General features: G+C 58.8%; 66 protein-coding genes (1 of these 66 running past the window's edge). 27 read left to right on the top strand and 39 right to left on the bottom strand.

Translation table 11 applies throughout. The features are described 5' to 3' along the window. From soxC to ACR0E2_RS19255, 8 genes are all read right to left on the bottom strand, one after another. Positions 1–136 carry the 5' portion of a sulfite dehydrogenase gene (gene soxC / locus ACR0E2_RS19290; protein ID WP_480447564.1) on the bottom strand. 1,127 nt of this gene lie to the left of the window's left edge, so the window shows 136 of its 1,263 coding nt (coding positions 1–136); its start codon is at positions 134–136; its stop codon lies off the left edge, out of view. Positions 137–160: 24 nt separating this feature from the next. Further along, positions 161–1,858: a thiosulfohydrolase SoxB gene (soxB, locus tag ACR0E2_RS19285; RefSeq protein ID WP_480447563.1), complete on the bottom strand. Its 1,698-nt coding sequence runs from the start codon at positions 1,856–1,858 to the stop codon at positions 161–163. An 87-nt stretch (positions 1,859–1,945) separates the two neighbouring features. Beyond that, positions 1,946–2,791: a sulfur oxidation c-type cytochrome SoxA gene (gene soxA / locus ACR0E2_RS19280; RefSeq protein WP_480447562.1), complete on the bottom strand. Its 846-nt coding sequence runs from the start codon at positions 2,789–2,791 to the stop codon at positions 1,946–1,948. A 70-nt stretch (positions 2,792–2,861) separates the two neighbouring features. Then, positions 2,862–3,191, bottom strand: coding sequence for a thiosulfate oxidation carrier complex protein SoxZ (gene soxZ, locus ACR0E2_RS19275; RefSeq protein WP_152457371.1), 330 nt, complete (start codon positions 3,189–3,191; stop codon positions 2,862–2,864). A gap of 36 nt (positions 3,192–3,227) precedes the next feature. Beyond that, positions 3,228–3,644: a thiosulfate oxidation carrier protein SoxY gene (soxY, locus tag ACR0E2_RS19270; protein WP_480447561.1), complete on the bottom strand. Its 417-nt coding sequence runs from the start codon at positions 3,642–3,644 to the stop codon at positions 3,228–3,230. Positions 3,645–3,691: 47 nt separating this feature from the next. Then, positions 3,692–4,168 carry a sulfur oxidation c-type cytochrome SoxX gene (gene soxX, locus ACR0E2_RS19265; RefSeq protein ID WP_480447560.1) on the bottom strand — a complete coding sequence of 159 codons (477 nt, stop codon included), beginning with the start codon at positions 4,166–4,168 and terminating at the stop codon, positions 3,692–3,694. A gap of 131 nt (positions 4,169–4,299) precedes the next feature. Further along, a complete protein-coding gene (locus ACR0E2_RS19260; protein ID WP_480447559.1) occupies positions 4,300–4,878 on the bottom strand; it encodes a thioredoxin family protein in 579 nt (192 codons plus the stop codon). Between the two features lie 14 nt (positions 4,879–4,892). Then, positions 4,893–5,633, bottom strand: coding sequence for a cytochrome c biogenesis CcdA family protein (locus tag ACR0E2_RS19255; RefSeq protein WP_171229669.1), 741 nt, complete (start codon positions 5,631–5,633; stop codon positions 4,893–4,895). A gap of 80 nt (positions 5,634–5,713) precedes the next feature. On the opposite strand from ACR0E2_RS19255, the gene ACR0E2_RS19250 reads away from it, so the two are divergent. From ACR0E2_RS19250 to ACR0E2_RS19240, 3 genes are all read left to right on the top strand, one after another. Then, positions 5,714–6,088 carry a hypothetical protein gene (locus ACR0E2_RS19250; RefSeq protein WP_480447558.1) on the top strand — a complete coding sequence of 125 codons (375 nt, stop codon included), beginning with the start codon at positions 5,714–5,716 and terminating at the stop codon, positions 6,086–6,088. 100 nt (positions 6,089–6,188) lie between these two features. After that, positions 6,189–6,497: an ArsR/SmtB family transcription factor gene (locus tag ACR0E2_RS19245; RefSeq protein ID WP_152459831.1), complete on the top strand. Its 309-nt coding sequence runs from the start codon at positions 6,189–6,191 to the stop codon at positions 6,495–6,497. A 41-nt stretch (positions 6,498–6,538) separates the two neighbouring features. Next, positions 6,539–7,600, top strand: a complete 1,062-nt coding sequence (locus tag ACR0E2_RS19240; RefSeq protein ID WP_480447557.1) for a YeeE/YedE family protein — start codon at positions 6,539–6,541, stop codon at positions 7,598–7,600. A gap of 20 nt (positions 7,601–7,620) precedes the next feature. Here ACR0E2_RS19240 and ACR0E2_RS19235 read toward each other — a convergent pair whose 3' ends face one another. Further along, positions 7,621–7,872, bottom strand: coding sequence for a hypothetical protein (locus ACR0E2_RS19235; RefSeq protein ID WP_480447556.1), 252 nt, complete (start codon positions 7,870–7,872; stop codon positions 7,621–7,623). A gap of 307 nt (positions 7,873–8,179) precedes the next feature. Continuing rightward, the gene (locus ACR0E2_RS19230; RefSeq protein ID WP_152457363.1) at positions 8,180–8,443 is read right to left on the bottom strand and encodes a DUF2312 domain-containing protein; all 264 of its coding nucleotides are present in this window, start codon (positions 8,441–8,443) and stop codon (positions 8,180–8,182) included. A 428-nt stretch (positions 8,444–8,871) separates the two neighbouring features. Here ACR0E2_RS19230 and ACR0E2_RS19225 point away from each other — a divergent pair, with 428 nt between their 5' ends. Beyond that, the gene (locus ACR0E2_RS19225; protein ID WP_171117671.1) at positions 8,872–9,090 is read left to right on the top strand and encodes a hypothetical protein; all 219 of its coding nucleotides are present in this window, start codon (positions 8,872–8,874) and stop codon (positions 9,088–9,090) included. A 9-nt stretch (positions 9,091–9,099) separates the two neighbouring features. On the opposite strand, the gene ACR0E2_RS19220 is transcribed toward ACR0E2_RS19225, so the two are convergent. Then, positions 9,100–9,315, bottom strand: a complete 216-nt coding sequence (locus ACR0E2_RS19220) for a hypothetical protein (protein ID WP_152457361.1) — start codon at positions 9,313–9,315, stop codon at positions 9,100–9,102. A gap of 243 nt (positions 9,316–9,558) precedes the next feature. Between ACR0E2_RS19220 and ACR0E2_RS19215 the strand changes: the two genes are divergently transcribed. Genes ACR0E2_RS19215 through ACR0E2_RS19200 form a run of 4 tightly spaced genes read left to right on the top strand, consistent with a single transcriptional unit; the run spans position 9,559 to position 11,758 of the window. Further along, positions 9,559–10,422, top strand: coding sequence for an MBL fold metallo-hydrolase (locus ACR0E2_RS19215; protein WP_152457360.1), 864 nt, complete (start codon positions 9,559–9,561; stop codon positions 10,420–10,422). Positions 10,423–10,457: 35 nt separating this feature from the next. Further along, entirely contained in the window at positions 10,458–10,886 is a 429-nt protein-coding gene (locus tag ACR0E2_RS19210; protein ID WP_480447555.1) for a YeeE/YedE family protein, read from the top strand. Continuing rightward, entirely contained in the window at positions 10,886–11,317 is a 432-nt protein-coding gene (locus ACR0E2_RS19205) for a DUF6691 family protein (RefSeq protein ID WP_171229665.1), read from the top strand. The genes ACR0E2_RS19210 and ACR0E2_RS19205 overlap by 1 nt, the downstream gene beginning before the upstream one ends. A gap of 9 nt (positions 11,318–11,326) precedes the next feature. After that, positions 11,327–11,758 (top strand): protein tyrosine phosphatase family protein, encoded by a 432-nt coding sequence (locus tag ACR0E2_RS19200; RefSeq protein ID WP_480447554.1) that lies wholly within the window; start codon positions 11,327–11,329, stop codon positions 11,756–11,758. Positions 11,759–11,761: 3 nt separating this feature from the next. Here ACR0E2_RS19200 and ACR0E2_RS19195 read toward each other — a convergent pair whose 3' ends face one another. The 5 genes from ACR0E2_RS19195 to ACR0E2_RS19175 all read right to left on the bottom strand — a co-directional run bounded on the left by ACR0E2_RS19195 (position 11,762) and on the right by ACR0E2_RS19175 (position 17,681). Beyond that, entirely contained in the window at positions 11,762–12,868 is a 1,107-nt protein-coding gene (locus ACR0E2_RS19195) for a FliM/FliN family flagellar motor switch protein (protein ID WP_480447553.1), read from the bottom strand. 78 nt (positions 12,869–12,946) lie between these two features. Then, positions 12,947–15,625: an ATP-binding protein gene (locus ACR0E2_RS19190; protein ID WP_480447552.1), complete on the bottom strand. Its 2,679-nt coding sequence runs from the start codon at positions 15,623–15,625 to the stop codon at positions 12,947–12,949. Then, a complete protein-coding gene (locus ACR0E2_RS19185; RefSeq protein WP_253282543.1) occupies positions 15,625–15,933 on the bottom strand; it encodes a hypothetical protein in 309 nt (102 codons plus the stop codon). Before ACR0E2_RS19185 ends, ACR0E2_RS19190 begins: the two co-directional genes overlap by 1 nt. After that, positions 15,930–16,310 carry a response regulator transcription factor gene (locus tag ACR0E2_RS19180; RefSeq protein ID WP_152457354.1) on the bottom strand — a complete coding sequence of 127 codons (381 nt, stop codon included), beginning with the start codon at positions 16,308–16,310 and terminating at the stop codon, positions 15,930–15,932. The genes ACR0E2_RS19185 and ACR0E2_RS19180 overlap by 4 nt, the downstream gene beginning before the upstream one ends. A gap of 78 nt (positions 16,311–16,388) precedes the next feature. Next, positions 16,389–17,681, bottom strand: a complete 1,293-nt coding sequence (locus ACR0E2_RS19175; RefSeq protein ID WP_480447551.1) for a helix-turn-helix domain-containing protein — start codon at positions 17,679–17,681, stop codon at positions 16,389–16,391. Between the two features lie 189 nt (positions 17,682–17,870). Here ACR0E2_RS19175 and ACR0E2_RS19170 point away from each other — a divergent pair, with 189 nt between their 5' ends. The 4 genes from ACR0E2_RS19170 (at position 17,871) to aat (ending at position 21,099) form a co-directional block, all read left to right on the top strand. Then, the gene (locus ACR0E2_RS19170) at positions 17,871–18,407 is read left to right on the top strand and encodes a LuxR C-terminal-related transcriptional regulator (RefSeq protein ID WP_152457352.1); all 537 of its coding nucleotides are present in this window, start codon (positions 17,871–17,873) and stop codon (positions 18,405–18,407) included. Between the two features lie 151 nt (positions 18,408–18,558). Continuing rightward, entirely contained in the window at positions 18,559–19,059 is a 501-nt protein-coding gene (gene accB, locus ACR0E2_RS19165; protein WP_171232527.1) for an acetyl-CoA carboxylase biotin carboxyl carrier protein, read from the top strand. Between the two features lie 9 nt (positions 19,060–19,068). Beyond that, entirely contained in the window at positions 19,069–20,418 is a 1,350-nt protein-coding gene (gene accC / locus ACR0E2_RS19160) for an acetyl-CoA carboxylase biotin carboxylase subunit (RefSeq protein WP_171117652.1), read from the top strand. Between the two features lie 48 nt (positions 20,419–20,466). Continuing rightward, positions 20,467–21,099, top strand: coding sequence for a leucyl/phenylalanyl-tRNA--protein transferase (gene aat / locus ACR0E2_RS19155; protein WP_480447550.1), 633 nt, complete (start codon positions 20,467–20,469; stop codon positions 21,097–21,099). Here the strand turns inward: aat and ACR0E2_RS19150 are convergent. The 6 genes from ACR0E2_RS19150 to ACR0E2_RS19125 form a co-directional block, all read right to left on the bottom strand. Continuing rightward, entirely contained in the window at positions 21,054–21,422 is a 369-nt protein-coding gene (locus tag ACR0E2_RS19150; RefSeq protein WP_480447549.1) for a DUF2155 domain-containing protein, read from the bottom strand. The genes aat and ACR0E2_RS19150 overlap by 46 nt on opposite strands. Next, positions 21,419–21,871 carry an outer membrane lipid asymmetry maintenance protein MlaD gene (gene mlaD, locus ACR0E2_RS19145; protein ID WP_152457347.1) on the bottom strand — a complete coding sequence of 151 codons (453 nt, stop codon included), beginning with the start codon at positions 21,869–21,871 and terminating at the stop codon, positions 21,419–21,421. The genes ACR0E2_RS19150 and mlaD overlap by 4 nt, the downstream gene beginning before the upstream one ends. A gap of 11 nt (positions 21,872–21,882) precedes the next feature. Then, positions 21,883–22,266: an NADH:ubiquinone oxidoreductase subunit NDUFA12 gene (locus ACR0E2_RS19140; RefSeq protein ID WP_152457346.1), complete on the bottom strand. Its 384-nt coding sequence runs from the start codon at positions 22,264–22,266 to the stop codon at positions 21,883–21,885. 79 nt (positions 22,267–22,345) lie between these two features. Further along, positions 22,346–22,708 carry a RidA family protein gene (locus ACR0E2_RS19135; RefSeq protein WP_480447548.1) on the bottom strand — a complete coding sequence of 121 codons (363 nt, stop codon included), beginning with the start codon at positions 22,706–22,708 and terminating at the stop codon, positions 22,346–22,348. Positions 22,709–22,902: 194 nt separating this feature from the next. Continuing rightward, a complete protein-coding gene (gene clpX / locus ACR0E2_RS19130) occupies positions 22,903–24,171 on the bottom strand; it encodes an ATP-dependent Clp protease ATP-binding subunit ClpX (protein WP_171117645.1) in 1,269 nt (422 codons plus the stop codon). A gap of 131 nt (positions 24,172–24,302) precedes the next feature. Then, on the bottom strand, positions 24,303–24,935 hold the full coding sequence (locus tag ACR0E2_RS19125) for an ATP-dependent Clp protease proteolytic subunit (RefSeq protein WP_117869644.1): 633 nt from the start codon (positions 24,933–24,935) through the stop codon (positions 24,303–24,305). Positions 24,936–25,303: 368 nt separating this feature from the next. On the opposite strand from ACR0E2_RS19125, the gene ACR0E2_RS19120 reads away from it, so the two are divergent. The 3 genes from ACR0E2_RS19120 (at position 25,304) to ACR0E2_RS19110 (ending at position 27,089) form a co-directional block, all read left to right on the top strand. Next, the gene (locus tag ACR0E2_RS19120) at positions 25,304–25,645 is read left to right on the top strand and encodes an ArsR/SmtB family transcription factor (protein WP_152457343.1); all 342 of its coding nucleotides are present in this window, start codon (positions 25,304–25,306) and stop codon (positions 25,643–25,645) included. A gap of 61 nt (positions 25,646–25,706) precedes the next feature. Next, complete coding sequence (locus tag ACR0E2_RS19115; RefSeq protein ID WP_480447547.1) at positions 25,707–25,844, top strand: entericidin A/B family lipoprotein; 138 nt, start codon at positions 25,707–25,709, stop codon at positions 25,842–25,844. An 828-nt stretch (positions 25,845–26,672) separates the two neighbouring features. Beyond that, complete coding sequence (locus ACR0E2_RS19110; protein WP_480447545.1) at positions 26,673–27,089, top strand: type II toxin-antitoxin system Phd/YefM family antitoxin; 417 nt, start codon at positions 26,673–26,675, stop codon at positions 27,087–27,089. A 100-nt stretch (positions 27,090–27,189) separates the two neighbouring features. On the opposite strand, the gene ACR0E2_RS19105 is transcribed toward ACR0E2_RS19110, so the two are convergent. From ACR0E2_RS19105 to lepA, 5 genes are all read right to left on the bottom strand, one after another. After that, the gene (locus ACR0E2_RS19105) at positions 27,190–27,639 is read right to left on the bottom strand and encodes a hypothetical protein (RefSeq protein ID WP_480447544.1); all 450 of its coding nucleotides are present in this window, start codon (positions 27,637–27,639) and stop codon (positions 27,190–27,192) included. A 106-nt stretch (positions 27,640–27,745) separates the two neighbouring features. Beyond that, the gene (locus ACR0E2_RS19100; protein WP_170345061.1) at positions 27,746–28,066 is read right to left on the bottom strand and encodes a hypothetical protein; all 321 of its coding nucleotides are present in this window, start codon (positions 28,064–28,066) and stop codon (positions 27,746–27,748) included. Between the two features lie 83 nt (positions 28,067–28,149). Continuing rightward, complete coding sequence (locus tag ACR0E2_RS19095; RefSeq protein ID WP_480447543.1) at positions 28,150–28,473, bottom strand: hypothetical protein; 324 nt, start codon at positions 28,471–28,473, stop codon at positions 28,150–28,152. 341 nt (positions 28,474–28,814) lie between these two features. After that, a complete protein-coding gene (locus ACR0E2_RS19090) occupies positions 28,815–29,672 on the bottom strand; it encodes a DUF2971 domain-containing protein (RefSeq protein WP_480447542.1) in 858 nt (285 codons plus the stop codon). A gap of 124 nt (positions 29,673–29,796) precedes the next feature. Further along, positions 29,797–31,596 carry a translation elongation factor 4 gene (gene lepA, locus ACR0E2_RS19085; RefSeq protein ID WP_171616209.1) on the bottom strand — a complete coding sequence of 600 codons (1,800 nt, stop codon included), beginning with the start codon at positions 31,594–31,596 and terminating at the stop codon, positions 29,797–29,799. A 161-nt stretch (positions 31,597–31,757) separates the two neighbouring features. Here lepA and ACR0E2_RS19080 point away from each other — a divergent pair, with 161 nt between their 5' ends. From ACR0E2_RS19080 to ACR0E2_RS19070, 3 genes are all read left to right on the top strand, one after another. After that, positions 31,758–32,858, top strand: coding sequence for a Hint domain-containing protein (locus tag ACR0E2_RS19080; RefSeq protein WP_480447541.1), 1,101 nt, complete (start codon positions 31,758–31,760; stop codon positions 32,856–32,858). A 2-nt stretch (positions 32,859–32,860) separates the two neighbouring features. Further along, positions 32,861–33,169 (top strand): hypothetical protein, encoded by a 309-nt coding sequence (locus tag ACR0E2_RS19075; protein ID WP_171229650.1) that lies wholly within the window; start codon positions 32,861–32,863, stop codon positions 33,167–33,169. Between the two features lie 65 nt (positions 33,170–33,234). Further along, positions 33,235–34,188 carry a LysR family transcriptional regulator gene (locus tag ACR0E2_RS19070; RefSeq protein ID WP_480447591.1) on the top strand — a complete coding sequence of 318 codons (954 nt, stop codon included), beginning with the start codon at positions 33,235–33,237 and terminating at the stop codon, positions 34,186–34,188. Here the strand turns inward: ACR0E2_RS19070 and ACR0E2_RS19065 are convergent. Further along, positions 34,185–34,628 (bottom strand): low molecular weight protein-tyrosine-phosphatase, encoded by a 444-nt coding sequence (locus ACR0E2_RS19065; RefSeq protein WP_480447539.1) that lies wholly within the window; start codon positions 34,626–34,628, stop codon positions 34,185–34,187. The two genes, ACR0E2_RS19070 and ACR0E2_RS19065, sit on opposite strands and share 4 nt — an antisense overlap. 28 nt (positions 34,629–34,656) lie before the next feature. Here ACR0E2_RS19065 and ACR0E2_RS19060 point away from each other — a divergent pair, with 28 nt between their 5' ends. Further along, positions 34,657–35,355: an NAD-dependent deacylase gene (locus tag ACR0E2_RS19060; protein WP_480447538.1), complete on the top strand. Its 699-nt coding sequence runs from the start codon at positions 34,657–34,659 to the stop codon at positions 35,353–35,355. A 61-nt stretch (positions 35,356–35,416) separates the two neighbouring features. Next, positions 35,417–36,025, top strand: coding sequence for an HdeD family acid-resistance protein (locus ACR0E2_RS19055; RefSeq protein ID WP_171170744.1), 609 nt, complete (start codon positions 35,417–35,419; stop codon positions 36,023–36,025). A gap of 92 nt (positions 36,026–36,117) precedes the next feature. Here ACR0E2_RS19055 and ACR0E2_RS19050 read toward each other — a convergent pair whose 3' ends face one another. The 4 genes from ACR0E2_RS19050 to meaB form a co-directional block, all read right to left on the bottom strand. After that, a complete protein-coding gene (locus tag ACR0E2_RS19050) occupies positions 36,118–36,591 on the bottom strand; it encodes a copper chaperone PCu(A)C (RefSeq protein ID WP_480447537.1) in 474 nt (157 codons plus the stop codon). Between the two features lie 40 nt (positions 36,592–36,631). Next, complete coding sequence (locus tag ACR0E2_RS19045; protein WP_480447536.1) at positions 36,632–36,982, bottom strand: hypothetical protein; 351 nt, start codon at positions 36,980–36,982, stop codon at positions 36,632–36,634. A gap of 407 nt (positions 36,983–37,389) precedes the next feature. Then, positions 37,390–37,677, bottom strand: coding sequence for a 50S ribosomal protein L28 (gene rpmB / locus ACR0E2_RS19040; protein WP_050603240.1), 288 nt, complete (start codon positions 37,675–37,677; stop codon positions 37,390–37,392). Positions 37,678–37,863: 186 nt separating this feature from the next. Next, complete coding sequence (gene meaB / locus ACR0E2_RS19035) at positions 37,864–38,835, bottom strand: methylmalonyl Co-A mutase-associated GTPase MeaB (protein ID WP_171229644.1); 972 nt, start codon at positions 38,833–38,835, stop codon at positions 37,864–37,866. 209 nt (positions 38,836–39,044) lie between these two features. Between meaB and hrpB the strand changes: the two genes are divergently transcribed. From hrpB to ACR0E2_RS19020, 3 genes are all read left to right on the top strand, one after another. Next, positions 39,045–41,498: an ATP-dependent helicase HrpB gene (gene hrpB, locus ACR0E2_RS19030; RefSeq protein WP_480447590.1), complete on the top strand. Its 2,454-nt coding sequence runs from the start codon at positions 39,045–39,047 to the stop codon at positions 41,496–41,498. Between the two features lie 166 nt (positions 41,499–41,664). Next, positions 41,665–42,123 carry an NUDIX hydrolase gene (locus ACR0E2_RS19025; protein WP_480447535.1) on the top strand — a complete coding sequence of 153 codons (459 nt, stop codon included), beginning with the start codon at positions 41,665–41,667 and terminating at the stop codon, positions 42,121–42,123. A gap of 89 nt (positions 42,124–42,212) precedes the next feature. After that, entirely contained in the window at positions 42,213–43,688 is a 1,476-nt protein-coding gene (locus tag ACR0E2_RS19020) for an inorganic phosphate transporter (RefSeq protein ID WP_480447534.1), read from the top strand. 9 nt (positions 43,689–43,697) lie between these two features. Here ACR0E2_RS19020 and ACR0E2_RS19015 read toward each other — a convergent pair whose 3' ends face one another. From ACR0E2_RS19015 to ACR0E2_RS19005, 3 genes are all read right to left on the bottom strand, one after another. Continuing rightward, positions 43,698–44,672 (bottom strand): 2-dehydropantoate 2-reductase, encoded by a 975-nt coding sequence (locus tag ACR0E2_RS19015; protein ID WP_480447533.1) that lies wholly within the window; start codon positions 44,670–44,672, stop codon positions 43,698–43,700. A gap of 79 nt (positions 44,673–44,751) precedes the next feature. Further along, entirely contained in the window at positions 44,752–45,714 is a 963-nt protein-coding gene (locus tag ACR0E2_RS19010; RefSeq protein ID WP_480447532.1) for a pirin family protein, read from the bottom strand. Between the two features lie 119 nt (positions 45,715–45,833). Further along, a complete protein-coding gene (locus ACR0E2_RS19005) occupies positions 45,834–46,667 on the bottom strand; it encodes a phytanoyl-CoA dioxygenase family protein (protein ID WP_480447531.1) in 834 nt (277 codons plus the stop codon). 216 nt (positions 46,668–46,883) lie between these two features. Here ACR0E2_RS19005 and ACR0E2_RS19000 point away from each other — a divergent pair, with 216 nt between their 5' ends. Together ACR0E2_RS19000 and ACR0E2_RS18995 are read left to right on the top strand one after the other, a co-directional pair. Continuing rightward, the gene (locus ACR0E2_RS19000; RefSeq protein WP_171117607.1) at positions 46,884–47,372 is read left to right on the top strand and encodes a peptidase associated/transthyretin-like domain-containing protein; all 489 of its coding nucleotides are present in this window, start codon (positions 46,884–46,886) and stop codon (positions 47,370–47,372) included. 8 nt (positions 47,373–47,380) lie between these two features. Next, positions 47,381–47,977: a ferric reductase-like transmembrane domain-containing protein gene (locus ACR0E2_RS18995; RefSeq protein WP_480447589.1), complete on the top strand. Its 597-nt coding sequence runs from the start codon at positions 47,381–47,383 to the stop codon at positions 47,975–47,977. Here ACR0E2_RS18995 and argF read toward each other — a convergent pair. Next, positions 47,974–48,900, bottom strand: a complete 927-nt coding sequence (gene argF / locus ACR0E2_RS18990; RefSeq protein ID WP_480447530.1) for an ornithine carbamoyltransferase — start codon at positions 48,898–48,900, stop codon at positions 47,974–47,976. The genes ACR0E2_RS18995 and argF overlap by 4 nt on opposite strands. 76 nt (positions 48,901–48,976) lie before the next feature. Next, positions 48,977–50,164 (bottom strand): acetylornithine transaminase, encoded by a 1,188-nt coding sequence (locus ACR0E2_RS18985; RefSeq protein ID WP_480447529.1) that lies wholly within the window; start codon positions 50,162–50,164, stop codon positions 48,977–48,979. A gap of 273 nt (positions 50,165–50,437) precedes the next feature. Here ACR0E2_RS18985 and ACR0E2_RS18980 point away from each other — a divergent pair, with 273 nt between their 5' ends. Continuing rightward, the gene (locus ACR0E2_RS18980) at positions 50,438–51,322 is read left to right on the top strand and encodes a DMT family transporter (protein ID WP_171232548.1); all 885 of its coding nucleotides are present in this window, start codon (positions 50,438–50,440) and stop codon (positions 51,320–51,322) included. Positions 51,323–51,397: 75 nt separating this feature from the next. Here ACR0E2_RS18980 and ACR0E2_RS18975 read toward each other — a convergent pair whose 3' ends face one another. After that, entirely contained in the window at positions 51,398–52,201 is an 804-nt protein-coding gene (locus ACR0E2_RS18975; protein ID WP_152457301.1) for an ABC transporter permease, read from the bottom strand. 126 nt (positions 52,202–52,327) lie between these two features. Here ACR0E2_RS18975 and ACR0E2_RS18970 point away from each other — a divergent pair, with 126 nt between their 5' ends. Then, a complete protein-coding gene (locus ACR0E2_RS18970; protein WP_152457300.1) occupies positions 52,328–52,903 on the top strand; it encodes a GcrA family cell cycle regulator in 576 nt (191 codons plus the stop codon). 197 nt (positions 52,904–53,100) lie between these two features. Here ACR0E2_RS18970 and ACR0E2_RS18965 read toward each other — a convergent pair. Further along, the coding region (locus tag ACR0E2_RS18965) for a GDCCVxC domain-containing (seleno)protein (RefSeq protein ID WP_480447588.1) at positions 53,101–53,213 on the bottom strand (113 nt) is incomplete at its 5' end.

Genomic DNA, 53,213 nt, shown 5'->3' with positions numbered 1-53,213 from the left:
ACGATGCCCAATCCTGAAGCTCTGTTATCAGGGGGTCGGGCTTTTCTGCCACTGCCGCACCTGCAACTGATCCCGCGGCGACCGCGGCACTGCCTTTCAGGAAAGCCCGGCGGGACGGTTTGAACGCGTCATCCATATCTCTAAGGTCTCCATCTGTTTCTTAGGCGCCGACGACATCGACGCTGGTGTTCTCTTGCACCGTTACGGTTCCAAGGTTGCGAATGTGGTTTTCGACGACACCCCAGATCGGCGGACCCTCGGTGCCTTCGTTGACGCTGGCCCAGCCGGCCACGACATAGGTTTTCGACGGATCAATCGCCTCACCCGTCTTCAGCAGGGTCATCTCGCTGATCCGCTGCCCTTGCGGCTTGGTTACGTCGATGCGGTAGCCCAGCCCACCGACACGGACCATGTCGCCGCCCTGCTGGTAGTAAGGATCAGGGTTGAACAGGTTGTCGCCAACATCCTCGAGGATCACATGGATGAACTCACCCGTCATTTCCGTGCGATAGGCATTCGGATATGACATCGAGGTGACATTCCAGATATCCTCACGCGTGATCTCCTGCCCCGGCAGGATCGACGGCCCCCAACGAACACCGGGGGACATGGCAATGTCTGCCTCACGTTCTTTGAGCAGGGCGTCACAGATCAGGTCATCCCAGGTTCCGTTGAAATTGCCGCGACGATAGAGCAGCGAGTCCGCTCTGCCGATCACTTCGCTGAGCGTCGCCTCATAGGGCGCGCGCTGCTCATCTATCAGGGCGGTGATCGCAGGATCCGGAGCGATAACATCAGAGAAGATCGGGATCAGCTTGTGCTTCAACCCCATCAACTGCCCATCCCGCACATCCAGATCCACGCGGCTGACGAATTTGCCGTTCGAGCCTGACGCGATGATATGCGTTTTGCCCACCAGAACCGGCTCGGGCAGCGCATCATGGGTGTGGCCACTGAGGATCACGTCGATCCCCTGCACCCGACCGGCCATTTTCTTGTCCACGTCAAAGCCGTTATGGCTGAGGACGACGACGACATCGGCACCGGCATCGCGAACCTCGTCGATCATTGCCTGCATGTTCTCATCCCGAATGCCGAAAGAGTATTCAGGGAACATCCAACCCGGGTTCGCAATTGGCATGTAAGGGAACGCCTGCCCGATCACGGCAACCTTTGCTCCGCCCCGGTCAAAGAACTTGTAGGGCTTGAACAATTCCGCGGGTTCATCCCATTCGGCATCAAAAATGTTCTGACCCAAAGCGGCAAAGGGCAGCCCTTCGACGATTTCGTTAACTCTGTCGCTGCCCAGCGTGAACTCCCAATGAAAGGTCATTGCATCAGGTTTCAGCGCGTTCATGACATTGACCATGTCCTGACCAGCCGTCTGGTAACAGGTGTAAGACCCGTGCCAGGTATCACCGCCATCCAAAAGCAGGGCATCGGGCCGGTCCGCACGGATGGCATTGATCACCGTCGAGACCCGGTCCAAACCACCGACCCGACCGTAGGTCTTTGCCAGGGCCGCAAAGTCGTCGTATGTCAGCGCATAGGCGGACGGGCTGCCATCCTCGATCCCGTAGGCCTTGCGGAATGCGGCCCCCGTGACGTGCGGCATCTGCCCTTTCGCCTCGCCGATACCCAGGTTTATCTCGGGTTCACGGAAGTAAATCGGTTTGAGTTGCGCGTGGATGTCAGTGACATGGATCAGGCTGATATTGCCAAAGGTCTCAAACTCCAGCAGCTGATCCTGCGTCAGACTTTGCTGCGCGGAAAGCCTGGCCCAATTGCCAAACCCGGACGCTCCGTACAGAGCCGATGCCGCCATTGAAACCTGCAAGAAGTCACGTCGAGAAATCATCTTTCGGCTTTCCTGTTACACATATTAATGTGTGAATGTTATGCTCTTGAAAAACCCGCGTCGGACATCGCCCACGCGGGTCGTTCGTTATTGGCGCACGGCCGGGGTTTCGACTGAAAGCCCGTTGCCACGCGAGGCAACATAAAGCTCCAGCGCACGGAATTCGTCTGAACCTTCGGCAAAGGTTTCCGCCCGCGTATCACGAATACAACCGCGGAAACGATTGTGTCGCGAAATCAGCTTGGCCTGTTTCAAGCGATACGTCGGGAACCCGTTGATCATTCCCTGGCTCAGGTGATCTGCCCGGATCATATTGCCCCAATTGTCTTCATGACAGTTGGCACAGCTCAGCTCAAGCTGGCCATAGCGCGTATAGTACATTTCCTTGCCCTGTTCCCAATACGGGGCGGCATCACCGTCGATGGCAACGTTCATGGGCATCCCGCGTGACTGTAGTCCGATCAAAGCGACCATGCCCTGCATATCGCCACCGGACCATTTCCAGGCATCGGCCTCCATGTGCTCGGTCCGGCACGCGTTGATCAGATCTTCCATGACCACCAGCTTGCCGGTTTCGGCATCAACCTTCGGCATGGAAGCCTGCAATCCCTTGAAGCTTTCCACCCCGTCGTGGCACGAGGCACAGCTTTTGCCGGCAGCCCCATCGACCGTCTCAAAAAGGTCGGCAGCCTTGTCGACGAAGATCATCGCCGGATTGTCGAAATCATCAATCTGAAGGGCCTGGGTTTCATCCGTACGGAAATGCCAACCGGAATAGATCGTGTCCAGGTTTTCCAAATGCGCCGACGCTTCGGTGACCGAGGTCATGTCCAGCTCGTCATTGATCACAAGATTGTCTTCGTCAGGTCCGGCCATTGCTGCCACTGGGAAAACCAGAACTGCTGCGATCGCCGTTAATGCCTTTGTATTCATTACGTTCCTCCCTTGGTGGACCAGCGCCAAACGTCATGCCCGGCGCTGATCTGCCTTAGTGGTCGAGCCGTCAGGCGATCTCGATCGATTTCTTCTCGTCGTATACAGAGCCGTCGTCATCGTACCAGGTAAACACGAACTCACCTGCCTCGGGCACGGTTGCCTCAAACTGGAAATACGGGTTGGTTGAGATTGCCGGCTCCATCGTCACATCGATCACCATTTCGCCGTTAAACTCACAGGTGAAACGGTTGATGATCGACCGAGGTATGACGTTGCCTTCTTTGTCCTTGCGCTGTCCGCTTTCCATCTTGTGGCTGATCAATGTCTTGATCGTGACGGTTTCGCCAGCTGCGGCTTTCTTGGGAACCTTGACGCGGGGTTTCACACCGGATGCCATTGGTTAGTCTCCTGTTCTTCGAGGCGCGCGTGGCTATCAGCCGCCGCAGCCGCCGATTGTCACTTTTACGGTCGCGGATGCCTTGGCAAAGCTGCCATCTGCCATCTTCGCCACGGCAATGACATCCTGCGTTCCGGCAAGGCGGATACGGGTTGAAGCGGCCTGTTCAGCGGCCAGTGGGCCAAAGTTGAACGTTGCGACGCCCGGTTCGGGGTTGCCTGCTGCAACGATCAGAATCGATGCTGCACCTGGGGCGCTTACTTCGATCGGTACGGTGTTTCCGTTTTCGGCGATTTCAGGTGCCGTCAGTGTAACACCGCCGTCAGCCAAGTCCGCCCCACCGGTAAACGCGGCAATCGCATCCTCAGCGGCCGCATTTGCGCGAAACGGCATCATTGTCAGGAACGCGGCGCCCAGCCCAAGGGCCAGAGTTTCGCGGCGAGAGAGTTCCATTTTCAATCTCCTTTGAATCTTCGAAAAATCACGCTGGACAAGCGTGACTATTCCTCTTTCAGGGTTGCAAGAAACGCGACCACGTCTTCGATTTCCTGCGCTGTCAGGATCGACGTCAGAGGCTCGGTCGGGGCTTTGCCGGTATAGGCGTCGCCCGGGCGGATATAGCCGTCATCCTTGTAGAATGCCGGCATCACCGTGCCTTCAAACGTCATTTTCGCGTTTGCAACCAATCCGCGAAGCTCGGCCTCGGACCAACGATCACCGGCACCATCCAGCGCCGGGCCAACCTCGCCATGGAACGGAATATCGGCCAAAGCCGAGACCGCATGGCAGGCCACGCAATTGCCTTTAGACTTGTCGCCAACGATCAACGCACCATTTGCCGCATCACCGGCCGCGCCGGTCAAAGACACCTCTACGGCACCATTTTCGTCATAGGTTACGTTTTTCGGGTCGGTATCCGCGGCAAACGCGGCACCCCCTGTCATTGCGCAGACCAATGTTAAGAGTCTCAGCTTCATGATCCCTCCCATTTGCTAACACGCCGACGGCGCTTTGCGACCCAAAGCATTTGTGTACCGTAGTCGACGAGGGCGGTTTGTCGCAACATTAAATTCATTACAATGAATTTTTTTATTTATATCCCCCAGCCTCAGTCATGCGAAACATTGTTTCGCTCCTGAATGCGCCGTGCGTGGTAGCGCTGAAAATCTTCACCATTTTCAAGTTCGTACCGCTTTTCAAAGACCCAGGTGAACAGATCCAAGGTTGTTCCTTTCGAAAACGCCCCCGGCATGACTGCAACCGCTGCATCAATGGCGGTGGCGTCCTCGGGAACCTCTTCCGGCAGAAATACAAGGGTCGGCGTAAACAGAATCCCCCATTTGCGCATCAGCGCTCTTTGCTCGCTCTCTTCCCCGTCAAAGTCGGTGGCCGTGGTGCTTCCGTGCAGATCCAGTTGGACGACAAAGAAGTTCTCTTCAATGTACGCCGCCAGGTCGGGCTGGGGGAAAACTTCTTCGTGCATTTTCTTGCAATAGATGCAGCCCTGTTGCTCGATAAACAAAACCAGGCGCTTGCCTTCATCTGACGCCTCGTCAAGATCCTCGCGAAGGTCTTTGAACGTGTCGCGCATCCACGGTGTTTTGTGCAACCCGTCGTCGCCAAGCTCGGCGGCGGAAACCGCCACGCCCACTAAGCACGCCATCAAAACTGACAATGTTCGCTTCATGTTGTCCTCCCGTTTTATCCGATGGCTGCAAGCCAGGGCATATGGTCCAGCATCCATTGGGCCACGCGATTGATCGAGTTGGTTGCGATCAGAACGCCGAACAGAATCAACAGACAGCCCATGGCCTTCTCGATCAGGGGCAAGTGCTTTCTGAACCGCGCCATCCACTGCATAAAGGGGCGCACCAAAAAAGCCGCCAGAACAAAGGGGGCGGTCATTCCCACCCCGTAAACGAATAAAAGCATCGCACCGCGCCAAGCCGTCTCGGTTCCGGCCGCCGTAAACAGGATTGCAGCAAGCACGGGCCCGACACAGGGCGTCCAGCCAAAAGCAAATGCCAGTCCCAGAACATACGCACCAATTAGGCTCGGGTTTGATGTTTCACCGACATCTGCCCGAAACTGGCGATACAGGAACCCGATGCGAATCAGCCCCAGGAAATGCAAGCCCATCGCCATGATGATGGCCGCGGCAATCCAACGAAGGATATCGAAGTATTCGCGGATCATTTGACCGAATATCGAAGCCGTGGCCCCAAGCGCCATAAATATCGTTATGATCCCTGCTGCAAAAGCGATTGCAGAAAGCGTTGCCCTGCGGCGAACGTTGCCGGAAATGACTGAACTGGCAGAAATCTGCTCCATCCCGACACCCGCCAGGTAACTGAGGTAAAACGGCACAATCGGCAGGATGCACGGGGACAGAAATGACAACAGCCCTGCGACCAAAGCCCCTGCAAATGTGATGTCGAGCATGGTCAAACCCGTCCTGGCACGCTATCATTCATACATTCAAAGTAATAAAGATATAACGCTGCGGTCAATCGGAGCTTGAGATGCGCCACCTTTTCCTGCTTGTGCTTGCGGTCACGTTGCTTGTTTCGCCCCTGGCTTTGCGGGCGGAAATGACGCTTTTGATGGCCGAAGAAGATGGGTGCATGTGGTGCGCCCGATGGGATTCCGAAATCTCGGGGATCTACCCGAAAACACAGGAAGGAGTTGCCGCCCCGCTTCAGCGTGTCGACATCCATGAAACCCTGCCGGATGGGATCACCCTGAAACGACCTCTCTACTACACGCCGACCTTTGTTTTGCTGGACAACGGCCATGAAATCGGCCGGATCGAAGGCTACCCCGGCGAAGACTTTTTCTGGGGGTTGTTGGGCGTGATGCTGCGTGACGCAGGGGTACAGGTTGAGACCTCTGGCTAATCGGCGGCAAATTACATAAACTGTTTTGAATGCGTGAAGCTGAGAAAGCGAGGCGATCCTTTTGGACAAACCATCGAAACTGCCGGTGTTCACAAAGGACATGTGTGCGGAAGATCTGGACCGAATGATGGAGAATGCCCAGACGGCATCAAACTTCCTGAAGGCCATCAGCCACGAGGGGCGTCTGATGATCTTGTGCTATCTGTCATCGGGTGAAAAGTCCGTCACCCAAATGGAAGAGATGCTGTCGGCGAGACAGGCCGCCGTATCCCAACAATTATCCCGACTGCGCTTTGAAGGCTTGGTCAAAACACGGCGCGAGGGTAAGACAATTTATTACAGATTGGCTGATGATCGTTCGACGCAAATTCTGGAAGTCGTTTACGATCTTTTCTGCCGGGAGACGTAGAAGCCGGTCAAGACGCCGCCAGCTTTGGGAGGAGACTGGCAATGTTCGAAGCATTGGGAGACGCAAATGCCGTTGCTCTGATCGGTTTGATTGGGGGCATCGCATTGGGGTTGGCTGCACGCATCGGTCGCTTTTGCACGTTGGGTGCAATCGAAGACTTCCTTTACGCAGGCGATGACCGGCGACTTCGCATGTGGGCGGTTGCGATTGGCGTAGCGATTGTTGGAAGCCATGCCGCCATGGCGTTCGGGTGGCTTGACCCTGTAGGAACACGCTACCTTGCCCAGACCTGGAACCCGATCGGTTCGATCGTGGGCGGCCTCATGTTCGGTTATGGAATGGCCATCAGCGGGAACTGCGGCTATGGGGCGCTGGCAAGGTTGGGAGGCGGCGACCTTCGATCCTTCGTCATCGTCCTGATCATGGGCCTTTCGGCGTATGTGGTAATGTCCGGCCCCCTGGCATATCTGCGGGTTTGGCTGTTTCCAGTAGAAATGGATATCAGCGCGCCCCAAAGCGTCAGCTTTCTTGCTGAACGGTTGACCTCTGTTCCGGCGTGGCTCGTCGGTTCTGCCGTCGGTGTCGTTTTGGTGGTCTTCGCTTTGGCGAACCAGCAGTTCCGCCGTACGCCAGCGCAAGTGTTCTGGGGATCTGTGGTTGGACTGGCGATCGTCTCGGGCTGGCTTGGCACAAACTGGGTAACAACCCACGGTTTTGACGGTGAGCCGGTGCAAACGCATACCTTCGCGGCACCCTTGGGTGACACGATATTCTACTTGATGACAGCGTCCGGAAACACTTTGTCTTTTGCCGTCGGATCAGTCTCGGGCGTTCTGATCGGCGCGTTTTTGGGGTCCTGGTCAAAGGGTCATTTTCGCTGGGAAGCCTGCGAAGATCCGCGCGAATTGAAACGGCAGATGCTGGGCGCGGCGATCATGGGCCCCGGAGCGATCATCGCAGTCGGTTGCAGCGTCGGACAAGGCATATCTGCCTTCTCACTTCTGGCATACAGCGCGCCCGTGACATTCGCCGCGATCTTTGCGGGCGCGGCGCTGGGACTGAGACAGCTCGTGTCCGGACTGTCCTTCATTACCGAGCGCTGAGTTCTTAACGCCACCATGCCTTATGCCAAAAAGGTGTCGGTCGCGCTGATCAGCCCCACTTGAATGGTCAGGCTTTGTTGTTTGATGCATGACCGGCCTTTTGGTTGATCTAAAGGATGGTTTGCGGCGCTCGCACCCGCAATGCCGCAGGGTCGGTCGAGAATTCTGCACAGCCCAATCGCATGCGTCACTCCGCAAAAGGCGGAACAGGAATCTTCAACGATCTTCAATGCCAAAAGAACCCAGCCTTTGAGCCGCAAGCCTTCAGGCAATCACGAGGCAGGTCTTGCCTCGGATAAACTATCAAAAAAGGCAACAAGGTCTTCAGCAACCGCAGCTTCGGCTTTCTGACACATTGAATATCCGCCTGTGTAAAACAGATCTGGTCGTCGACAAGGACCCTGCAAACCCACAAGGCAACTGAGGCAAAAGTTATCACCGGACAGCCAGCCAAGTCTGCGATTTTTGAAATCTCTGCCCTGTCTGGCTGTACATGTTGCAGTCTTGGCCAGTGACACGCTGTTCGGGCTGAAGCTTTCGTCAGCCCGAATGAATTAGCGCTTTTGCCAAGAACCGGCCTTAGTTCATGCCCAAGGCTTCTTTGTACATCTCGATGACAGCCTCTTGCTCGGCAATATCATCCTTATCTCTTTTTCTGAGAGAAATGATGCTGCGAAGAGCCTTCACGTCGTAGCCGCGCGATTTACTCTCTGCGTACACTTCCTTAATTTGATCCGCGATGTCTTTCTTTTCCAATTCCAGGCGCTCGATACGCTCAACAAATTGGCGCAACTCCCCTGAGGTGACCTTGTAACTTGCTTCTGCTTCTTCCGACATGCTCATCCAATTCTTCCCAATTCTGGATCATCACCGCTAAGAGAATACAGTTCATACCACCTGTATTCGCCTCAAGCTTTGGTTGCTACACACAAAACAGTTTTCGAGAGGCAGAAGCAACGACGTGCCCGGGCCTCGGCCATGGCTTTTTTCCGTTGTTCCACCAAGTTGTATTCACCGCATCCAGCCCCTCAAACCGTTCGATGAACTGGCACGACTCATCGGCAGTTACGCGACAGTTGGCGGCAGTCTGATCTTTGATGATGCCTTCCATACGCGTCCGTCCCAAGGGCTGAAATCTGATGCAGGAAGCCGGATACAATGCCGCCGCCCGGGTCGCAAGCACCCAATCCCACCCAATCCCCGAGCGCACTTGTACGGCATGATCCGATCCGGTAAGCGCGGGGGTAGTTCACGAAGAGATGTAGGGCACCATGTTCGAATTCATCACTTGGGGCGGCGCAGCCCTTTCTCTGACCGGCCTCGCCGGCCTGATCTGGTGCATTCTTCGCGTGATGAAAGCGCGCAAGGCGGGTCTGTCAGACGACGAACTGCGCGCGACCGTTCAGGGCGTTTTGCCCTGGAACTTGGCGTCTTTGTTCCTGTCCGTCCTTGGATTGATGCTGGTCATCCTCGGGATATCCTTTGGATGACCACTTGTTTCAAATCGGCAAGTTGTCGAACTGCGCTTCCATAGCGTCTTCGCACAGGGCTGCATCCAGACGCCGCAGGCGGGACGGCACCTGCATCCCCTGCTGTCGCATACGGTCGACAACCTTGCTCACACTCGGCTGAAGCGCCAAACGCGTATCAAGGCACGCATTTCTGAGCTCTTGTTCAAGCCGTTCTGCTTCGGAATAAAGACTTGTCGATGTCATAATACCCTCCCAAGTGTCGCCAGTATCCCAGATATAGGTAACGGGAATAAGACCCGCTGATATTAACCTGAAATTGTGCGGGATATTGCCCAACACATTCGCGTTTTCGGCAATCCGGCGCGGATGGGCTAAAGTTTAAGCTGATTTAATCGTGAATGCCTTGACGCGCATCAAACACAGGTTCGATGTTGCATCACATTCCATTTTACATATATGATAATGACAACCGATACGGAGGAAATCATGACACCCGCAGTGAAAGCGTTTTTTGACGATCAAACCTTCACGGTGTCCTACGTTGTTCATGAACCGCAAGGGCGTGCCTGCGCCATCATCGACAGTGTTCTGGATTTCGATCATGCTTCGGGGCGCACAGAGACAAAATCGGCTGACGCAATCATCGACTTTGTGCGCGCGCACGATCTAAAGGTCGAATGGATTCTGGAAAGCCACGTTCACGCCGATCACCTGTCTGCGGCCCCCTACCTGCAACAGGAACTGGGCGGCAAAATCGGAATTGGCGCTCAGATCGTCACCGTACAGGACACGTTCGGTAAAGTCTTCAATGAAGGAACCGAGTTCCAGCGCGATGGTAGCCAGTTCGACGCCTTGTTCTCGGAGGGGGACAGTTTTCACATTGGGCAGATGCGCGGCGATGTTCTTCATACCCCGGGCCATACCCCGGCCTGCCTGACCTATGTGATAGGCGACGCCGCCTTTGTAGGCGACACGCTGTTCATGCCGGATTTCGGCACGGCCCGCTGCGATTTTCCCGGAGGCTCCTCAGCCACGTTGTTTGAATCGATCCAGAAAATCCTGTCGCTGCCGGACGAAACGCGCATTTTTGTCGGGCACGACTACAAAGCGCCGGGCCGCGATGAATACGCCTGGGAAACGACAGTAGGTGAACAGAAAGCGCTGAACGTCCATATCGGACAAGGACGCAGCATCGAAGAATTCGTGGAAATGCGTGACGCAAGGGACGCCACCCTTGCCATGCCGCGCCTGATCCTGCCCTCTTTGCAGGTCAACATGCGGGCGGGGCAAATGCCGCCTGCCGATGAGCAAGGCGATGTATTCCTGAAGCTGCCGGTGAACAAAATCTGACGCAAGTCAAGTCAAAAAAAAAAGGATAATCCCACATGAACATCGAGTGGATCTGGGGGTTGTGCGGTGGCCTGCTGATTGGCCTGGGCGGAGCCGTTTACCTGCTTGGAAATGGCAGGGTCATGGGGGCAAGTGGTATTTTGGGTGGCCTTGTCGACGGTGAGGCCCGCGATACCAAAGCCGAACGCCTGGCCTTCATCGCCGGGTTGATCGGTATGCCGCTTCTGCTGCGGCCACTGATCGCCCCCGAGGCCCAAACGCATCTCACCAGCAATCTGGGCCTTGTTGTTGTGGCCGGGCTTCTGGTCGGTGTGGGAACGCGTATCGCCAATGGCTGCACGTCGGGTCACGGGGTGTGTGGCATCTCGCGATTTTCTCTGCGCGGCATCGTGGCCACCGTATTCTATATCCTTGCCGGCGGAATGACCCTCGTCCTGCTGCGCCATGTTTGGGGGTTGATCTGATGCGCCTTTTGATTGCTTTGCTCGCAGGATCCCTGTTCGGTGCCGGATTGTTGGTTTCGGGCATGACGGACACGACCAAGGTTCAGGGCTGGCTGGATGTTTTCGGAAACTGGGACCCGACCCTGGCCTTTGTGATGGGCGGCGCCATCCTGCCGATGCTTGTGGCCTGGAGGCTGACCACTGGGCGCAAGGCCTTGACCGGATGCGATTTTCCACCTCCTCCGAGGTCCGAGGTTGATCGCAGGCTCATCATTGGTTCCGTCCTGTTCGGAATGGGCTGGGGCTTGGCCGGGCTTTGCCCGGGACCGGCGATGGCCTCGCTGACATATGGTGGTTTGGGTGGTCTGGTCTTCCTGATCGCGATGGTTGCAGGCATGTTCATCGCGCCAACGCTGGGAGCGCAACTGGACAGAGCCGCAAACGCGGCCTAAGGATTTGGCATGGAGATTCGACCGATCACGCCCCGCTATGCTGTCTCACCGCAGATCACGGTAGAAGACGTCCCGGCAATTGCCGAGGCAGGCTTCGTCAAGGTGATCTGCAACCGGCCCGATGTTGAGGTTCCCGCGATCATGCAATCCGACGCGATCGGTGAAGCCGTCCGTGCGGCAGGCATGGAATACGAGGTGTTGGAACTGACTCACCAGACCATGACGCCCGAGATTGCAAAGCAGCAGCGTGACCTGGCAGAAAGCTGCGATGGCCCGGTTCTGGCTTATTGCGCCTCGGGCACTCGGTGTTCGGTGGTCTGGGCCCTTGGTCAATGCGACCGAATGAGCACGGACGACATTCTGGCCGCCACGACAAATGCCGGGTATCAACTGGAAAACCTGCGCCCTGCCCTGGAACACTTCCGCAGCCAGGCAGACTAGACCCTATTCCTCCGTGCCGGGATTCGTGTCGGCCGCGTCAAGGCCAGCCAATTGCGAAATCTCTGCGACCATGCGTTCGGAATCGTTCAGTGACAGATCGTTGTCCGTGAGGTCCAAACCCGCGTCCTCTATTTCCGGAGGCATGACATCCACCGCGCCGGAAACCGGTTCGACCAGGCCATCGTGCGGCTGCATTCTCCCTCGGCTTTCGATGAACTCCTGCGCGTCGTCCCCCGACAAGGCGGGCAGGGTCGAATGTTCGTTCAACCGAACGGCGCGCAACCCACCACATTGACCGAGGCGGCCAATGCCCGTTGGCTTTCGGTCGATGGTCAAAATCTCAGTTCTGTCCAGGCGCGCCCCGCGCAATGGCAAGACACATCCAGGTTGAATCTCTGACAGATCGGACAGTGGCAGCGACATCCGGCACAAGACGGCGTTCAGTTCCGCCCGAACAACACCCGATGCCTGCTCAAGCCGGGGTCCGGCCGGGTCCGTGACCTCCTCTGCCTTTTCCGGCGTGGCAGGATGCTCTGGAAGAAAGATCGAGATCTGTCCCTGCTGCGCCCCGCCGGCCAGATCAACCGTCAGATCGAAGACGCGGTATTCATCTTCAGTCATGGCCAACGACAAGCCGCGCGAATCTTTCGTACGTGCCGCGAACTCGTACCCCGTCAGGCAGACCTGCTCGGCCGCGGCGTCTATTGAGCCGGCGGTCAAGGTCAGAGCGGTTTCGATAAATGGCGCCACCATCGCGGCGTCCGTATCCGTAAAGGCCCTTGGATCGGGATCACCGGGCAGTACTTCACCGATGGTCTGGGTTTGCACAATGGCGGACACCACATGCGGGCTCAGGCAAATCCCTGCGCGCCCCTCGGGCCCGTCAAACACCAGCATAAGCCAATCCTGAGCGACTGATTCCACCATGTCATCCTGCGTGCGGCTGACCTGTTTTGCCCCGATGACAGCCAAGGGAAGGTTCAATCGATCACTTGCCGCCCGCGCAAACCCCAAGCGCAGCGCCCGCAGAACCGAACGCGGGCGATCGCCCAGATCTTTTCGTCCAACAGACAGTTTGCGCGCCAAAGCAGCGCTGACGGTTTGTGACATGGCGCCCGATCACCAGTTGTTTCAATAACTGGCTATTGGTTTACCCTGCCGAGCGTTACGAAGTTCTTTATGGCCGTGTCATTGCGCGGCCTGCTGGAAAGCCAAAGGCAAGCTGACCCGGAACGCCGCGCCGCCCTGCCCGGGCAAATAGGTGATCTCACCGCCCAACCGTTGCATGATCTCACGGCAAATGGCCAAGCCCAGACCCGCGCCCCCTGCCTTGTCGACCCCGACACGGGCAAATTTCTCGAACACCATCGAACGCGCGCCGGGTGGAATGCCGCTGCCGTTGTCGATGAAATCGATGATGACCCTGCCGCCGACGTCGTGAGCTGAAATGACCAAAACCGGTTCTTCCGCGTCACAGTATTTCTGAGCGTTCGAGATCAGATTGATGAACACCTGCCCCAACCGGTCCAGATCCGTATGCAGGGACATTCGCTCGGCCGTAAGAGTTCGGCGAACCGTGATTTTCCGCTCGGCCCCGGCCAGCGCGCTGGATACCGCACGGTCCAGAACCGAACGCAGACTGTCATCGCTGAGGTTCAGATTGACCTGCCCGTTTTCCAGCACGCTCAGATCCAGCAGATCGTCGAGAAGCCGAGTCAGGCGCAAAGCCTCATCGTGAATGATTGCGGCATAACGGGTCTGTTCCTCGCGGCTCAGACCCTCTGTATCCCGCATGATTTCGGAAAACGCCCGGATCGAGGTCATCGGCGTGCGCAACTCGTGACTGACCTGGCTGAGAAAACTGTCTTTTTGTTCGGAAATCTGCGTAAGCTTGGTGTTTGCTTCGCGCAATTGGCGCGCCGTACGGGACAATTCCGACGACTTCTCTTCCAACTTCCCCGAATACTCCAGAAGCTGGGCCGATTCATCCGCCACCGCCAGCAGATCTTCTACGGAAACTGAAGACCCACCGACGATTTGCGCAATCATCGCATGCGCCGTGGCAGTGCCAACCGACCCGCTCAACTCTCGTTCCAGCCGGTTCAGGAAACCCGGGGTCGGTTCTGGCATATGTGACCGGCCGCCCTGTTTTTCAGCCTCTGCCTGAAAAAACTCCTGCGCCGGGGCGGCGCCCAGAATACGCTGTGTCATGATCATCAGGTCTTCGCTTTGCGCCACCGAGCCGGACCAGCCACCGGGTGAAACCGAGTGATCGAAAACATTGACGAACTGTGCCCCCTGCAAACGCTCCAGAGGGCTGGGAAAGCTCAAAAGGGACGCTATGCAAAAGGCAATGGTGTTCAGGGACAGGGACCACATCACGGTATGGACCATCGGATCGATCCCTTCGATCCCGAACAGGGCATGAGGACGCAACCAGGCAAGGCCGAACAGCCCATTCTGCATGACGGCTTCCGGCATCCACGGCGCGCCCATACCTGGCAACAACAGCGTATATATCCAAAGTGCGAAACCTACGCTCAACCCGACCAGCGCCCCTGTCCGGGTTGCACCGCGCCAGAACAATCCCCCGACCAAAGCAGGCAGAATCTGCGAGATTCCGGCAAAGGCAATCAATCCGATCGAGGCCAGCGCCGCCCCCCCACCGGACAACCGATAATAAAAGTAACCCAACGCCATGATCACGGCGATGGACACGCGGCGCGCAACCAGAACGATGCTGCGCACATCGCCCGAAACCGAGCCTGTTCCCTCATGCGTGTTCAACCAAATGGGCATGACCACATGGTTCGAAACCATCGTCGACAAGGCCATTGCGCTGACGATGACCATCGACGTTGCGGACGAAAACCCGCCGATAAAGGACAGCATGGCCAACCAGTCATTGCCCTGCGACAGCGGCACCGTCAGCACGAACAGGTCGGGATTGGCCCCCTCTGGCAACAGATCCAGACCAACGACGGCAATTGGCACGACAAAAAGGCTCATCAAAAGCAGATAGAGCGGAAACGCCCAGGCGGCGGTTCGCAGATGGCTTTCGTCATCATTTTCGACCACCATAACCTGAAACATGCGCGGCAGGCAGATAAAGGCCGCGGCGGACAGGAATATGAAAGTCGTCCAGCGCCCGGCGTCGACGTTCCACTGTCCGATTTCCGAGGCATCTATCCTCTCCATCATCGGGCCAATGCCACCGGCAATGCCCCACACCACGAAAACGCCCACGGCGATAAGAGCAAACAGTTTGACAACGGCCTCCACGGCGATGGCGGTGACCACACCGTGGTGACGCTCGTTCACGTCCAGATTGCGCGTGCCGAAAAGAATTGCGAACACGGCAAGCCCCGCTGCCATCCAGAATACGCTGGACCCTTCGCGATACAGACCCGATGGATCGGCTTCGGCGAAAATCGAAAAGGACAGGGTGATCGATTGCAACTGGAGCGCGATGTAGGGTGTCCCGCCAAGCACGGCAAGAACGGTCACACACACGGCAAGCGTGTTCGACTTGCCATAGCGCGATGACAACAGGTCCGCGATCGAGGTCACCCGTTGACTGCGCCCGACCCTCACCAGTTTGCGCAGTCCCCACCACCAACTGACCATCACCAGGGTTGGGCCAAGGTAAATCGTTACAAACTCCAACCCGGACCGCGCGGCATTGCCCACCGCACCATAGAACGTCCATGCCGTGCAATAGATCGACAGCGACAAGGTATAGATCAGGGGCGAGCGCAGCCACTTGCCCCGCCCTGCCGCAGCCATCCGGTCAGCAGCGAAAGCCACGGCGAACAAGAAGATGACATAGCCAAGGCAGACCAGGATCAGCGTGTTAATGGTTGCCATCACTCAGCGTCCGCGTCTTGATCCTCGCGCACGCCCAAACGGCGGGCGGCAATTCCAAAAACCAACCCAACCACGATCAGAGCGCCCCAGCAGATAAAGATGTAATACATTGCCGAAGACAAGGGGACAGCCTCGCCCTTGCCGGGCTGATCGGGCCACAGCAACGGAAGCGCCAGCAGAGCCGCCCCCAAGAACGGCAGCAGCCGCGCCGCATCCGCCAGCCTACGTCGGCGATAGCTTTGACGTTCGAGAAAAAGCGAGGGGCGTGCGCCCTGTGGTGCGCCCTTTTTGCCCTCGCCAGACATCATATTCGCGTCGCCTGCGCGTGAAGATCGCGCACAGCCGTCAGAACTTCGGCATTGGAAAACGGTTTGGTCATGAAACGGCTGACACCAGCGTTTTCCGCCATTTCCCTGTCGCGCGATTGACCGCGCGCCGTCAGCATCAAAACCGGCAAACCTGCCAGCTCTTCCATCTCTCGGATGTCCCGCAGGATATCCATGCCGCTCTTGCCCGGCAGCATGACGTCCAGAATTACCAGATCGGGCTGTGCCCTCTGAATCACCTGAACCGCATCCGTGCCATCGCCATGCGTGTCTACCTGCCATCCCTCGCGGGTCAGCAGAAACCGGATTGCCTCGGCAATGTTCGGCTCGTCCTCGATCAACAGAACCTTACGGCTCATATTTTCAGTTCCTCCCCAAGACCGTTCCTCCATCCTCAGATCGGTCCCCGCCAGATTAAGCCTTCTGTCGGGAAAGTGTCAAAAGCCTTCGCTCAAAATCGACGGTTCGCGGCGGGCCTTGCAAGCATTGCTGGGACAGACGCGGCAGTTCGGCCCGACTTGCGTGACCGGAGCGGCACCTGCCGCCTCGTTGCCCGAACGGACCAGCATAACCGAGCGATAAACGGGATCCTGATCATACCCCAATACCGCATAAGGCCAAGCATAGGCGAAACATTCGAATTCAGCCGGGGTCCGCCCCATCTGGACAACCTGCTTGCGCACCGGAACAAGTGGGCGGCTCAAAGCCGTGAACAACGGCCACAGCGGGCAAACCTCACCATGCCGCGCCAAAGCAAAGCCCGGAATCGGCTTGATGAACAATATGCTGCCGGATGCATCGCACAGCACCATGCCAACCGGCTGCGGCAACACGTCATCGGGTATGAACGCCAATCGACGCAGAACGGTGGCGACGTCCACGGAAAAGCGATAAGCCAACGCGATGGGATCCGTGTCGCCTTTTTGCAGGCTCGATCGAAGCGCATCCAGCGGCAAAGCGATTGCATCATCGCGATACATCTTCAGAACTTCACGCGCCACAGTTCGGGCCGCCGACGTGTTGAGACCGCTCAGATCAACGGCATCCACGTCCTCGCCCTGTTCCAATTCCGGAAAACTGTACTCGCGGGATTCGAAGAACGCTTCGACTTCTTCAAGCGGAACACCGCGCGGATCAATTGACGAGTCGCTTTCGTCCAGAAAGGTTACAAGTGCCTTTGAACTGCCGGCCAGCCGCTCTGCATCCTGGTGCAGGTTTTTGTGAAACCGCTCTCGCCACTCTGCCTCGATGTCCTCTGTGTCTGCAAGAATTGCCGCTGTTGACCGAATCGCCGCCGCCGTCGACAGCACTTCGTGCATAGATGCCGCAAGATGCGGGTCATGAGTCAGCCGGTCCGACAAGATCTCGACATTCCGCTCAAGCGAAACAACCCGGCGGTGCATCTGCGCAAGAACTCCGGCCCAACCGGGAAAGCGCCCGGCAAATTCCTCCAGCCCGTCCACTTCGGCCTGCTGCCCGACGGCGTCATCCGCCGCTTCCCGCAGGGCCGACACAAGGGTTGCCTCGATCCCCTGTGTCAGGACAGAGGGTTCGACGGAAAGCGCAGACGCAATATCCACCAGCAATTTGCCACCGATCCGTCGGCGGTTATGTTCGATCAGATTCAAGTAAGACGCGGATATCCCGGCGAGGCGGGCAAGTTCTGCCTGCCGAAGCCCTGCAATCTGCCGTCTTTCCCGAATACGGCTTCCCGTCAACATATCACGCATGATCGTATTCTCCTGACCAGGATTCAGCCTCTTTTTTCAGAACATATCATGTGTTTCACTGGTTTACCGAGATATTTTCAAGCCATGTTTACAATCTTGACAAAAGCGGCAGCCGCCAATGCGCATCAATGGCCACAAGAAACCGCATCTCCCCTTCAATTCCGCGTGGTTTCCCGGCACGATAAGCGGATGAGTGACCCCGCCTTTGAATACGCACCGATCGGGCTTGTTGAACTGGAAAACCGGATCATCAGACGCTGCAATCTGCAATTCGCCCGCACTTTCGGCGGGGAAGAGGCCGATTACCGCAACATGCCGCTGTTGCATCTCTATCCTTCGGTCGCGGATTGGGAGAGGATCGGGGAACGCAGCCTGCAAGTGATGCGAGACACCGGGTACTATACGGATGAGCGCGTCATGCGGCGGCGCAATGGCGATCTGTTCTGGTGCCGCGCCCGTGGCCGCTCTTTGACGCCCGATGACCCGTTCCGCCATGGAATCTGGAGCTTTTCCGACATCTCGGAAGAACGTCCCCTTGTCGAATTGACCGTTCGAGAACGCGAAGTGGCGATCCTGTCCTGCCGCGGCCTGTCCGCCAAGGAAATCGGCGCCGAACTGGGCCTGAGTTACCGCACAATCGAAGCCTATCGCGCCCGCCTGCTTGAGAAATTCGGCGCCCGCAAACTGTCCGAGCTTGTCGCCAAATTGTCAGGGATGCCTCTGTAATCTGTCCGCCCCTTTAAATTATACGGGATTCCCGCCTGTGATGGTGCGAGTCGGCGCTTTTCATGCACCGCCGCTTAGCCTATAACCCTGCGTAATTTGATCAGAGCCCGCAAGAAACAGACGGGCCAAAGGGGAACCGTCGAGGACACTCATGACAGACACCAAACACGAAGCGGATGTGGCATTCATCAAGGCTCTGGCCGAGTTGCTGCGTGACAATGACCTGACCGAATTGCAGGTAAAGCGCGAATATGGTGAGGAAGACAGCCTGAACGTGCGCGTAAGCCGCTTGACACAGGCCGCAGCCGCACCGGTTCAGGTTGCCGTCCCTGCGGCAGCACCAGCTCCTGCCGCTGCTGCCGCGGCTGCGCCTGCCGTGGCCGAAGCCCCGGCTGCTCAGGAAGATCCGGCCAGCCACCCTGGCGCGGTGACCTCACCCATGGTTGGAACCGTCTACATGCAGCCCGAGCCCGGCGCGCCCGCATTTATCTCGGTCGGCGCTTCCGTGTCCGAAGGCGACACGCTGCTGATCGTCGAAGCGATGAAGACCATGAACCACATCCACGCGCCCAAGTCGGGCACGATCAAGCGTGTTCTGGTCGGCGATGGCGACGCTGTGGAGTTCGGCACACCTCTGGTCATCATCGAGTAAGGCGGGCCCATGTTCGACAAGATCCTGATTGCCAACCGAGGCGAGATCGCCCTGCGCGTCATCCGCGCCGCCCGCGAGATGGGGATTAAGACGGTAGCCGTCCACTCCACCGCGGATAGCGACGCAATGCATGTTCGCATGGCGGACGAATCGGTCTGCATCGGCCCCCCGCCCAGCCCCCAAAGCTACCTGTCCGTGCCCGCGATCATTTCGGCCTGTGAAATCACCGGTGCGCAGGCGATCCACCCCGGCTATGGCTTCCTGTCCGAGAATGCCGAGTTCGTGCAGATCGTCGAAGATCACGGCATCACGTTCATCGGCCCCACCGCGGAACACATCCGCGTCATGGGCGACAAGATTACGGCCAAGGACACGATGAAGGCGCTGGGTGTGCCTTGCGTGCCGGGATCAGACGGCGGCGTGCCTGATCTTGCGACGGCCAAGAAGATCGGTGAGGAATTCGGCTATCCGGTCATCATCAAGGCTACCGCAGGCGGCGGCGGTCGCGGCATGAAGGTTGCGATGAACGCTGACGAAATGGAAAGCGCCTTCATGACTGCACGGGCCGAGGGCAAGGCCGCCTTTGGCAACGACGAAGTCTATATCGAGAAATACCTGACCACGCCGCGCCACATCGAAATTCAGGTGTTTGGCGACGGTAAAGGCAAGGCTGTTCATCTGGGCGAACGGGATTGTTCGCTTCAGCGGCGCCACCAGAAGGTGTTCGAAGAGGCCCCCGGCCCCTGCATAACACCCGAAGAACGCGCCAGGATCGGAAAGATCTGCGCGGATGCGGTCGCGAAAATCAACTATATCGGTGCCGGCACCATCGAGTTCCTCTACGAAAATGGCGAGTTCTATTTCATCGAAATGAACACCCGCCTGCAGGTGGAACATCCGGTCACCGAAGGTATCTTTGGCGTCGATCTGGTGCGCGAACAAATCCTTGTCGCAGCGGGTGAACCGATGTCGTTCGGTCAGGACGATCTGGAAATCAACGGCCACGCCATCGAGGTTCGGATCAACGCCGAAAAGCTGCCGAATTTCTCGCCCTGCCCCGGCAAGATCACCGCGTACCACGCGCCGGGGGGCCTTGGCGTTCGAATGGACTCGGCTCTGTATGACGGGTATTCGATTCCACCCTATTATGACTCTCTGATCGCCAAGCTGATCGTGCAGGGCCGTGACCGGGCCGAAGCGCTGGCCCGACTGGAACGCGCGCTGGGGGAATTGATTGTCGACGGTATCGATACCACGGTCCCTCTGTTCCACGCACTGTTGCAGGAACCCGATCTGCGCAGCGGCGACTACAACATCCACTGGCTGGAGCGCTGGCTTGCGGAGAACATGGAACAATAGTCACCAAGGACCGGAGGGCCCATGCCCTCCGGTTGCCTCATACCTGACATGAGCCTGTCCCCCGAACTTTTGTTGCATGGCTATTCCATCGGTATCTTTCCGATGGCCGAGCATCGCGATGACCCCGAGCTGTTTTGGGTCGATCCCAAGTTTCGCGGCGTCTTTCCATTGGACGGTTTCCACATTTCCCGAAGCCTGGCGCGCCGTATCCGAAACTGCGGGTTCGATATCTCGATCGACCAGGACTTTTCCGGCGTCGTCGACGGGTGTGCCGACAGGGCAGATACCTGGATCAACGCCGAACTTCATGACCTGTACCGTCAGTTGCACCAAACCGGGCATGCGCATTCACTGGAAGTATGGGAAAACAACAACCTGGTGGGCGGCGTCTATGGCGTGACCCTGGGCGCGGCATTTTTCGGCGAAAGCATGTTTTCAAGACGCAAAGACGCCTCGAAAATCGCCCTCGCCTATCTTGTGGACCGCCTGCGGCAAACCGGCTTCCGTCTGTTTGACACGCAGTTTCTGACCGCGCACCTGGCCTCTTTGGGCGCAATCGAAATTCCGCGCGGCGCCTACAAGAAAGAGCTGGAAGAGGCCTTGAACCACAGCGCCGATTTCTCGGCACCGCTGAATCAGTCGGCGGCAGGTGTGATACACCGTATGACCCAAACGTCATAACGCGCGTGATCCAGCGCGTTCAACGCAGGGGAGGTTGCGATCATCCAACCGTCAAACAGCTGATCGGCCTTCCCGCTCTCCCAGATGGTCAGATAGGCGAACGCGTCACCCGTTGGATTGTCCACGGGATAACGACAATCTCCCAAGGCAACATCCAGCCCAAAAACCGCTGCCGTCTCGCCGGTCTTCAATTCAACATCGACGGTCTGGCCGTTCACCTTGTCCAGGCCCCGCAGCATTGCCCCGGGTCCAGATTGAACTTTCTGCTGCGCGGCCGCACCTGTGGCGGCCAGCAACAAGGCAAGAAACGCGGCGCGTATCATTCGCTGCCGTCTCCGGCTACGAACTTGACCAGAAGAGAAATCAGGCTGACCGCGCCCTGCGTATCCTCGATCTCATCGCCGGGTTCAAAGTAGAATGGCGACCCACCGGGCATCACCTCGACAAAATTGCCCCCCAGCAAACCTTCTGAGGAAATGACAATGGCACTGTCGTCCGGCACCAGAATTCCGTCCGCTATCGTGAAAGTCGTGTCAGCGCGGTAGGTTTCAGGATTCAGGGTGACGCCCGTAACGGTTCCGATCTTGACGCCGGCAAGGCGCACATCCGTGCCAACACCCACACCCTCCAGAGATCTGAAAGACGCGCCCAGTTCGTATCCAGCAGCCCCTTGCGACAAGCCCGTTGATTGGCTGGCATAGACACCAAATGCCACAGCACCGGCCAAAACGACGCCGCCGACAAGAACTTCGGTCCAGTTATGGGTCGACATTATCGCCTCGTTTATTCCGGGCTCCAGGCCTCATAGTCCTTACGTTCAACCGGTTCCGCTCGACGCAGAGATCCGGCAGGAGCATAGGCCAGCGCGGTGCCAGTCAGGTTTTCCTGATGTGGTTTTTCCCAGGATTTATGCGGCAGCGGTTTATCTGTCGGAGGTTCGTCCCAAGTGCGATGCAACCAACCATGCCATTCAGGATCAACCCGGCTGGCTTCGGCCTCGCCATTGAAGATAACCCAACGCTTGCTGTCATCGGCATTGCGATAGAACACGTTGCCTTCATTGTCTTCGCCCACTTTCACGCCCTTGCGTGCAGTGTAGATCTGAGTGTTCAAAGTTGACCCATTCCACCAGGTCACGGCTCGCAAAAGACTGTTCAGGATTCCCATCGGGTGCCTCCGGCATTTCGTCGAAGAAAGGTATGGACCAAAGGCCCGCCAAGGTCCAGTGCCCCTGATACCACCTGCGTCACTCCGGCAGAAAGGCGGTCACTTCGATCTCGATCCTGTATTTCGGATCAATCAAACCGCATTCGATCATTGTCGCTGCCGGAGGATTGGTGCCAAAAGTTTCGGCCAGGATCGACCAGCACGGCTCAAACTCACTGCGATCGGGCAGCATGTAGGTGACCCGAACCACATCGTCAAAGCCTGCGCCCGCCTCAGCCAGCGCCTTACCGATGATGTCCAGCGCAGACCGGCATTGCGCCACCACGTTCTCGCCCTGCCCGACGGTCCCGGCGACATGAACCCAGCCGCCCGCAACCACTGCGCGGCAGTACCCGACTTTGGCTTCGAACTCACCGCCCGAAGAAATGCGCTTCACTGCCATAATCCGTCACCTTTGTTGTTCGAAATCTTGCTTAAGCTTCCGCCGCCTAACTGCACCGACACTCATGTGCGAGCGACGGATCCACAGCTTCATCTGGCTAAAAATACCCCGGGGGGATGCCCGAAGGGCAGCGGGGGCAGAGCCCCCTGAACCGGTTCAAGTGAAGTCCCACCGTCGCGGCAAATAGCCCGGCCTCAGCCCGCTGAGGCCGATTCCTTGGCCGCATCGGCATAGATGAACAGCGGCTGCGCGTCGGACATCACCGCCTCTTCGTTCACCACAACCTCGCTGACATTTTTCATGCCCGGCAGTTCGAACATGGTGTCCAGCAGAATATCCTCGAGAATAGACCGCAGGCCGCGCGCACCGGTTTTGCGCTCGATGGCTTTCTTGGCAATCGCTTTCAGCGCGTCATCGGTGAATCCCAGCTCAACATCTTCCAGTTCGAACAGACGCTGGTATTGCTTGACCAATGCGTTCTTGGGTTTGGTCAGGATGGTCACCAGCGCGTCTTCATCCAAATCCTCAAGCGTCGCCAGAACCGGCAGACGACCGACGAATTCCGGGATCAGTCCGAATTTCAGCAGATCCTCGGGTTCCAGATCCTTGAATATCTCACCCACACCGCGGTCGTCATTGTCGCGCACATCGGCACCAAAGCCCATGGCCGAGCCTTTGCCACGTTGCGCGATGATCTTGTCCAGACCCGCGAATGCACCGCCACAGATGAACAGAATGTTCGTCGTGTCCACTTGCAGGAATTCCTGCTGGGGATGCTTGCGGCCACCCTGTGGGGGGACGCTGGCCACTGTCCCCTCCATCAGTTTCAGCAACGCCTGCTGCACGCCCTCACCCGACACGTCACGCGTGATCGAAGGGTTTTCGGATTTGCGGGTAATCTTGTCGACCTCATCGATATAGACGATGCCGCGCTGCGCGCGTTCGACGTTGTACTCACTCGCCTGCAACAGCTTGAGGATGATGTTTTCGACATCCTCACCCACATAGCCGGCTTCGGTCAGGGTCGTCGCGTCGGCCATGGTAAACGGCACATCCAGAATACGCGCCAGCGTTTGCGCCAGCAGCGTCTTACCGCAACCGGTCGGACCGATCAGCAGGATATTCGACTTTGCCAGCTCGATATCGCTGCCCGCTTTCTGAGCGTGGTTCAAACGCTTGTAATGGTTGTGAACGGCCACCGACAGAACCCGCTTTGCCGTGGCCTGACCGATTACATAATCGTCCAGTACTTCGCAGATATCCTTGGGCGTCGGAACACCGTCAGATGACTTCAGCCCGCTGGCCTTGGTCTCTTCGCGGATGATGTCCATGCACAGCTCAACACATTCATCACAGATGAAAACTGTGGGGCCTGCGATCAGCTTACGGACTTCATGCTGGCTTTTGCCACAGAAGCTGCAGTAGAGCGTGTTTTTACCATCGCCGCCTGAATTCGTCGCCATGATCTACCTTTCGGGCTTCGTCCCTGCGCCCCTTTTCGGGGGCGCTTACACCTGTGTGTGCAGCTTAGGCCAGCACTCTGGCGGCTACAATCTCAAAATGACCCCCGCGCCGGTGACGCGGGGTATCGGCCTCAGGCCTCTTCCGTGTCCATTTTCGCTCGGTTTTCGACAATCTCGTCGATGTGACCCCATTCCTTGGCCTCTTCCGGGCTCATGAAATTGTCACGATCCAGCGCTTTTTCGACCGCCTTTTTCGTCTGCCCCGTATGACGTACGTAGATGTCATACAGGCGATCCTTCAGCTTTTGCGTCTCGGCCGCGTGAATCATGATGTCGCTGGCCTGGCCCTGGTATCCGCCACTGGGCTGGTGCACCATGATGCGGCTGTTGGGCAGTGAAAAGCGCATTCCCTTCTCGCCCCCGGCCAAAAGGACCGAGCCCATCGAAGCCGCCTGACCGATCACCAATGTGGAACATTTCGGCTTGATGTATTGCATTGTGTCGTAAATCGACAAACCGCTGGTCACCACCCCGCCGGGCGAGTTGATGTAGATCGAGATTTCCTTGTTGGGGTTTTCCGCCTCGAGGTGCAGCAATTGCGCCACAACAAGATGGCTCATCCCATCATGAATCGGTCCGTTGATGAATATGATCCGCTCTTTCAGCAGGCGGGAGAAAATATCATAGGCGCGCTCGCCCCGGCTGGTCTGCTCAACGACCATGGGAACAAGTGTATTCATGTAGGTTTCTACGGGATCGAACATTCGTAACCTGCCTGTTTAGCTATGGATCGGGACAATATCCCAACAAGTGTTACCTGAGTCTTAGTGTCGGCTAAGGGGGGCTGCAAGGGGGGCAAGTGAGAACGCTGACCGAATGTCGATCATCATCAATCGTCAAGGCGAACCATCTGTTGTTTCCGGCAACGATCCGCAGATCGCCTTAAAGTGAATCATCTGCCCCCTCGCGTTGCGGGAACGTTCAATCCGAATTCCCCTTTCATACATCACGCTATTTTGATTCATACATATAGAAATGAATGTACGAAACATGTAGTGAAGGGCCTCACACTCACGTCTCTTTACGTAACGGAAACAACACCCGGCCAACGGGTTTGCAAGGAACTCAATCGATGGCACTTCCTCAGCTGTCCAATGACATGTCAAAAGAAGATTTTGACCGCATGGTCACCAACGCGACACGCGCTTCCAATTTTCTCAAGGCAATAAGCCACGAAGGCAGATTGATGATCCTCTGCCATCTGGTGTCCGGTGAAAAATCCGTCACCGAACTGGAAGAATTGCTGTCCGCCAGACAAGCCGCTGTATCACAGCAACTTTCCCGTCTGCGACTTGAAGGGTTGGTGATACCTCGCAGGGAAGGCAAAGCCATCTATTATCGTCTGGCGGATGATCGTCCCCGCCGCATGCTCGAAGTCGTTTACGAGCTCTTCTGCAGCGACGACCGGACCTAGGAACTGGCTCCGGCTGCTAAAAGGTGCTACCGAAAGACAATCGAGCACCAAGGAGACGAACATGATCCGCGTAATTGTGATGGGCCTGAGCCTGTTTGCACTGACTGCCTGCGAAACCGCCAAAGGCGCCGGCAAGGATATCGAAAAAGCCGGAGATGCCATCCAAGGCGCAGCAACCGACGTGCAGGAAAGCCTGTAATACACGTTATTTTGCGCCGCACGCGGGCCTTCTCTCAATATATAGTTGAAAGACATGGCATGCCGCGGTAGCTTTCCCTTACAGGTGCATAGACGCGGCATTGCATCATCTGACGCTAAATCGGGGCTCTTTCGCACACGCAGAAGAGCCCCGGTCCCTTTCGGCAGGGGTGAGTGGTAGCCTGTATGAAACCGAAATCCGGCAAAGGAAAAGGCGCCAGGTGCGCAGACGCGGTCTTTGCATGCATCCTTTCGGACACTCCTGACGCCTTACCGGGTCGATGCGCTCCGAAGAGCACCCGATCCAGTTGCCACAGCCCCCTGAGAAGCTGCGGCGGCTGCATTGCCCCCGAAAGGACATCACAGCGTGCATCGGCCTTCTGAGAAGGTAGCCATCCGACTTGGGCACGAGACCCTCACTCGGCTGATCACCCACCGGTAAGCCATTGCAGTTCAACGCAAATCCTAAGATCCAGTCTCTCTGCCAAGACCCCCGGGCCTTTGCGCCCCACCTTCGGTTCCTAAGAACCTGTGTGGTGCTCAGACTGTTGCAGCACGCCTTGTATCTGACAAGAAAATAGCACCGCAGCATGAAAATTAGACGGGGATAAACTGTTGGTATCTGCCGGGAAATCTTTGTGGATAATCCGAGAAGTTTCGACTCCACGCCTGTTTGTCCCGGGACATTTTCAGGCCTGAACCTGAGCCCGGTTTTTGGCCCAATGCTGCGGGCGCAAAGGCCACCGCACGCGCCATTAGTTGAGAATTGCGGGGTTTGTACAACTCTCGGACCACCAATCTTTCGAATCGTACATACGGAGATTCGCCGATGCGTTGCACCATTTCCCATGCGCGCGCCCATTTGGGCGCTCTGGTCACCCGCGCACAGGACCCGCGAGAAGTGATCACACTGACCCGGCACGGTAAACCGCTGGCCGCTCTGGTCTCGGTCGCCGAAGCGAAGCGGATCTGGCATTTGCAGGATGATGACGAAATCGGGTGGAAACATCCGCTGTCGGGCATTCGCGGGATGTGGTCGCGGGGGCGCAACATCCCCGGAATGGAACCGGGACCGGACGGCAGCTATGTCACCGCGCGCGAAGCCGCGCTGAAGGTTCGCGAAATCCAGATGACCCGTGCCGAGGAACGCCGCATTCTTGCGCGGGGTGGTCTGGATCCTGTCGCAGGCGGTGAACTGGCCGCCCGGCCCGTCTCCTCGCTGTGGAGACGATGGTTCCGTTTTTGAGAAGCGGTCCGACCCGCGCGTGGCAACCTACTAACCTCCGCCGCAGTCAAAATTGCAGCAGCGATACTTACCCCCTACAATCGCCCGAGCCGGACACGCTTCAGTTCACCTGACGTTCCAGAACGGTGCTGTAGGTCGTTCCGTTCCGCAGGCTACGGAAATCGGCAAAGATCTTGCCATCTTCGTACCGCGCATCGATCAACGCATTCGCGCCGATCAGCAGAGGTGAGGTTTCGACGATGCCGATGCTGCCCGTCCCATCGAGGCTGATGGTGCCGGTGGCCTCGTATTCATTCCAGTCGGTATCGCCATCGCGACGCCATTTGCTGTGCCCCCAGAAAACGTTGCCGTCCTGAAGCTGCACATCCAGCATCCATTCGGCCTGATTGAACCGGGGCTGATCGCCTTTGTAGTAATGGCTGGGCTGGACGGTCGTGTAAGACCCCAGCCACGTGCCGCGCAGGTCGGGCGTGTTATCGGCCAGCGCGGCCGTTCCAAGGGCGAGGGTCGTGGCCAAAGCGGCTGCTCCGGCAGTCATATATCTGGTCATGGGCTCTCTCCTTCTGTCTGGTCAACAGATTGGGAGCGCCCGGGCGGGTTACAACTTACTTAAGGGAAACTTCATGATTGGTTCAGCGGCGGCTTAGAATGGGGCTTCAGGCCCAGGCCAGAGCTGTCCCGACAATGACCAGCGCGATGCCAATCCCCTCGCGATAGGAAAAGTTCTCGCCGAACAGGAAATACGAGGCGATGGCGATCAGCACGACCTCGGCCCCCAGAATGCCGGTATAGATGATGCCCAATCGTTCGTTGCGCAGCGCGGCAAGTTCCAGCGTCGCGGCGGCCAGCAGCGTGGCAACAATCAGAAGGGTCAGGCCAACACCGGGGATCTTCCACCAGAACTTCATCGAGATCATGGCAACGGAATAGAGACCCGCCGACCCGAGGGCGATGAGAGGGATGAGCGATGTGGACATAGGGGCCTCCTGCCGAGGTTGCCGTTGCGTCAACATTAGCAGGTGGGCGAAGTTGAGGCTGTGAGGTTGGTCACAGACTCCGGTCAGAACACGATTGCGATGAGTTCGGACAGCCCAATCAGACCGAGCAATACATTTGACGTCAGGATCAGCCCTTTCAGGTTATGGGATTTGACGCCCTTGCCAAAATTCGACGCCGCCATGTCCTCATCCATGTCGTCGCGCAAGTTCGCGACATCGGCCAGAGCGGCGCTGCCTGCCAGAATGCCATAGGCCGCAGTGGCAATGACCAGAACGATAAGAACCAGCGAAATGCCCTGAGCGCCAAACCCGATAATGGCGGCGAGCGCCACATAGGCAAAAATTGTCGTCCGCATGATGTAGTAGTAATGATCCAGACGTCCCATAGACGTTCTTGAACGCAAAGTCTGATCCATAACACTTCCCTCTTTGAAAAATCTGTTTGGAATGTGGGGAGTCTAGCACTTTTGGTTGGATTTCAGAAATTGTGCGATTGCCAAGCCGGAGGGAAGCGCCGGCCCGAGGGGGTAAGCGGCGTCTCGGAATTCGTCCAGTGGACGAATTCAGCCGCGAACGGGCGGAGCCCCGGGGCGCAAACGCGCGGCCTGTTTTTGCCGGAGGAAAACCCTCAGTTTGACGGGGGCGGATCGACGCAGCCCGGCGGTGCCGCCAAGCGAGGAGGTTTAGTTGACTGCAGCACAGTATGAAGCGATCGCGCCCAACCGTACTAGAGCCTTATTAACTCAAAACTCTGCGAGTCCATTCCGACCCTGAATACAGGCACTTTATCACCACATATTTCTTCTACTAAGGAAGCCTTTTCCGTCTCAACACGTGCTCCGATAAGAACTTCTCTTATTTGGAGAGACGGAACTTTTTTGTATGCGTCTTGACCATCAAAGCGCACTTGTACGCGCCACTCTTCCTCATACTCCCAAACTTTCGGTTTAGTGAGAACAAGTGCGTCAAACGCGTCATAACCCTGAGAAGCTAGTGAAGGATCGGTTATTCTTTCAGACTCCAGCCAACAGACTAAATCAGTGGTCTTTAGCGTTGGCCGATTTTCGACGTAACGGACCTTAAGCGGTATGTCGTAGTCGCTCTCAATAGCGGTGTCCACATCAGGCTCGAACCCCCAAACAATACCATTGTGACCAGCTCCATAGTGGGCCCACATAAGCGGATTGTTCCATGTTTCAGAAAGACAGATAATCCGAGAACCGGTTCGAATCTCGTTAACAAACTGTTCGAGTGTGGGATTTGAGCTGGCAATATTTGAAGCAGAGACACTAAAGTCTCGCTTCTGCAGCCGTCGAAGTTCCGCACGGCTCAAATTGGGATAGTGTTCCCTCAATACACCCATAGAAACTAGATGTTTCTTTCCTATCTTTTCATATAGTTGCAATAGTTCATGATCAGATGAAGCGACAAATTTCGGATTGCAATCAAAAGGATCGTTCTGGCTTTTGACTGAAGAGAAAAACTGCTCTTGACGTTCGACTACTGCCCGCAACTCATCTTCAAAGTAATCAGTAGCGCACGACCTGTAACGGTATAATCGCGAGGGGATTGGGTAATCATTCATGGCAACCAAGATTGAGCGTTAGTACAGGCTGTTGTTTCACTGAGGCATACATCAAACCCGTCTTGTGGGCACGCAGTTGGCTGCGCCAACCACTTTCACCCACTCGCCGGAAAAACGGACAGCCTCAGCTGTCCATCTTCAACGCTGAAATAAACGCCTCCTGAGGGATATCGACCTTCCCGAACTGACGCATCTTTTTCTTACCCGCCTTCTGCTTGTCCAGCAGTTTGCGTTTCCGCGTGGCGTCGCCGCCGTAGCATTTCGCGGTCACGTCCTTGCGCAGGGCCGAAAGGGTCTCGCGCGCGATGACCTTGCCTCCGATGGCAGCCTGGATCGGGATTTTGAACATGTGGCGCGGGATCAGGTCCTTGAGCTTTTCGCACATCGCCCGGCCCCGCATCTCGGCCCGGTCGCGGTGAACCATGGTCGACAGCGCGTCGACCGGTTCATCGTTCACCAGCACCGACATCTTGACCAGATTGTCCTCGGTATAGCCGGTCATCTGGTAGTCAAACGAGGCATAGCCCTTGGTCACCGATTTCAGGCGGTCGTAGAAATCAAAGACGACCTCGTTCAGCGGCAGGTCATAAACGACCATGGCGCGGCTGCCTGCATAGGTCAGGTCCAGCTGGATCCCGCGGCGGTCCTGACACAGCTTCAGCACGTCGCCCAGGTATTCATCCGGCACCAGAATGGTCGCCTTGATGCGCGGTTCCTCGATATGGTCGACCTTCGAGGGGTCGGGCATGTCGGCGGGGTTGTGCAGCTCGATCATCTCACCGTCTTTCATGTAGACGTGATAGATCACCGACGGCGCGGTGGTGATGAGCTCGATATCATATTCGCGTTCGATGCGGTCGCGGATGACCTCGAGGTGCAAGAGGCCCAGGAAGCCGCAGCGGAAGCCAAAGCCAAGTGCGGCCGAAGTTTCCATTTCAAAGCTGAAGCTGGCATCGTTGAGCGCCAGTTTGTCGATCGCATCCCGCAGGTCTTCGAATTCGGCGCTGTCCACCGGGAACAGGCCGCAGAACACCACCGGCTGCGCGGGTTTGAAGCCCGGAAGGGCCTCTTCGGTGCCGTTGCGGTCATTGGTGATGGTGTCGCCGACGCGGGTGTCGCGGACCTGTTTGATGGATGCGGTGAGGAAGCCGATCTCACCGGGGCCGAGACTGTCAACCATCTCCATCTCGGGCCGGAAGACGCCGACGCGGTCGACATGGTGCAGGGTGCCGTTCGACATGAACTTGACCCGCATGCCCTTTTTCAGCGTTCCGTCCATGATGCGGACCAGAACGATGACGCCCAAATAGGCGTCGTACCACGAATCCACCAGCATCGCCTTGAGAGGCGCGTCCAGATTGCCCTTCGGTGCGGGCAGGTGTTGCACGATTGCTTCCAGAGTTTCGTGGATGCCCTGCCCCGTCTTGGCGGAAACCTGAATGGCATCGGTCGCGTCGATGCCGATCACGTCCTCGATCTGTTCGGCCACGCGGTCACAGTCGGACGCGGGCAGGTCGATCTTGTTCAGCACCGGCACGATCTCATGATCCGCGTCGATGGCCTGATAGACATTCGCCAGTGTCTGCGCCTCAACTCCTTGGGTCGAGTCCACAACCAGCAGAGAGCCTTCGACCGCGCGCATCGACCGGCTGACCTCATAGGCGAAATCCACATGGCCGGGGGTGTCGATCAGGTTCAGCACATACTGTTCGCCATTGTCGGCGGTATAGTCGATGCGAACCGTGTTGGCCTTGATGGTAATGCCGCGCTCGCGCTCGATATCCATGCTGTCGAGCAGCTGTTCTTTCATGTCGCGGTCCTTGACCGTGCCGGTCTCTTGGATGAGCCGGTCAGCAAGGGTGGATTTGCCATGGTCGATATGCGCGACGATGGAGAAATTGCGGATATGAGCGAGGTCTGTCATGGAGTGGGATATGTCGGGAGTTTTGCCCCTCGTCAAGCGTTGAAGCGTTGCAAAAAAGGTCCCACCCGCGCCTTTCTGTTCAGCGGCATTTACCCGAAATCAGTGAATAGTTAAGATGATCGCATCATCTGGCCGTTTCAAAAACAGAAAGCAGGGAAGACTTGGCCGATTATTCGATCTTTGTGTTGGGTGAAGGTCAATTGTCCGTCTCTGTGGCGCAGGGTCTGGACGGGATCAATCAGGGCACGGGGATACATCTTATTGGTGAGACGATTACCATCAATTCGCGCGCCGCGACCGAAGTTTTTATCACGGATGCCGGATCGGACACCAACTTTTCCGACAATGATGGCAATCAGCGGTTAAACGGCGATCAGACAATCGATGGTACGCTTTTCGCCAGCGGCACGCGTGTTGAAGCCGAATATGGTATTACGCTGACAGATGGGACAACCACGTGGCAGGCGGTTGCGTTCAACGTGAACAACTCATCACCGGCATATGGAACCGTCGAGGGCATCGCATTCATCGGCGGACCCGGACAGTTTCCACCAGCCGGAGTGCCTCTGACGGTCGTCAGTACGCAAGAAGGCCCAAGCTTCGCATCAAACGCATATGTCAGCCCCATTTGCTACTGCCGTGGGACACTGATCGAAACCGAATCCGGATACCGCCCCATCGAAATGCTGAAGCCGGGTGATGAGATTTGGACCCGTGACAATGGCTATCTACCTGTCATCTGGACGGGCGAACAGGCTGTCATCACAGCCGGACGTTTCAGAATGGTCGAAATTCCCGAGGGAACGCTTTCGAATTTCGCGCCTTTGAAAGTGTCACAGCAACACAGAATGCTGGTCACGCACCCTTTGGCTGAAATCCTTTGTGCAGAGAACGAAGTGTTTGTTCCAGCCATCAGCCTTGTTGATGCGGGCGTTGCTACATTGTGCAGAAAAAACAGTGCAATTTACCATCATCTGCTGCTTGAAACACATAATGTCATTAACGCCAACGGAGCAATTTCCGAAAGCCTGCTGCTGGCACCATCCACCAGTGGCCAGAACCCGGATGATCTGTTCTTTCGCAGCCTGGTCGATCAGGATTCATATGCCGTTGAAACCGCGAGGCTGACGCTGAAGAGAAAAGAGGCAACATTCCTGATCAACAGCATCTTGTCCGTTGATCCAAACTCCAGTTTGATTCATACTCCGCCGCAGACCGAGAGGGGCGCAAGATCCCTCCGGGCAGGCAAAAACGAGGCATGAGCATGAAACAGTTCCTCTTAATCGCATTTTGTGCGGCATCGCTGACGGCGGTGGCTCCGGTTGCGGATGCGGCGCAGATCAAGCGGGCATGTCTGGCGTCGGACCGGTCAGCAGCGACGCGGGATCGGTGCAGTTGCATCCAGCGCGTAGCAGATCAGGCGCTTACCCGCAGCGATCAGAAAACCGTGGCCAAATGGTTCACCGACCCCCATCAGGCGCAGGAGTTGAAGATGTCGCAGACCGCGCGCGACGATGCGCTGTGGGACCGGTATCAGAACTTTGGCCAGATGGCGCAGGCGATCTGTAGCTGAGCCCTTCTGAAACCTTGACCTGATCCGCGCTGCGCCCCAGAAAGGCGCAGCGAAAGGTGTATCTTATGGTGATGAAAGGGCTGACCCTGCGGGGCCTTGAGGTGTTCGAGGCTTTGGCGCGGACGGGATCGGTGGCACAGGCCGCCGAGATCACGGGGCTCAGCCAGCCATCCGTTTCCCAACAGTTGCGCAATCTGGAAAAGGCTCTGGGCACCGAACTGGTCGATCACGGGCGCCGACCGATGCGCCTGACACAGGCCGGGCGCAGCTTTCTGGTCCGCGCCGAGGCGGTTCTGGCCGAGCTGCAAATGGCGCAAAGCGAATTGTCGGTCATGGATTTGGGGCATCTGACCACGTTGTCCATCGGGCTGATCGACGACTTCGACAATGATCTGACCCCGCGGCTGGCCACGTTGCTGGCAGACAGTCTGACCCGATCGAATTTCAAACTGATCACCTTGTCGAGCCTCGATCTGTTCGAGGCCTTGGCCGAACAACGCCTGCATATGGCCGTCACCGCCCATAGCGGAGAAGTGCTGGAGGGGGTGGTCGAGTACCCTCTGGTCCGGGATCCGTTCATTCTGGTTGCGCCTAAGGGGGCGGGCGGAGTGGAGGCGGCACAGAACAGCCTGCCGTATCTGCGCTATGCCCGCGAGCAGTTGATCAGCCGGCAGATCGAGGCGCATATGGCGCGCGGCACGCAGGAGTTCGAGGAACGGTTCGAGATCGGCTCGCACATGGCGCTGATGGCCATGGTTGCACGGGGTCTGGGTTGGGCGATCACGACGCCGCTGGGTTTCATGCGCGCCGCGCGGTTCCATGAAGGGCTGGAGGCCCAGCCTGCCCCGTTTGGGGATTTCTCGCGCAGCATATCCTTGCTGGCGCGAACGGGCTGGTCCGATCAGGTGCCGCAGGAGGTGGCGGGCATGACACGGCGTCTGATGCAGAACCAGATCGTTGACCCGGCTTTGGCCAAACTGCCCTGGCTGAGCGGATCGCTGCGGGTGATCGGCGGCTAACTGTCCAGATGGGCGGCAAGCCCCTCGACCGCCGCCTCGATCAGATCCAGAGCGCCATCGAAATCCCGCGTGTAATATGGGTCAGGCACATGATCAGCGCCGGCTTCAGGGGCGAAATCGGTCAGCAGGCGCACCGGGGTGTCACTGCCGGCGGGGCGCAGATCCTCGATATCCGCGATGTTGTTGGCGTCCATGCCCAGGATCAGGTCGAAGCGGTCGAAATCGGCAGCGGTGAACTGACGGGCGCGCAGGTCGCCCAGATCGATTCCCCTGACCTTCGCAGCTGCCTGCATCGGGCCATAGGGCGGTTTTCCCGCATGCCAGCCCATGGTTCCGGCACTATCGGTTACGTGATGCGGCGCGCGGGCGCGAAAAACGCCCTCTGCCGCAGGCGAGCGGCAGATATTGCCCAGGCAGACAAAGAGGATACGGTGTGACATGTACCATGCTGTACCGCGCGGAGGAGAAATGGAAAAGATCGTGATTCTGACCGGGGCCGGAATATCCGCCGAAAGCGGGTTGAGCACCTTTCGCGATGAGGGTGGATTATGGGTCCAGCACCGCATCGAGGATGTAGCCACGCCGGAAGGATTCGCCCGCGATCCCGCACTGGTTCAAGGGTTTTACAATGCGCGGCGGGTTCAGGCCGCCAGGGTTCAACCCAATGCCGCTCATGAAGCACTGGCCCGGCTGCAACGGGACTGGCCCGGGGACGTCGTGATCGTGACCCAGAACGTGGACAGCCTGCACGAGGCGGGCGGCGCAAAGGATGTCATCCACATGCACGGAACTTTGGCGGGCGCGCTGTGTTCAGCCTGTGGCCATCGCTGGACCGCCCCGCCCGAAATGGCGGTTGGGGAATCCTGCCCCGCCTGTGCGCGCCCCACGGCCCGGCCCGATGTGGTCTGGTTTGGAGAGATACCCTATTACATGGACGAGATTTATGACCACCTGACCAGCGCGTCGCTTTTTGCCGCCATTGGCACCTCGGGTCAGGTTTATCCGGCGGCAGCGTTCGTGCACGAGGCACAGGCGGCGGGCGCTCGGACGATCGAGATCAATCTGGAACCGTCGCCGGGCGCATCCGGGTTTGATGAAAGACTTGTCGGCAAAGCGACCCAGACAGTTCCGCGATGGGTCGGGCACCTGCTTGCGCCGCACAGTTAAAGTACAGACAACACTCGCTTAATTCGGTTAGACTGTCCCCGAAACGACTGGAGGACAAGAAATGACGGATCAGGACCCCCGGACCGGTGAAATTCTGGATGAAGGCAGCATGGCCGGGCGCGACATGCTGGGAGAGCAGCTTTCCAGCCTGTGGTGGACCTTTCTGCTGCGCGGAATACTGGCCGGGCTTGTCGGTATTGCAGCACTGTTCTGGCCGTCTGGCAGCATCGCGTTGCTGCTGCGGCTGGTTGGTGTGCTGCTGATCCTCGATGGTGGCCTGACGCTCTTGGGCGTTGGGCGTCGCGGGGTGATGGGCGGGGCTGCAATCGGTGCGCTTCTGATCGGGCTTGTCCTGCTGATCTGGCCGGAAGGGACGGTCAAACTGGCCTTTTTCCTGATGGGCGCATGGGCGCTGATCATCGGGATCGGTTCGCTTGCGGCATCCGGGCAAATGCACGAGAGAGACCCTCAACGCGGCTCCATGCGCGTTTCGGGTTTTGTCGCGCTTGTGGTCGGGCTTGTTTTGATGATCTGGCCAGCGGTCGCGCTTGTTGCGCTGGGATGGGGCATCGCCTTTTCGGCGCTGGCCATTGCCGCGGTCATGTTCTGGCTGGCGTCCCGATTCCGCCGGGCCGGTGACCGTGTCGGTATGAAAACCGTCAACAAATAGCACCAGCGGTGACCGCAGGAACAACAGGCCGGGCAATGCCCGGCCTGACGCATGGATGACGGCCGCAGCGCGGCCTGAAGACAGGCGTTGCCCTAGTTCGAATGAGATCCGTGTCCGCCCATGTCCTGACGCTCCAGATCGACCGGGATTTCGATCTCAACCTCGCCAGCCTTTTCAAAGATCAGCGTCACCGGAACCATGGCGTCCTGCTCGAACGGTTCGGTCAGCCCCATGAACATCACGTGGTCGCCGCCACGTTTCAGCATGTGGGTTTCACCTGCCGGAATGGCAAAGCCTTCCTCGACATGCACCATCTTGGCCACGCCATTGTCGTCGACTTTGTGGGTGTGCAGTTCAACCCGGGCAGCGGCATCCGACGTCACGCCGACCAGACGGTCGTCCGCATCGCCCAGATTCTGGATCATCATGAACGCGGCGCCTGCCTTGGCGGTCTTTCCCGACGACCGGGCATAGGCGTCATCAACTTTGATAGTGCCTTCAGCAAAAGCGGGCATGGCCAGGGTAAAGGCGGCCAGGGTTGCAAACAGAGTAGTTTTGAGGGACATCGTGCCTCTCCTGTATTGTAGGTTTGAAAAAGTAGTGTCTTCAAACACGTACAGGCGGCGCGCGCGCCGGGGTGCCGGGGACCGGCAAGGCGATTTGATTGACCAGATGTCGCAGCGGCGCTATCTGCGCCCGCTCTGGCGCCATAGGCATGGGCGGCTGGGCAACGGCGACCGCGCCCATCAGGGACAGTGCGAAATCCGGGCAGTAATGCGGTGGCGCGGTGGGCTGTCCGTCTTCGTCCATGTAGACAACGACCGGACCGGTGCCTGTGCACAACACCATCTGACCCACGGCCTTGTCCATGCCGCGGGACACGGCAAGGCCCTGCCCGGTCAGAACCAAAAGCAGGGACAGAACATAAGGCAGGAATCGTGATATGGCTGGTCTCATCCTGACCCGGGTATAGGTCAGTCAGCAGAGTAGCTTCAAGCGCCAAAGGGTCGCGCTTGAAGCTGGTTTCAGTAATCAATTCCCGGTCGTTTCACCTTGCTTGTATTGAAGCTGGTGTGGGAACGATTCACCCTGCGCTGCATCCGCGTACAAGCCGAAATTGCTTTGCGAAAAACCGCGGCCAGAAACAGGAAAAGGTAGAAACTTTTTAACGTCATAGTGAGGCCCCCGCCTGATGAATGGCAGTGACGATAGGTCAGATTCGGCTTTCCGTATGTGAAGCAATTCACCAATGGCGAAAAATAATTTCGAAATTGAAAACAATGCAAGGCGGCGGCGGGCGGCTCAAAACGAAAAAGCCCTGCACCTCAGAGGTGCAGGGCCTGAAAATCAACAAGCGATAAGGCTTAGGCCGTGGCTTGCGCCTTGGCGATTTCCTTCTTCACTTTCAGTGCGTTCGCCGACAGTTCTTCATCCTTGGCTTTGGCCAGGAATGCGTCCAGACCGCCGCGGTGGTCAACCGAACGCAGGGCGGCTGCCGAGATGCGCAGCTTCACGCCGCGGCCCAAGGTTTCGGACTGCAAGGTAACGTCATTCAGGTTCGGCAGGAAACGACGACGAGTTCTGTTTTTGGCATGGCTGACATTGTTGCCAGTCATCGGGCCTTTTCCGGTCAGTTCGCAACGGCGCGACATGGTTTCTTCCTTTGTTTCTGGAGGCCGGGCACAAAGCCCTCGGCCAAATCACAAGGGGCACAACCCGAAGTCGCGCCCGAAAACTGGTTGGATGCGTGTAGTGGGAATCGCAGGAAGGGTCAAGACGGACCGAACGAATTCTTTCATTTTGCGCCCGCCTTTGAAACCTTGCCCCCTTTCACCCCGTCAGCTCAGCGTGCCAAGCAGTTTTTCGGCCGCGCGGGCCGGGTTCAGACGCCCGGCCGAGACTTCGGCGTTCAGGCGTTCCATCTCGGCCTTGGCCTGCGGCGTGTCGAGCCGGGCCAGAAGGGCATGGCGGACTTCCTGATCGAACCAGTATCGCGCCTGGGCGGCCCGGTTGGCTTCCCAGATACCGTTGTCGCGGCGCCACCGGGTCAGGAATTGCATCTCGTGCCAGGCTTGCTCCAGCCCTTGTTCTTCGACCGCTGAAACGGTCATTGCCTTGGGGAAACCTTCGGGATCCTGCGGGCGCTTGCGCAGCAATCGCAACGCACCGGCATAGTCTGCGCATGTCCGGGTCGCCGTGGCCTTCAGGTCGCCATCCGCCTTGTTGATCAGGATGATATCGGCCATCTCCATGATGCCACGTTTGACACCCTGCAATTCGTCCCCACCCGCCGGGGCCAACAGCAACAGGAACAGGTCCGACAATTCGGACACCACCGTTTCGGACTGCCCGACGCCCACGGTTTCAATCAGCACCACGTCATAGCCTGCGGCCTCGCATAGGGCGATGGCCTCACGCGTCCGTCGGGCAACGCCCCCGAGATGGCTCTGGCTGGGGGAGGGGCGGATAAAGGCGTTCTTCTCGCGGCTCAGGCGTTCCATCCGGGTTTTGTCCCCCAGAATCGAGCCGCCCGAACGGGCAGAGCTGGGATCGACTGCCAAAACCGCGACACGCAGCCCCTGCCCTGTCAGCATCATGCCAAAGCTTTCGATGAAGGTGGACTTGCCCACCCCGGGCGTACCCGACAAACCGATCCGGAGCGCCTGACGCCCTGACCCTGCGAGCCGGGCCAACAAATCGCTGGCCTGTGCACGATGATCGGCGCGGTTGCTTTCCGCCAGAGTGATCGCGCGGGCCAGCGCCCGGCGCTCGCCCTTCAAAATCCTGTCGCTGAGGCTGTCTGTCTGCATTCTTGTCCCGATCCTAGAGGCAGGAATAGTTGCCGCGCTCGGGGGGCGTTTGTCCAGACCGCAGGTCGCCGGAAATGCGATCAAAGCGAAAGCTGCGTCAATTCGTGCGTTGCTTGGTCGTTCAGGGTTGGGTCTGCCGCCCCGGTGTCACCAGAACGCGCGCGGCGCGAGAACTGGACGCCACCTGCATGATCGCGGATAAGAGCCGGATGACGATACGCCTGCCCATCGACGACGCCATTCCCGAACTGCTGGACAGATTGCGTGCGCAGGGTCGCGCGGTGTTGCAGGCCCCACCGGGGGCGGGCAAGACCACGCGGGTTCCCCTGGCAATGCTCGAGGCGGGTTTGTGCGAAGGCAGGATCGTGATGCTGGAACCCCGGCGGCTGGCGGCCCGGGCCGCAGCCGAACGGATGGCCGAGACGTTGGGAGAACGCGCAGGCCAGACCGTGGGATACCGTGTGCGCGGCGAGGCGAAAGTGTCGAAAGACACCCGGATCGAGGTGGTGACCGAAGGCATCCTGACCCGGATGCTGCAATCCAACCCGGATCTGCCGGTAATTGGGGCGGTGATTTTCGATGAATTCCACGAACGATCTCTGAACGCCGATCTGGGGCTGGCCTTGTGCCTCGAGGTGACCGACGCATTGCGGGACGATCTGATCCTGCTGGCCATGTCAGCCACGCTGGATGCGGATCCGGTCGGCGCGTTGATGGCGGCCCCTCTGGTCACATCGGACGGGCGCAGCTTCCCGGTTGAGACGCGCTGGCTGGAACGGCCAATGGGGCCGCAAGCGCGACGGTTGGATGCGTTGATCGATCTGGTGGTGCAGGCCGAGCGTGAGACGCGGAAGTCCGGCGGCGGAATTCTGGTTTTCCTGCCAGGAGAGGGCGAAATCCGGCGCGCTGAAAGCCTTTTGTACGGTCGGTTGCCCGACAGTTGCGTGGTGCGCCCATTGTTCGGAGCCATGCCCTTTGCGGCCCAGCGTGCGGCGATTGCCCCGGTGGAACAAGGGCGCAAAGTCGTGCTGGCGACGTCGATTGCCGAAACCTCGCTGACGATCCCCGACATCAAGGTCGTGGTGGATATGGGACAGGCCCGGCGGGCTCGGTTCGATCCAGGATCGGGCATGTCCCGGCTGGTGACCGAACGGGTGACCCGGGCCGAGGCCACACAGCGCGCGGGCCGAGCCGGACGGGTGGCCGAAGGGGTGTGTTACCGGCTCTGGTCGAAGGGGGAAGACGGTGCCTTGGCCGCCTACCCGCCTGCCGAGATCGAAGCGGCGGACCTGACCGGGCTGGCGCTGGAGCTGTCCCTGTGGGGCGCTGACGCGGCCGATCTTGCCTTTCTGACACCACCTCCCGAGGGGACGATGGCCGAGGCGCGGGCTTTGCTGACGATGCTGGGCGCACTCGATACCAATGGGCGGATCACCGATCATGGGCGCGCCCTGGCGGCACTGCCCTTGCATCCCCGGTTGGGGCACATGCTTGTGCGGGCCGGTCCGAAGGCCGCCCCGTTGGCGGCGTTGATGGCCGAGCGTGACCCCCTTCGCGGCGCGCCGGTGGATATCACCCTGCGGCAAGAGGCGCTGCGCGATCCCCGGGCCTTTCAGCGCAACAGGGTCTGGCAGGTCAACATGGGCGCAGTGGATCGGATCAATGCCGAGACCAGGCGTCTGCGGAAACAGGTCAAGGGCGACTCGGCCGATCTGAGCCCCGCCGCCATGGCTGCGCTGGCCTATCCTGACCGCATCGGGCAGCGGCGCAAGGGTGACGCGCCGCGCTATGTGCTGTCAGGGGGGAAAGGCGTTGTTCTGGACAGTGCGGATTCACTGGCCAGCGCTCCGTTTCTGGTCGTCATCGACACGGATGGCAACCCGCGCGAGGCGAAGGTCCGGATGGCCACCCAGATTTCGGAACGCGACATCCGCGATCTGTTCGCGGATCAGATCGGCTGGGTCGAGACGTGCGCCTGGTCCAAACGCGAGCGGCGCGTCGTGTCGCGGCGGCAAGAGCGGTTCGGCGCGATCATATTGGACGACCGCATCTGGAAGGACGTCCCGGACGACGCCGTGGCCCGCGCGATGCTGGATGGGATACGCGATCTGGGCCTGCGGCCGGAGGGTGCCGCCGCGCGCCTGGCCGCCCGTGTCGAGCTGGTGCGCGCCGATGGCGTCGATCTGCCCGATTTTTCGGTCGCAGGCCTGATGGCCGACATGGAGGACTGGTTGCTGCCCATGCTGTCAGGGGTCAAAAGCGCCGAAGACTGGAAGAAATTCGACCTTTTGCCCGCCCTGCGCGCGCGGCTGGACTGGGCGCAGACGCAGGAGCTGGACCGGCGCGCTCCGGGGTCATTTGAAACGCCGCTGGGGCGCAAGGTGCCAATTGATTACAGCGCGGCCGTGCCGGAAATCTCGGTCCGTTTGCAGGAAGTGTTTGGCGTGACCCGACACCCGGCGATCGGTGGCCAGCCTTTGAAGATCACTCTGCTGTCACCGGCGCAGCGCCCGATCCAGATAACGCGTGACCTGCCCGGTTTCTGGGCGGGCTCTTACGCGGATGTACGCAAAGACATGAGGGCGCAATACCCCAAACACCCCTGGCCCGAAGACCCGACCCAGGCTGATCCCACGCTGAGGGCAAAACGCAGACGTGACTAGAGCCATCAGCAAAGCCCGAGCCTTGCCCATAATCCACAAAACAACCCAGAAAACCCTCAAAAATCGGCCAAACCCGGCCAAACTGGAAGGTTTAATTGAAACTCACTATTTCCGTTGTTAAGTCGAATCAACTTTGAAGGCATAGAGTAGACCGACAAAAAAACTGATGAATGCATGGCTGCAAAATATCTGGGAAGAGGTAGGACGACCGCTGTTCCTGCGCCCCCGACGGGTGCAGTTTGCGGCGTTGTGCACCCGCACTTATGACGGGCAGGACCAGGTCTTGCTGATCACCAGCCGTGACACCAAACGCTGGATCATCCCGAAAGGCTGGCCCATCGATGGTTTGAGTGGCGCGGAAACAGCCCTTCAGGAGGCCTGGGAAGAAGCCGGGGTGCGCGCGGATGCAGTTCACGATGAACCCATCGGCCAATTCACCTACGACAAGATCCTCAAAGACGGATCGGCGCAACCGGTATTGACCAATGTCTACAGGATTTCGGTGTGCGCGCTGGCCGATGACTTTCCCGAGGCCGACCAGCGCGAGCGCAGCTGGTTTTCGCCGGCTGAAGCGGCCACCCTGGTGCAAGAGCCCGAGCTTCAGGACTTGTTGCGCAAACTGTAAGGAATTCGCAACATTTCGATGGCACCCAGCTTGCCTGAGCAGCCCGATACCGTTAGTGGCGCACGATCCTTCAATATCTGACCAAGTTCATGTCTGACACGAATCCGAAACCACGCTGGCAAACGTTGGACAGCGACCTGCACCGAATTTCGCGGGTCGAAACCGCCAACATCCATGTCGCGCGCCACCTGCTGGCACCGGGGGTCGCGCTGGCCTTCATGGCGCTTGCCGGGCTGACGGCGGCGGTCTTGTTCGGTCGGGCGGATGGCAGCCATGTCGTGGTCGCGGCGGCCGCGTTCGGGGCCTATATGGCGATCAATGTCGGTGCCAATGACGTGGCCAACAACATGGGCCCAGCGGTCGGCGCGAATGTGCTGACCATGGGCGGCGCTATCGTGATTGCCGCCATTGCCGAAAGCGCTGGTGCGTTGCTTGCGGGGGGTGACGTGGTCTCGACCATCTCCAAGGGGATTGTCGACCCCGCCTCGGTGCAAAACAGCGAGGTGTTCATCTGGGCCATGATGGCGGCGCTGATATCTTCGGCCATGTGGGTCAACCTGGCGACCTGGATCGGCGCCCCTGTGTCCACAACGCATTCAGTCGTGGGCGGGGTGATGGGTGCAGGCATTGCAGCAGCGGGCCTGAGCGCGGTGAGCTGGGGCACGATGAGTGCAATTGCAGCCAGCTGGGTGATTTCGCCGATACTCGGCGGTGCGGTTGCCGCGGCTTTTCTGGCGCTGATCAAGTCGAAAATCCAGAATCAGGACGACAAGATTGCCGCCGCGCGCAAGTGGGTACCTTTCCTTTTGGCGGTGATGGCGGGGGCATTTGCCACCTATCTGTCCGTCAAAGGCCTGCAACGGATCGTGCATATCGATCCCAAGATGGCCCTATTGATCGGGTTGGGCGTGGGGCTGCTGACCTGGTCCGTGACCGTCCCGTGGGTCAAGCGCAGATCCGAAGGGATGGAGAACCGAACCCGGTCGCTGAAGACGCTGTTTGGCCTGCCGCTTGTGATCTCGGCCACGTTCCTGAGCTTTGCCCACGGCGCAAATGACGTGGCCAATGCGGTCGGCCCGCTGGCTGCGATTGTCCACGCGGCCGAATTCGGAGAGTTCGCCGCGAAAGTTCCAATCCCGCTTTGGGTGATGATCATCGGAGCGTTCGGGATTTCCTTCGGTCTGTTCCTGTTCGGCCCTAGGCTGATCCGGATGGTGGGCCGCCAGATCACCAAGCTGAACCCGATACGCGCCTTTTGCGTCGCCCTGTCGGCGGCGATCACCGTGATTCTGGCCAGCTGGCTTGGCCTGCCGGTCAGTTCGACCCATATCGCTGTTGGTGCCGTCTTTGGCGTCGGCTTCTACCGCGAGTGGGATTCCGAGCGCCGGCGCAAGCAGGGAAAGCTTCAACGCAAAGCACAACACCTTGCTCCAGAAGAATACCGCCGGCGCAAGCTGGTACGGCGGTCGCATTTCATGACCATCGTGGCCGCATGGATTGTCACCGTGCCCGCCGCCGCAACCATGTCGGCCGTCATTTACTGGGTGCTGACCGCGTTCGCCTGAGGGATGACGTCAGAGCCTGATCTGTTCCGGCGACAACGGGTGATCGGGTGCATGTTTGATCAGGTCGGACACCTGCGTGCAGATGGGTGTCGGCACTCCGGTTTCGTGTCCCATCCGGATGATGTGACCTTGCAGGCTGTCAATTTCCGTTTGCCGCTCAGCCATGAGGTCATAGGCCATGGACGTTCGCGCGCTCGGGTCGATTGTCAGCATCCGGGCCGCGATCCGGGTGAACAGCGGTGTCGGCAGCCGCAGAATATGCGGGGTCATCCATGCCGGAAGCGGTGTGGTCGAGGCCACGGGATGACCCGCCGCCTTGAGGACGGTCAGCGCCTCGGACATCTGATCCGCCATAAGATTGCGCCAGTCGCGGTTCATCAGCTGATCCACCAGCGTGAGGCCCGACAAGGCATTGAGCGCATTGTTCAGGTTGATCACCAGCTTGCCCCATTGCACGGCTTCGATCTGGTCGCTGGACGTGACGGGAAGGTCTGCGCTGCTCAGCTGCGCGGCCAGATCACCAGCGCCGCTTTGGATGACGATCTCTCCGGACGTGGCCCGATGATAGGTGGCGGGGGCAGTCGGCACCACGTTGAACGGAACCATTCCGGCGCGTATGTCGCGCCCAGGAAGGGCATTGCGCAACGTCTCGGTGGCCTCGATCCCGTTCTGCCAGGACAGGACAGGCGCATCCCGGGGCGCAAAGGCGCCTATCTGCTCGGCCATATCCGATGTTGCGCCCGATTTGACCGTTACAATGACAAGTTCGGCCCGGCCTAGGCAGGCCGGATCTTCGCTGAGCACCAGAGATTCAGGCGGGACCGTGTAATCAAGGCCGTCGAAATCCGTAACCGTCAGCCGGCGCTCACGGATCGGGTCCAGCACATGCGCGCGCCCCAGCAGGGTCACGGAATGCCCCGACCGGGCCAGCAAGGCTCCGCAGAAGCAGCCAATGCTGCCCGCGCCAGCAAGGACAAGTTTCATGATACCCCCTCCGGTACACCCGAAAAGGATCACCGCAAACGTCCTGTGACACAAGCCCGCTTGCCCCCGACGTCACGCGTTAGCGGGCCAGCCGGGGTTTGGTGCGCTCAAGCTCTTTGGAAATAGGGATAAATTCCTGATCGTCACCCGGAGGCAGTTGAAATGCACCATTGGCCCAATCGGCGCTTTTCCACTCACGGGTTGCGGTTTCGATCTTTTCCTTCGAAGACGAAACGAAATTCCACCAGATGTAGCGGTCTTCATTCAGGGTCGCTCCGCCCAGCAGCATCAGCCGCGCGCCCAGCGCACCGGCCTTGACAGACAGCTTGTCCCCGGGCCGGAACACCATCATGCGGCCCTCGTCAAACCTGTCACCCGCGATTTCGACCGAACCTTGCGTGACATAGACACCTCGATCTTCGTGGTCGTCAGGCAGAGGCAAAGACGCGCCGGGTTCCAATTGCACGTCGAGATAGAAGGTTTCGGACAGCATCGTGACCGGGCTGGTCTCACCATAAGCTGAACCCAGGATCAATCGGGCACTGACGCCTGCATCCTGAATATGCGGCAGCGCGGCCTGTTTGTGATGTTCGAAATCCGGGGCCATATCCTCATGCGCTTCGGGCAAGGCGATCCAGGTCTGAATGCCGAACAGGCTGTGTTTCCTGCCGCGTGTTTCGTCACTGGTGCGCTCGGAATGGGTGACACCACGCCCTGCTACCATCCAATTGACCTCGCCGGGATAGATCAACTGATGTGTGCCAAGGCTGTCACGGTGCTCGAATTCGCCCTGGTACAGATAGGTGACCGTGCCCAGTCCGATATGGGGGTGGGGCCGCACGTCGATGCCGCCTTCGGTGATGAATTCAGCGGGCCCCATTTGATCGAAAAATATGAAAGGGCCCACCAACTGTCGTTTTACCGAAGGCAATGCGCGGCGCACTTCGAACCCTCCCAGGTCACGGGCACGCGGGATGATTAATGTGTCCAGCGCCGGATTCTCCGAGATGCAGTCCGGATTGTGTGTCGGGTTCCAACTCATTTCAGCTCTCCCTTCGTTGCAGATGGTCAGGCCACCCGCTTTCACTCAGGTAAGAAATAGCCACGCAAAGCAGCCCATAAAGTGCACAATCGCACAGACGGAGTGCGGCGCCGTTCCGATCAACGCGGCCAAAGTTGCGGGAAAAACGGCCCGTCAATCCGATCCCCCTCGCCATAGCCTGCCGCCTCGAACTGCGCACGCTCGTCCTTGGCCCAGTCGCCGCGATACCGGATGACACCATCAGGTGCCGTCATGCGAAGGGTGAAGCGCCGCACCGTTTCCGACGGCGTGGTCGAGGACAGCCCGCCATGCAGCGTTCGCATGTCGAAAAAGATACAATCCCCAAGCTCCAGATCCCATTGCAGCAACTCATACGCGCCGGGGTCGGCATTGACATCGGGTGGCGGGTGATAGGTCAGTCCGGCGACTTCGGTGGGCTCATAGCTGGGATGCCCATCGGCAAACCGCACCCGCATGAACAGCTTGTCCCACAGGTGTGAGCCTTTCACGAATGCGATGCCGTTTTCCTTGGTCACGGGTTCCAGCGGCAGCCAAAGGACACACATCGTGCCTTCGAAGTCGAAGTAAGACAGGTCCTGATGGAAGGGCGGGCGCGAGGTCGAGCCGGCCTCGCGCAGGAACCAGTTGTCCATGACGAGGTTGATGGACGGTGCCCCCAGCAACCTGGCAGCAAGCGGTGCGCAGGGGGACTTATGAACGAATTCGTTGAATTGCGGGATTTTGTTCCAGGCCCAGTAGTCTTCGTAATAGCCCGGGGCGTTCGGATCCTTGGTATGACGGGTGAAATTATCGGTCGGATTGTCAAGATCGGCGTCGATACCTGCACGCAGCAATGACAACCAGTCGGATGAGAATTTCGACCGCAGAACAATAGCGCCATCGCGTTGGAAGGCGGCAATGTCTTCCTGTGTAACCAGATCTGCTGTCGTCATGGAAGGATCATCCCGATGTGGTTCGGTGGCCCCGAGCATCGCACCACGCACCGCCAGAGGTCAAAGAGATTCGTTTCGACGATCCGGATTCACTCACAGAACCGTGAGGGCGCGGGGATCCAACCGCGCACGGCCTCGGATTTTGAAAGAAACATGCTATGTTTCAGATGGAAGCCGCAGACTGACAAGATTGGATCGCGTATTGGAGGTTTCTCGATGACAGATGCGTTGCTGTCCCGTCGTTCCCTGATCACCCAAGGTGTTGCCGTTTTGGCGACCGGCGCCACAGGGCTTTTGGTGCCTGCCCGCGCAGCCGGGATTGCGCCGACGCCTTCGATGCGGGGCGGATCGAACAACTATCGCCCCGGTGCGCCAATCGTGGACCGGATCGGTGGCGGCGGGTTCTGGATGACCGGCACCGTACGACGGGCGGGCGATGGCGCTCCCCTGCCCGGCCAGCGCATTCAGATCTGGGCCCATACCACAGAAGGGCACGAGCGTGACCCGCAAAGCCATGGGGCGACCTTGACGGATGAAAAGGGTGAATTCCGCCTGGAAATGCCGCAGATCGTTCCTGCATTCGGTCAACCGCACGGGCATCTGGCCTATGACAGCGGCGCGTTCGAAACCGTGTTCCTGCGGCCTGTGATGTCCAGTTCCAAAGACAAGACACTGGCTGCGCATTTCGTGTTGCAACCGCTCTGATCCCGGTGATCCGAACCGGTGTCATTTGGGCGACCCTGATCGCCGCCCTTGCCGTTCCTTTAATCGCTGCGGCAGGCAGCCCGTATCTTGCGTGGCGCGATCCAACCTATATCCTCGCCGGGTTTGCCGGAATTCTGAGCTTGGGCCTGCTGTTGCTGCAACCGCTTCTGGCCGGAAGAAACCTTCCGGGCCTGTCCGCAGTGATGAGCCGCCACATTCACCGCTGGATCGGCCTGACCCTGGTGCTGGCGATTGTGGTCCATGTCGCGGGGTTGTGGCTTACCAGCCCGCCGGATGTGGTGGATGCGTTGTTGTTCGTATCGCCAACGCCGTTCTCGGCCTGGGGTGTCATTGCCATGTGGGCCGCTTTCGGGGCGGCCCTGTTAGGGGTCTTCCGCAAACGCCTGCGCCTGCGTTTTCGTCTTTGGCGGCTGAGCCACACCGCACTGGCCGGGGTGACGATTGTCGGCAGCCTTGTTCACGCCATGCTGATCGAAGGCACGATGGAGATCGCAACCAAAACAGCGCTTTGCGCACTGGTCCTTCTGGCGAGCGCAAGTACGCTCGCCAAATTGAAAGTGTGGGATATCCGTCGACGCCCTTAGACGCCCAGGCACCAGCGCATCACCGCCTTTTGTGCATGCAGACGGTTTTCGGCCTCATCAAAAATGACCGAGTTCGGTCCATCCATGACCTCGGAGGTCGCTTCTTCCTCGCGGTGGGCCGGCAGGCAATGCATGAACAGCGCATCCGGTTTGGCGTGCGACATGAGTTCAGTGTTGACCTGATAGGGACGCAGCATGTTGTGGCGGCGTTCCTTGGCCGACTGGGAATCATGCATCGAAACCCAGGTGTCCGCGACGACGAGGTCCGCGCCTTCCACCGCTTTGTGCGGATCCCTTTCGATCACGATTTTCGAACCTTTCTGGCGGGCAAACCCCATGAACTCTTCTTCCGGGTCAAGCTGAGCGGGGCCGGTGAAGGTCAGATCGAATCCGAATTGACCGGCGGCGTGCAGGAAGGAAGCGCAGACATTGTTGCCATCGCCGGTCCAGACCACCTTTTTGCCGGCGATGGGGCCGCGATGTTCCTCGAATGTCAGAACGTCGGCCATGATCTGGCAGGGATGGGTGCGGTCGGTCAGGCCGTTGATCACCGGAACGTCCGAGTATTCGGCCATTTCGGTCAGGATGGTTTCATCGAAGGTGCGGATCATGATCATGTCGACATAGCGCGACAGCACGCGGGCGGTGTCGGCGATGGTTTCGCCGTGACCCAGCTGCATGTCCTTGCCGGACAGCACCATGGTCTGCCCGCCCATCTGGCGCACGCCCACATCGAAAGACACGCGCGTCCGCGTCGAAGGTTTTTCGAAGATCAGCGCCACCATCCGATCTTTCAGCGGCTGTTCGTCGTCAGGGGCGGCCTTGGGGCGGCCCAAACGCGCCTGTTTCATCACGCCCGCCTGATCGATCATGGCCCGCAAATCGGTGGAATCGGTTTTGTGGATATCAAGAAAATGGTTCATGTCGGTTCGTTTCCTGGCTGTCGGTTGCCGGGGGCGCTGCCCCCGGACCCCCGGAGTATTTGGGAAAAGATGAAAATCAGGCGGTTTGGAGCTGGGTCTCGATCTGCCGGGCGGTCTTGTCGAGGCGGATCATGGCCTGAGCGATATCGTCCTCGGTCAGGGTGAGAGGCGGCAGAAGGCGGATCACGTTGTCGGCGGCGGGAACGGTGATGACGAGGTTGTCATAGCCCGCATTGACCACGTCGATATTGGCAGGCTTGCACTTGAGGCCGAGCATCAGGCCCGATCCGCGCACCTCTTCGAACACCTCAGGGTGATCTGCGATCAGGGCTTCGAGCTTTTGGCGCAGCAGGCCCGCCTTGCGGTTGACGCTTTCCAAAAACGCAGGTGTTGCCACATGATCGATCACCGCGCAGCCCACCGCACAGCCCAGCGGGTTGCCGCCATAGGTCGAACCGTGGGTGCCCGCGGTCATGCCGGATGCCGCGTCCTCGGTCGCCATGACGGCCCCCAGCGGGAAGCCGCCGCCGATGCCCTTGGCGACCATCATGATATCAGGGGCGATGCCGGCCCATTCATGGGCAAAGAGCTTGCCTGTCCGGCCGACCCCGCACTGGACTTCATCAAGGATCAGCAGCAGCCCGTTGTCGTCGCAGATCTGGCGCAGCGCCTTGAGTTCGGCGTCGGGGACCGGGCGAATACCGCCCTCGCCTTGGATGGGCTCGATCAGGATCGCGGCGGTCTTGTCGGTGATGGTGTCGGTCACGCCGTCGAGGTCTCCGAATGCCACATGCACGAAACCCGGCAGCAGAGGGCCGAAGCCGTTGGTCATTTTCTCGGACCCGGCAGCGGCGATGCCGGCTGACGACCGGCCGTGGAAGGAACCGTCGAAAGTGATGATCTCGACCCGCTCGGGCTGACCTTTGTCATGGAAATACTTGCGGGCCATTTTCACGGCCAGTTCGCAGGATTCCGTGCCGGAGTTCGTGAAGAAAACCGTATCGGCAAAACTGTGTTCCACCAGCTTGTCAGCCAAGGCCTGTTGCTGAGGAATGTTGTACAGGTTCGAGACATGCCACAGCGCATGGGCCTGGTCAGTCAGCGCGGCCACCAAGGCCGGATGGGCATGGCCCAGCGCGTTCACGGCGATCCCTGCGCCGAGGTCCAGGAAACGTCGGCCATCCGCCTCGGTCAGCCAGGCGCCTTCGCCCTTTACGAATGTCAGGGGCGCACGGTTATAGGTCGGCAGAACGGACGGGATCATGGGATCATCCTTTTCAGGTAGTTTGAGCCTCGTGAGTGATACACGAAGGCCCTGTTCGTCAACAATTTTGGTGAGGTCTGTGCCGATTTGCCGGGCACATGAGATCAAACAGGCCGGTTACGCAAAGATGCGTCGGCGTCGGAGCAGTTGGATATGCACATGTTTGATCATGGCCGACCGTATAGCGATGCTTGCGCAGGTTGGAAAGCCAGTATTTTGCAGGGATCGAATTTTGCCCTTGCCAAAGCCTGTGCAACCGCGCACCGCTTGGCCATGTTCGAACCCAAGCACCATAATCCTCCGCTTGCCGCTGCGCTGATTTTTGTCGCCACCGCCTTTATCGCCGCGACGACGCTGCTGGCCAAGGCGCTGGGGACGGATGCGTTGGGGCCGCCCTTGCATGCCATGCAGATCAGTCACGGGAGGTTTCTGTTTGCCCTGCTGGCGATTGTGCTGGCGGTTGCAACTCTGCGGCCCCGGTTGGTGCGGCCCCATTGGGGGCTTCACGTCGGGCGGACCAGTTTTGGCTGGGCGGGGGTGACATTGATGTTCGCATCGGTTGCCTTCATTCCGATGGCGGATGCGACGGCCATATCTTTTCTGAACCCTGTCTTTGGTATGGTGCTGGCCATTCCGCTGCTGCAAGAGCGGGTTGGTCCTTGGCGCTGGCTGGCGGCGGCTGTCGCCTTGACGGGCGCGATGATCCTGCTTCGCCCGACCCCCGCCAGCTTTCAGCCCGCAGCCCTTCTGGCGCTGGCGGCGGCTGCGCTGATCGGGATGGAGCTGATTTTCATCAAAAAGCTGTCCGGGCGCGAGCCACCGATGCAGATCCTGCTGATCAACAACGCGATGGGGGTGCTGATCGCCACTTTAGCTGTCAGCTTCGTCTTTCAGATGCCAACCCCGCAGCAGTGGGCGGCATTGGTGGGGATCGGCGTTCTGATGGCCTGCGCCCAGGCCTGTTTCGTCAACGGCATGGCGCGGGCGGATGCATCCTTCGTGGCCCCTATCAGCTATGCCACGCTGATCTTTGCCGCCCTTTACGACTTTGCGGTCTTTGATGTGATCCCCGACTGGATCAGTCTGGTCGGATCTGCGACCATCCTGGCCGGCGGGCTGATCCTGGTCTGGCGAGAAGCGGTGCGGCGCCGCGCCTGAGAGCCTGCCCCGCACGGCGGGAGCGGGTGCGCCTGCATCCCGGCCCGTGCAACCGGCCGCGATGGCCGGGCCGCGCTAAGCCTTGAGGCGATATCCGGTGCGCAGCATCAGCCAGGTGATGGCTCCGATCACGAAAGTCGCAAACGTACATACCGCCATCCCCAGCCACGGAGAGCTGTCGGACACTCCGATCATTCCATAGCGCAAACCATCGATCAGATAGAACACCGGGTTCAGGTGGGTCAGGCGGTTCAGCACGGGCGGCAGCGCCTCGACCGAGTAGAACGTACCCGACAGGAAGGCCAGCGGCGTGACGATAAAGTTGGTGATTGCTGCCATCTGGTCGAACTTGTTGGCGAAGATACCGGCAAACAGGCCCAACGCGCCCATGAATGCCCCACCCAGAACAACAAAGGTCAGCGCGATCAGGGGGTGCTGAGGCGCAATGGAGAGCAAGACCAGAAACGCAATCGAGATCACCAGTGCGATCATCACGCCTCGGGCAATACCCCCCGCGAGGTAACCCAGCAGAATCTCGAGCGGTGACAGCGGTGGCATCAGGGTATCAACGATATTGCCCTGCACCTTGGCGATCACCATCGAGGACGAGGTGTTGGCAAAGGCATTCTGTATCACCGTCATCATCATGATCCCCGGCGCCAGAAACATCACAAACGGCACACCCATGACATCGGGCCGGCTGGGTCCGATGGCGATGGTGAAGATCAACAGGAACAGCCCCGCCGTAACCAGAGGTGCCAGAACCGTCTGCGTCCAGACGGCCAGAAAACGCAGGGTTTCGCGCTGCGCCAGCGTGTACAGGCCCATCCAGTTGACTGCTCCGAAGCGACGCGCGGTCTGATCTGCGGGATTTTGCATGATTTGCCCTCGAGCTGATTCGAAGACAGCTTGTAACTCGGGCAGCAGTGTTTAGAATAGGGGGCTGAGACGAATTCCCAAGGCGGCCCGAATCCGGGGCCGCTTTCCGCTTTTGAAAGGCTAACGATGTCCTGGACAGACGAGCGTGTTGAACTGCTGAAGAAGATGTGGGGCGAAGGCCAGTCGGCCAGCCAGATTGCCAAGGAACTAGGCGGCGTGACCCGCAATGCGGTGATCGGCAAGGTGCACCGCCTGGGCCTATCGAACCGGACGGCAGGCGCATCCCCGGCCAAGGCGGAACCGAAAGAAAAACCGGCGCCCGCCCCCAAGGCCGAGGCCAAGCCCAAACCTGCACCCAAGACCGAACCGGCGCGTCCGGCCCCGGCCCCGACCGCCGAGGCGAAACCGGTCGTTCCGGCCCGCCGTCAGATCATCCCCGCCGGTCAGCCGCTGCCACCGCAGCCATCGGCCAACGAGATCAGCCCCGAGGCGCTGGCCAAGGTCAACGAGGTTGAAAAGAAAGCCAAGAAGCTGACTTTGATGGAATTGACCGAGAAGACCTGCAAATGGCCAGTGGGCGACCCCGCGACCGAGGATTTCTGGTTCTGCGGCCTTCCCGTTGAGGCGGGCAAACCCTATTGCGAGGCGCATGTGGGCGTGGCCTTCCAGCCGATGAGCTCGCGCAGGGATCGTCGGCGGTAATTGCGAACACAAGAACCTAAATCATGTCTATGGAACGTGAAAAGGGCGCAGGCATTTCGCCACGCCTCTTACCGGAGGCGTTGCATAGTCAAGAGCGACGCAAGGCGTAACGGGTTCTTACAAAGAAAACGCCCTCGCTGAATGCTGCGAGGGTGTTTTAGTTCGGAGCGTCAGCTTTGCGGACAAAGCAGGCTTTGTCATCCGCAGCAGCTATCGCCGTTCTGGATCGGCGGGCAAGGCACCGTTGCATAGGAGCAGTAGACACAACAATCCCCTTCCAATGGTTTCAAGACTGCTGCGCAAGACTTGC

It is taken from the genome of Ruegeria sp. A4, assembly GCF_056543025.1.
The sequence above is the reverse complement of the archived record's forward strand: the minus strand, read 5'-3'. Positions and strand labels throughout refer to the sequence as shown.

Bases quoted from the DNA above. Each gene is read 5' to 3' on its own strand.
- ACR0E2_RS19250 (WP_480447558.1), top strand. From the start codon at position 5,714: ATGCGCCACCTTTTCCTGCTTGTGCTTGCGGTCACGTTGCTTGTTTCG.
- soxZ (WP_152457371.1), bottom strand. From the start codon at position 3,191: ATGGCATCCGGTGTGAAACCCCGCGTCAAGGTTCCCAAGAAAGCCGCA.
- ACR0E2_RS19010 (WP_480447532.1), bottom strand. From the start codon at position 45,714: ATGAGTTGGAACCCGACACACAATCCGGACTGCATCTCGGAGAATCCG.
- ACR0E2_RS18980 (WP_171232548.1), top strand. From the start codon at position 50,438: ATGTTCGAACCCAAGCACCATAATCCTCCGCTTGCCGCTGCGCTGATT.
- ACR0E2_RS19095 (WP_480447543.1), bottom strand. From the start codon at position 28,473: ATGGGACGTCTGGATCATTACTACTACATCATGCGGACGACAATTTTT.
- ACR0E2_RS19210 (WP_480447555.1), top strand. From the start codon at position 10,458: ATGAACATCGAGTGGATCTGGGGGTTGTGCGGTGGCCTGCTGATTGGC.
- ACR0E2_RS18975 (WP_152457301.1), bottom strand. From the start codon at position 52,201: ATGCAAAATCCCGCAGATCAGACCGCGCGTCGCTTCGGAGCAGTCAAC.
- aat (WP_480447550.1), top strand. From the start codon at position 20,467: ATGAGCCTGTCCCCCGAACTTTTGTTGCATGGCTATTCCATCGGTATC.
- ACR0E2_RS19240 (WP_480447557.1), top strand. From the start codon at position 6,539: ATGTTCGAAGCATTGGGAGACGCAAATGCCGTTGCTCTGATCGGTTTG.
- ACR0E2_RS19140 (WP_152457346.1), bottom strand. From the start codon at position 22,266: ATGGGAATCCTGAACAGTCTTTTGCGAGCCGTGACCTGGTGGAATGGG.
- ACR0E2_RS19135 (WP_480447548.1), bottom strand. From the start codon at position 22,708: ATGGCAGTGAAGCGCATTTCTTCGGGCGGTGAGTTCGAAGCCAAAGTC.
- ACR0E2_RS19200 (WP_480447554.1), top strand. From the start codon at position 11,327: ATGGAGATTCGACCGATCACGCCCCGCTATGCTGTCTCACCGCAGATC.
- hrpB (WP_480447590.1), top strand. From the start codon at position 39,045: ATGACGATACGCCTGCCCATCGACGACGCCATTCCCGAACTGCTGGAC.
- ACR0E2_RS19115 (WP_480447547.1), top strand. From the start codon at position 25,707: ATGATCCGCGTAATTGTGATGGGCCTGAGCCTGTTTGCACTGACTGCC.
- soxX (WP_480447560.1), bottom strand. From the start codon at position 4,168: ATGAAGCTGAGACTCTTAACATTGGTCTGCGCAATGACAGGGGGTGCC.
- ACR0E2_RS19055 (WP_171170744.1), top strand. From the start codon at position 35,417: ATGACGGATCAGGACCCCCGGACCGGTGAAATTCTGGATGAAGGCAGC.
- ACR0E2_RS19125 (WP_117869644.1), bottom strand. From the start codon at position 24,935: ATGTTCGATCCCGTAGAAACCTACATGAATACACTTGTTCCCATGGTC.
- ACR0E2_RS19045 (WP_480447536.1), bottom strand. From the start codon at position 36,982: ATGAGACCAGCCATATCACGATTCCTGCCTTATGTTCTGTCCCTGCTT.
- ACR0E2_RS18970 (WP_152457300.1), top strand. From the start codon at position 52,328: ATGTCCTGGACAGACGAGCGTGTTGAACTGCTGAAGAAGATGTGGGGC.
- ACR0E2_RS19245 (WP_152459831.1), top strand. From the start codon at position 6,189: ATGTGTGCGGAAGATCTGGACCGAATGATGGAGAATGCCCAGACGGCA.
- ACR0E2_RS19105 (WP_480447544.1), bottom strand. From the start codon at position 27,639: ATGACCAGATATATGACTGCCGGAGCAGCCGCTTTGGCCACGACCCTC.
- ACR0E2_RS19065 (WP_480447539.1), bottom strand. From the start codon at position 34,628: ATGTCACACCGTATCCTCTTTGTCTGCCTGGGCAATATCTGCCGCTCG.
- ACR0E2_RS19000 (WP_171117607.1), top strand. From the start codon at position 46,884: ATGACAGATGCGTTGCTGTCCCGTCGTTCCCTGATCACCCAAGGTGTT.
- ACR0E2_RS19170 (WP_152457352.1), top strand. From the start codon at position 17,871: ATGAGTGACCCCGCCTTTGAATACGCACCGATCGGGCTTGTTGAACTG.
- ACR0E2_RS19015 (WP_480447533.1), bottom strand. From the start codon at position 44,672: ATGAAACTTGTCCTTGCTGGCGCGGGCAGCATTGGCTGCTTCTGCGGA.
- ACR0E2_RS19050 (WP_480447537.1), bottom strand. From the start codon at position 36,591: ATGTCCCTCAAAACTACTCTGTTTGCAACCCTGGCCGCCTTTACCCTG.
- clpX (WP_171117645.1), bottom strand. From the start codon at position 24,171: ATGGCGACGAATTCAGGCGGCGATGGTAAAAACACGCTCTACTGCAGC.
- mlaD (WP_152457347.1), bottom strand. From the start codon at position 21,871: ATGTCGACCCATAACTGGACCGAAGTTCTTGTCGGCGGCGTCGTTTTG.
- ACR0E2_RS19150 (WP_480447549.1), bottom strand. From the start codon at position 21,422: ATGATACGCGCCGCGTTTCTTGCCTTGTTGCTGGCCGCCACAGGTGCG.
- ACR0E2_RS19110 (WP_480447545.1), top strand. From the start codon at position 26,673: ATGCGTTGCACCATTTCCCATGCGCGCGCCCATTTGGGCGCTCTGGTC.
- ACR0E2_RS19255 (WP_171229669.1), bottom strand. From the start codon at position 5,633: ATGCTCGACATCACATTTGCAGGGGCTTTGGTCGCAGGGCTGTTGTCA.
- ACR0E2_RS19205 (WP_171229665.1), top strand. From the start codon at position 10,886: ATGCGCCTTTTGATTGCTTTGCTCGCAGGATCCCTGTTCGGTGCCGGA.
- ACR0E2_RS19215 (WP_152457360.1), top strand. From the start codon at position 9,559: ATGACACCCGCAGTGAAAGCGTTTTTTGACGATCAAACCTTCACGGTG.
- ACR0E2_RS19060 (WP_480447538.1), top strand. From the start codon at position 34,657: ATGGAAAAGATCGTGATTCTGACCGGGGCCGGAATATCCGCCGAAAGC.
- ACR0E2_RS19195 (WP_480447553.1), bottom strand. From the start codon at position 12,868: ATGTCACAAACCGTCAGCGCTGCTTTGGCGCGCAAACTGTCTGTTGGA.
- meaB (WP_171229644.1), bottom strand. From the start codon at position 38,835: ATGCAGACAGACAGCCTCAGCGACAGGATTTTGAAGGGCGAGCGCCGG.
- lepA (WP_171616209.1), bottom strand. From the start codon at position 31,596: ATGACAGACCTCGCTCATATCCGCAATTTCTCCATCGTCGCGCATATC.
- ACR0E2_RS19220 (WP_152457361.1), bottom strand. From the start codon at position 9,315: ATGACATCGACAAGTCTTTATTCCGAAGCAGAACGGCTTGAACAAGAG.
- ACR0E2_RS19025 (WP_480447535.1), top strand. From the start codon at position 41,665: ATGAATGCATGGCTGCAAAATATCTGGGAAGAGGTAGGACGACCGCTG.
- accC (WP_171117652.1), top strand. From the start codon at position 19,069: ATGTTCGACAAGATCCTGATTGCCAACCGAGGCGAGATCGCCCTGCGC.
- rpmB (WP_050603240.1), bottom strand. From the start codon at position 37,677: ATGTCGCGCCGTTGCGAACTGACCGGAAAAGGCCCGATGACTGGCAAC.
- ACR0E2_RS19005 (WP_480447531.1), bottom strand. From the start codon at position 46,667: ATGACGACAGCAGATCTGGTTACACAGGAAGACATTGCCGCCTTCCAA.
- ACR0E2_RS19175 (WP_480447551.1), bottom strand. From the start codon at position 17,681: ATGCGTGATATGTTGACGGGAAGCCGTATTCGGGAAAGACGGCAGATT.
- ACR0E2_RS19120 (WP_152457343.1), top strand. From the start codon at position 25,304: ATGGCACTTCCTCAGCTGTCCAATGACATGTCAAAAGAAGATTTTGAC.
- ACR0E2_RS19070 (WP_480447591.1), top strand. From the start codon at position 33,235: ATGGTGATGAAAGGGCTGACCCTGCGGGGCCTTGAGGTGTTCGAGGCT.
- argF (WP_480447530.1), bottom strand. From the start codon at position 48,900: ATGAACCATTTTCTTGATATCCACAAAACCGATTCCACCGATTTGCGG.
- ACR0E2_RS18985 (WP_480447529.1), bottom strand. From the start codon at position 50,164: ATGATCCCGTCCGTTCTGCCGACCTATAACCGTGCGCCCCTGACATTC.
- ACR0E2_RS19100 (WP_170345061.1), bottom strand. From the start codon at position 28,066: ATGTCCACATCGCTCATCCCTCTCATCGCCCTCGGGTCGGCGGGTCTC.
- soxY (WP_480447561.1), bottom strand. From the start codon at position 3,644: ATGGAACTCTCTCGCCGCGAAACTCTGGCCCTTGGGCTGGGCGCCGCG.
- ACR0E2_RS19020 (WP_480447534.1), top strand. From the start codon at position 42,213: ATGTCTGACACGAATCCGAAACCACGCTGGCAAACGTTGGACAGCGAC.
- ACR0E2_RS19225 (WP_171117671.1), top strand. From the start codon at position 8,872: ATGTTCGAATTCATCACTTGGGGCGGCGCAGCCCTTTCTCTGACCGGC.
- ACR0E2_RS19180 (WP_152457354.1), bottom strand. From the start codon at position 16,310: ATGAGCCGTAAGGTTCTGTTGATCGAGGACGAGCCGAACATTGCCGAG.
- ACR0E2_RS19075 (WP_171229650.1), top strand. From the start codon at position 32,861: ATGAAACAGTTCCTCTTAATCGCATTTTGTGCGGCATCGCTGACGGCG.
- ACR0E2_RS19185 (WP_253282543.1), bottom strand. From the start codon at position 15,933: ATGATGTCTGGCGAGGGCAAAAAGGGCGCACCACAGGGCGCACGCCCC.
- soxA (WP_480447562.1), bottom strand. From the start codon at position 2,791: ATGAATACAAAGGCATTAACGGCGATCGCAGCAGTTCTGGTTTTCCCA.
- ACR0E2_RS19260 (WP_480447559.1), bottom strand. From the start codon at position 4,878: ATGAAGCGAACATTGTCAGTTTTGATGGCGTGCTTAGTGGGCGTGGCG.
- accB (WP_171232527.1), top strand. From the start codon at position 18,559: ATGACAGACACCAAACACGAAGCGGATGTGGCATTCATCAAGGCTCTG.
- soxB (WP_480447563.1), bottom strand. From the start codon at position 1,858: ATGATTTCTCGACGTGACTTCTTGCAGGTTTCAATGGCGGCATCGGCT.
- ACR0E2_RS19230 (WP_152457363.1), bottom strand. From the start codon at position 8,443: ATGAGCATGTCGGAAGAAGCAGAAGCAAGTTACAAGGTCACCTCAGGG.
- ACR0E2_RS19090 (WP_480447542.1), bottom strand. From the start codon at position 29,672: ATGAATGATTACCCAATCCCCTCGCGATTATACCGTTACAGGTCGTGC.
- ACR0E2_RS19190 (WP_480447552.1), bottom strand. From the start codon at position 15,625: ATGGCAACCATTAACACGCTGATCCTGGTCTGCCTTGGCTATGTCATC.